We start from the raw sequence: 56,354 nt of genomic DNA, 5'->3' as shown, positions 1-56,354 counted from the left end.
GGCCCGAGTATAGCCGCGGCGGGAAGCCTGCCGAAAGCGCGCCGAGCGCGGACTTGGAAGATCTTTCGAGCACCCAAATAAGGATTCGAAATCTAGCCTCGAATCTGTCATACACTTGCGTCATAGTGCCAGCTCGTCGCAGCCGCAACCCGAGTTCCACCCACCTGGCTTCGATACCGACCTCGAGACGCCTCACGCCGACCACTCCTGAACCCGTCCGCCTTGGGAGATGACATGACACTGCAGCTCGCAAGACCTCCGATGCCCAGCGACGACAAGCGCTGGAAACTGGTCAACGCCGCCATGCGCCGTAATGGCTATGCGGATCATGCCCTCATCGAAACGCTGCACAGCGTTCAGGACGCCTTCGGCTTCCTCGACGAGACCTCTCTGCGTTTCGTCGCCGCCTCGCTCGACTTGCCGCTCAGCAAGGTCTTTGGCGTGGCCACCTTCTACCACATCTTCATGCTCAAGCCGAAGGGCCGCCACGCCTGCGTCATCTGTACAGGCACCGCCTGTTACATCAAGGGCGCCGGAGCACTCTTGGAGGGCATCGAGGAGCGCTACGGCGTGAACGCCGGGGAAACCACCGAAGACGACCGGCTCTCGGTCCTCACGGCGCGCTGCGTGGGTGCCTGCGGACTTGCGCCCGCCGTCGTCCTGGACGGCGATGTCATCGGCAAGCTGAACTCCGACACACTGACCGCCAAGCTCGAGGAGTTGGACTGATATGCATCTTGAAGATCTGGCCGAAAAGGCCGCCGACTTCAGAGCGGAAGAGGCCCACATCACGCACGAGGTGCGCGTCTGCATGGCCGCGAGCTGCCAATCCTCTGGCGCCGCTCCGGTCATGACGGCACTCACCGAGGCCTGTGGCGACGCCACAGATCACTGCAAGGTCAAAGGGGTCGGCTGCATGGGACTCTGCTCGGCGGGCCCGCTGGTCGCCGTGGCGGACAAGGACGCCGACCTCATCCACTCCGTCCTCTATCGCGACGTCACGCCGGACGACGCCCCGGACATCCTCGCAAGCGTCGGCGGCGCCCCCGTCGATCGGCTGCGCTGCCCCACCGATCAGCCCTTCTTCGCGCGCCAGCAACGGGTCGTCCTCGAGAACTCCGGCATCATCGACCCGGATAGTTTCAAGGGCTATGTCGCCGTCGGCGGCTACTCCGCCCTGGTCAAGGCGCTCTCCGAGATGACCCCCGCCGATGTCTTGCGCGAGGTGACCGCTAGCGGACTGCGCGGACGGGGGGGCGGCGGCTATCCGACCGGCCTCAAATGGTCGACGGTCGCCAAGATGCCCGGTGATCAGAAGTATGTCATCTGCAACGCCGACGAGGGCGATCCGGGCGCCTTCATGGACAGGGCCGTGCTGGAATCCGATCCCCATCGCATTCTGGAGGGCATGGCCATCGCCGCCTATGCCGTGGGAGCCAACAAGGCCTACATCTACGTCCGCGCTGAGTATCCGCTCGCCGTCGAGCGACTTCAGACCGCCATCCGCAAGGCGAAACGGGCTGGATTCCTTGGATCGAAGGTGGCCGACACCCAATTCAGCTTCGAAGTCGAAATCCGTCTCGGCGCCGGCGCCTTCGTCTGCGGCGAGGAGACGGCCCTCATGGCCTCGATCGAGGGACTGCGCGGACAACCCAGACCACGCCCGCCCTATCCGGCCGAGTCCGGTCTCTGGGGTTGTCCGACGCTCATCAACAACGTCGAGACCTTCGCCAACATCGCCCCCATCATCCGCGAGGGCGGTGACTGGCTTGCCGCCATCGGCACGGAGAAATCGAAGGGGACGAAAGTCTTCGCCCTCGCGGGCAAGATCGCGAACACGGGCCTGATCGAAGTCCCCATGGGCACGACCTTGAGGGACATCATCGAGGTGATCGGCGGCGGCATCCCCGACGGCAAGGCCTTCAAAGCCGTGCAAACGGGCGGCCCTTCCGGCGGCTGCATCCCGCAAGCGCACCTGGACATTCCGGTGGATTACGACAGCCTCAAGACGCTGGGGACCATGATGGGCTCCGGCGGCATGATCGTGATGGATGAGACCTCCTCCATGGTGGACGTGGCGCGCTACTTCATGGAGTTCTGCATGACGGAGTCCTGCGGCAAGTGCGTGCCCTGCCGCACCGGTACTCAGCAGATGCACGGCCTGCTGGACAAGATCACCAAGGCACGGGGCAGCCATGCGGACCTCGCCCTGCTCGAAGAACTGTGCGAGGTGGTGCAGGCCACCAGCCTCTGCGGACTCGGGCAAACGGCGCCGAACCCGGTGTTGAGCACGCTGCGCTATTTTCGGGATGAGTACGAAGAGAAGCTGCGGGGAGAGGCGACACCATGATGCCCCCGGACCAAGATCGCCATGCCTGGGCGATGGAAAGCGCGCGGATGCTCAGGACTGGGCAAATGTCCGAGCTGAACCTTGGGCGTATCGCGGAGGAACTCGAAGACAGGGGGCGAAGCGAAAAACAGGCCTTGTCGAGCCATCTCAAGGTTCTGGTTCTCCACCTGCTGAAATGGCGCTATCAGCCCGCTTTTCGCGGGTTGAGCTGGAAGCTCTCCATCACCCACGCACGCGACGAAGTCATGGAGCTCCTGGAGGACAGCCCCAGCCTGCGCGCGACCCTGCCGGAGCTGCTGATGCGCCGTTACCCGGCAGCCCGACGTCGGGCGATCCTCGAGACTGGGCTGCGCGAGGAGACCTTCCCTCGCGCATCTCCCTTTACTCTGGATCAACTGCTCGACGCGGACGACTGGACCTGATCGCCGCGCCAGCCATTGCCGATCCGACAACCGACCCTGTTTCGACGATTGGACTCTTTTCCGACCACCGATTTTTCCGACGACCGACTTTTTCCGACGACTCACTTCCTTTCCGACGGCCGTGCTCTTCCGACGGCGCTATTGGAGGCCGCATGCCCCTACCAGTCCCACAGCCGAACATCCGTGTCGTCACACTCAAGATCGACGACCAGGACCTCTCAGCCCGCGAGGACGAGACCATCATCGAGGTCTGCCGGGAGCACAAGATCCCGGTGCCGAGTCTCTGCTACCTGGACGGCCTGTCCGTCTGGGGCGGTTGCCGGCTCTGCGTTGTCGAAATCGCCGGTCAGGGGCGGCTCTCCGCCGCCTGCTCGACCCGCGTCGCGGAAGGCATGCACGTCCATACCAACACCGAGCGCCTGCAGCGCTACCGCCGCACTATCATCGAGATGCTCTTCGCCGAGCGGAACCATGTCTGCTCCGTCTGCGTCTCAAATGGGCACTGCGAACTGCAGGCGCTCGGCCAGAGCTGCGGCGTCGATCATGTGCGCGTCCCCTACCGCCAGACGCCCTATCCCGTCGACAGCTCGCACGAGAGTTTCCGACTGGACCACAACCGCTGCATCCTCTGCACCCGCTGCGTCCGTGTCTGCGACGAAATCGAGGGCGCGCACACCTGGGATGTCATGGGGCGCGGCAGCGACTGTCTTGTGATCACGGACCTGGCGCTACCCTGGGGCGAGAGCGAGACCTGCACCAGCTGCGGCAAGTGCGTCCAGGTCTGTCCCACCGGCGCGCTGGTCAAGCAGGGCACGTCGGTCGGTGAAATGGTCAAAGACCAACACTTCCTGCCCATCCTCGCGCGCCGGAGACATGCCCGATGAGCACCACGACAACGAGCACGGCGAACAGGATCACGGTCGCCACGACCTGGTTGGACGGCTGCTCCGGCTGCCACATGTCCTTCCTCGACATGGACGAGCGCCTAGTCGATCTCGCCCAACAGATCGACATCGTCTACAGCCCCCTCGTGGATACCAAAGAGCTGCCGGAACAGGTGGACATCGGCATTCTCGAGGGCTCCATCAGCTCGGAAGACGACCTGGAGAAAGCCAAGGCTTTTCGCAAACACTGCACGCTGCTCATCAGCCTGGGCGACTGCGCGGTGACTGGCAATGTCCCGGCCATCCGCAATCACTTCAAGCTCAGCGACGTCCTGGACCGGGCCTATCGGGAAAACGTCGACCTCCAACCGCAGATCCCGACCAAGAGCGTGCCGGTCCTGCTCACGACCGTGAAGCCGATTCACAGCGAGGTCGAGGTCGACGTCTTCGTGCCCGGCTGCCCGCCCTCCGCCGATGCCATCTGGTACGTGCTGAGCGAGCTGATCGCCGGGCGCAAGCCAGACCCCAGCCAGGTCACGCGTTTCGGCGCCTGATCCCAATCAACCCGGTCCCGCGCGATCCAATCCAGCCGGAGACCCGAACATACGAGAGCAGCAAGAATGAGCGATGCCATGTACGAGACAGGCGTGATCGTCACCCTGCTGGATCGAATGCGCACGCAACGCCTACCGCGCGCACTCGACCTCAAAGAGAAGGTCGATCGGGGCGAGCGGCTCGACAGCTTCGACATTCAGTTCCTCCAACAAGTCTTCGAGGACGCGCGTGAGCAGCAGCCCCGCTGGGAGAGTCACCCCGAGCTTCAAGACATCATCGCGAGGCTGATCCACCTCTATCACGAGATCACCGCCAAGGCCCTCGAAAACGAGTCGAGAGTCGACGCGACCTGAGCCAGGCCCCGCTCCGTACCGCCATTCGTCACTGCCCACACGCACAGGGGATCGCATCCATGAGCCGCACAGTCACCATCGAACCGGTCACCCGCATCGAAGGGCATGCCCGTATCACCCTGCAGCTCGGCGACGCCGGCCAGGTCGAGGATGCCAAGTTCCACCTCACCCAGTTCCGCGGCTTCGAGAAGTTCTGCGAGGGGCGCCCCTATCGTGAGATGCCCGCACTCACCGCCCGCACCTGCGGCATCTGCCCCGTCAGCCACCTCTTAGCCTCCAACAAGGCGTGCGATCACCTGCTATCCGTCAGCATCCCGCCGACCGGCGAGAAACTTCGGCGCATCATGAATCTCGCGCAGCTCACCCAGTCGCACGCGCTATCCTTCTTCCACCTGTCTTCCCCGGATCTGCTCATGGGCTGGGATTCGGACCCGGTCTCGCGCAACATCTTCGGCGTCATGCGTCAGGAGCCGGCACTCGCGAAGGACGGCATTCGCCTGCGCCAGATCGGCCAGACCATCATCGAGATGCTGGGCGGTAAGAAGATCCATCCGACCTGGGTGGTTCCCGGCGGCGTCAACGAGCCCCTGAGCCAGGAAAAGCGCGACGCCATGCTCAAGCTGCTGCCCGAGGCGCTCGAGATCGCCAAGCGCACCTACGCCTTCTTCAAGACCCTGGTGCCCAAGTTCAAGGACGAGGCGGACCACTTCGGGACCATGCCGACGCTCTTCTTCAGCCTCGTCTCACCCAAAGGCAACCTGGAGCACTACGACGGCTTCCTGCGCGTCAAGGACGCCAAGGGCAACATCCTCGAAGACATGGTGCCGCCCTGGGAGTACGAGCGTCTGATCGGCGAAGCGGTCGAGGACTTCAGCTACATGAAGTTCCCCTACTTCAAGGCGCAGGGCTATCCCAAGGGAATCTATCGTGTCGGACCCCTTGCACGGCTCAACAACGCCAATGCCTGCGGCACGCCATACGCCGACGTCGCCCTGGCCGAGTTCCACATGTTGCAGGAATCCGGCCCCATTGCCAGCAGCTTCCACTACCACTACGCGCGGCTGGTCGAGATCATCTACGCCATCGAGATGATGGAGCGCCTGCTCAAGGATCCCACCATCCTCGACACTCGCGTGCGCGCCCGCGCCCGCAGCAACCGCTACGAGGGAATCGGCGTCGCCGAGGCCCCGCGCGGGACGCTCATGCACCACTATCGAATCGATGACGACGGCCTCATCACCTGGGTCAACCTCATCATCGCGACGGGGCACAACAACCTGGCGATGAACCAATCCATCCGCCAGGTCGCGGATGCCTACGTCGACGGCAACAACCTTCAGGAAGGCATGCTCAATCGCGTCGAGGCCGTCATTCGCTGCTATGACCCCTGCCTGTCGTGTGCCTCGCACGCCTTCGGCCAGATGCCGCTCGCCATCGAGCTGAAGGATGCCGCTGGGCACATCGTCGATACCTTGACCCGCGGCTGAGGACAGGACTTGAAGACACTCATCATCGGATACGGCAGCCCCATCCGCGGCGACGATGCGCTCGGGCCGCTCGCCGCGGACCGCTTGGAGGCAGGAGTCTTGCCACGCGGAGTCGAGGTCATCTCCAGACACGTTCTAACCGCCGAACTCGTCGCGGACCTGGCCGACCAGGATCGGGCGATCTTCCTGGATGCCGCCGTGGACGTCGAGCCGGGAGAGGTCCGCTGCCAGCGCCTAGCGCCTGATGAGTCGGCGGTGTCGACCATGGCGCATTTCCTCGACCCGCGCGAATTGCTGGCCTGGTGCGAGACGCTCTATGGCCGTGCCCCGGAAAGCTACCTCGTCACTGCGGGTGGCGACTCCTTCGACTACGCAAGCTACGAGCTGACGCCGGTTGCCGAGCAGGCGATCGACAAGATGCTGGAATACGTGAATCGGCTCGTCACAGAAGCCTGCGAGGCTCCACAGCCAAGTTAACGAGCATGCAGGAGTGGCAGCATCCCCGGAAAATGAAACGATGGGGTTACTCGCGTGGCACTGCGGAGCTGGCGCCACGAGAGGTTTGCTGTTTCGCGGTCACGGTTCAACGTGCGGCACCAAGACACAGAGGTCACTTTTTGCAACCAGTACAAATGACGCTTGAGCTACCGAGTCCGGCCTGCACGTCAAAGAACATTCAGGCGCTGATCGACCATTTGGCTTTGAATGCCGAGGTAAATTCTCGCGGGGCTATCTTCACGCGCCGCGAGGTCGTTGACTTTATTCTTGATCTGGCTGGCTATACGGAAGATCAGCCACTCCATACAAAACGGCTCTTAGAACCCTCCTTTGGCGGCGGTGATTTTCTGCTCCCGGTTATTGAGCGGTTGCTGCGTGCATGGCGAGCCGCGCGGCCACATGGCTCCCCGCTCGACGATCTGAGCGGCGCAATCAGGGCAGTCGAGCTGCACCGCGAGACGTTTTCAAGCACCTACGAAGCCGTCATTTCACTGCTCGATCAACACGGAATGCTTGCGAATAGCGCAACGGCGTTGGCAAAGGCTTGGCTGTCGCAAGGAGATTTTCTGTTGGCGCCACTGGAGGCCGGGTTCGACTTCGTTGTGGGCAACCCGCCCTATGTCCGCCAAGAGCTGATACCAGTCGCTCTGCTGGCCGAGTATCGCAGCCGCTACCAGACGATCTACGACCGGGCCGACATCTACGTTCCTTTCATCGAGCGGTCGCTTTCGCTCTTGTCAGAGGGTGGGAATCTGGGCTTTATCTGCGCGGATCGGTGGATGAAGAACCGCTATGGCGGGCCTCTTAGGAGTCTCGTGTCTGAGCGCTTCCATCTGAAAGTCTACGTCGATATGGTCGATACCCCCGCCTTCCACTCTGACGTGATTGCCTACCCCGCGATCACCATCATCAGCCGTGAAACACCGGGGGGCGACTCGTATTGCGCATCGCCCAGCCATTGACCGGGGGACGCTGGTTACCCTGGCGGAGGTGCTCCGCGCCCCGGCGTTGCCTCAAGAAACCGGCGCGGTACGCGAGCTAGCCAGGGTCACGAATGGCGCTGAGCCTTGGCTGCTGGAGTCGTCCGATCAGATGGCGCTGATTCGCCGTCTTGAGGCGTGTTTTCCCCTGCTGGAGGATGTCGGATGCAGGGTTGGGATTGGCGTCGCAACCGGCGCGGACAAGGCGTTCATCGGAGAACTCGATGCACTCGATGTCGAGCCAGATCGCAAACTGCCGCTGGTGACAACGAAGGACATCCTATCCGGCGAGGTGAAGTGGCATGGGCAAGGCGTCATCAACCCATTCGCCGAGTCAGGCGGGCTGGTTGATCTCAACGAATACCCGCGCCTGCGCCATTACCTTGAGGCTCGCCGAGAGGTCATCGCAGGGCGTCATTGCGCGCGCAAGGCGCCAGCCAACTGGTATCGGACGATTGATCGCATCACCCCGTCGCTGGCCGCAAGACCGAAGCTCCTGATCCCGGACATCAAGGGCGAGGCGCATATCGTCTTCGAGGCCGGGAAACTCTACCCCCACCACAACCTGTACTACGTCACATCCGATGACTGGGATTTGCGAGCCTTGCAGGCTGTGCTGCTATCCGCTGTCACGCGCCTGTTCGTGGCGACCTACTCCACGAAAATGCGAGGCGGTTTCCTGCGTTTCCAAGCGCAATACCTGCGCCGAATTCGCATTCCGCGCTGGGCAGATGTCCCTGAACCGCTACGCCGGAGGCTGGCCTCGGCAGCCGTCGCACGAGACGTGCAAGCCTGCAATCAGGCGGTGTTCCAGCTCTATGGCCTGAGTCATGAAGAACAATCCGCGCTTGGAGGCAACGGCTTCCGCGCCATGACCGTCACGCCCCAGTGGCAAAGTGATCGAAGCCGCCGCGGACCGCGTTCAGAAGATCACCGTTGGCCTGCCGGCATCTGAGGCCGGGCTGATCACTGATCACGCCGACGACGCTAACCGGACACCCAAGACCCACACCTAGCCGCCGAGCGTCCTCGATCCGCTCGCGCGGGATGCAAAAGCAGAGCTCATAGTCATCGCCCGAGGAGAGCGGCAGCGACCAGTCGGCGTCCTTCCGGACCGCATTCGCCACTGCTGGCGTCAGTGGCAGGCGCATCAGATCGAGTTCCGCGCCAACACCCGACGCCCGAAGGATATGGCCGAGGTCACCGGCAAGCCCATCCGATAGGTCGATCATCGCCGAAGCGATGCCGCGGAGACCGCGCCCGAGGGCGACCCGCGGCTCGGGAAGCTCCAGGCGCCGGCGCAGCGCCGGATCCACATCGGTCCCTTCGAGCATCTGCCGGAGCGCCAGCCCGGCGTCTCCGAGCGTTCCGCTGACACACACCAGGTCACCCAACCGCGCGCCGCTGCGGCGAATGGCCGCACCGAGCGGCACGAAGCCATGCACCTGCACGCTGACACTGAGCGGCCCGCGCGTCGTATCGCCGCCAACCAGGCGGATTCCGTGGGCCTGCGAGAGCCGCGTGAACCCGCGGCTGAAGGCGCGGACCCAGTCCTCATCCGCCGACGGCAGCGTCAGCGCCAACGTCGACCAAGCCGGATCCGCGCCCATTGCCGCCAAATCGCTGAGACCAACGGCCAGTGACTTGTGGCCCAGATGCTCCGGATCGCAATCCGGGAAGAAGTGGATTCCGGAGGCCAGGGTGTCGATGCTGACAGCCAGTGCATGGCCGGCAGGGACGCTGAGCAGGGCGCAATCATCACCGACGCCGAGCGCGACATCCGCGCGCGCCGGGCCGATGTCCGCGAAGTAGGTCCGGATCAGATCGAACTCAGACACTCGGCCAGGCTCGGAGGGGACTAGATCTTGCGATCCATGTTGCCAGCACGCCGGCGGGCGATCTTATCGAGCACGCCGTTGACGTACCTGTGGCCCTCGTGCGCGCCGAGCAGCTTGGTCAGTTCCACGGCCTCGTTGATGGCGACACGGTCCGGGATGTTGTCGGCGAAGAGGATCTCATAAGCGCCCAGCCTCAGGATCGCAAGCTCCACCGGATCGACTTGGGTGATGGGTCGATCCAGAAAGCTGTCGAGCTGTGCATCGATCTCCTCGATATGCTCCGGGACGCCACTCAGCAGCTCGTCGAGCAGCTCGACGTTGAAGTTGAAGCGCTCCTTCGTCTCCAGCAGCTCTTCTTCATCGACACCCTTGAGCGAGGCCGCAACGGCGTTCAGCCATTCCGGATCGTCGAGCAAATGACGCTTGATCTGGACGGGATCTTCGCCGGTGAGGCGCCACTGGTAGAGCGCGAGTGCCGCGTAGCGGCGCGATTGACTGCGAGGACTGACCATCTCAGTCGAGCTGCCTGAGAAGATCGACCATCTCCAACGCCGACATGGCCGCCTCGGCGCCCTTGTTGCCAGCCTTGGTGCCGGAGCGTTCGATGGCCTGCTCGATGCTGTCGACCGTCAGCACGCCGAAGGCGACCGGCAGTCCGTATTTCAGACTGACCTGGGCCATGCCCTTGACGCACTCCCCAGCCACATACTCGAAATGCGGCGTGCCACCGCGGATGACGGCTCCCAGGGCGATGACGGCGTCATAGCCACCCTTTTTCGCGATGTGCTCGATCGCCACCGGCATCTCGAAGGCACCCGGCACACGGACGATCGTCAGGCTGGATACATCGGCGCCATGCCGCACGAGCGTATCGATGGCGCCCTTCTCCAGGGCCTCCACGACGAAGCTGTTCCAGCGGGATACCACCAGACAAAAACGTGCATTATCGGCGCGCATTGCGCCTTCGATGGTCTTGATAGTCATAGGTTCTCTAAGTCAGCGTCGATCGAGCCCCAAGCTCGGAATGGAAACCGCGAAGACACACAGGTTTAAACCACGCAAAGCGCCAAACTGCGCAAAGGGCGCCAATCAATACAGAAATCGGCACGAGCGACGGCACCGGTCTCTGTCGAACAGCAGCCGGCTAGCCAGGCCTGCCGCCAGTGTACTCGACGACTTCCAAGTCGAAGCCGGAGATCGCATGCATGGACTTAGGCGCGCTCATGACGCGCATCTTGCGCACCCCCAGATCGGAGAGGATCTGCGCGCCGATGCCGTAGGTGCGCAGCTCGTGGCGGTCCTGACGGCGCACCGGCACCTCGTCTTCGCTGTCGTGCAGCTGAAAGTCCTTGAGACGCGCCAGAAGATCAGCGGAGCTGTCGCGGTTGCGCAGAACGACGATGACACCCGCGCCCTCCTCCGCCACCGTCCGCATGACGTCTTGCAAGGGCCAGCCACAAGCGTTGTGGGCTGTGCCGAACAGGTCGCACAGGCTGTTCTGCAAGTGCACGCGCACCAGCGTCGGATGCTCCGGGCTGATCTCACCCAGCGTCAACGCGAGATGGATTTCGTTGTCGATACTGTCGCGGTAGGCCACCAGGTTGAAGTTGGCGTAAGCCGTCGGAAGCTCGCACTCGCACTCGCGCAGCACGGCCTTCTCGTGGCGGACACGGTATTGGATCAGATCGGCGATGGTGCCGATCTTGATGTCGTGAGTCCGCGCGAAGGCTTCAAGATCCGGACGACGCGCCATGGAGCCGTCTTCGTTCATGATCTCGACGATGGCCGCCGCGGGCGTGAAGCCCGCCATGCGGGCCAGGTCACAACCGGCCTCGGTATGTCCGGCACGCACCAGGACGCCTCCGGGCTGCGCCATGATCGGGAAGATATGCCCCGGCATGACGATGTCCTTGGGACCCGAGTCCGGTGCGACCGCCGCCTTGATGGTCGTGGCGCGATCGGCGGCGGAGATACCCGTGGTCACACCGCGCGCGGCCTCGATCGAGACCGTAAACGCCGTGGAGTGCGCCGCCTGGTTGTCGCTGACCATGAGCGGCAGGCGCAGCCGCTCGCAGCACTCCTTGGTCAAAGTGAGGCAAATGAGGCCGCGGCCATACTTGGCCATGAAGTTCACGGCCTCCGGCGTCACGCAGTCCGCCGCCATGAGCAGATCGCCCTCGTTCTCACGATCCTCGTCGTCCATGATGATGACCATCTTGCCTTGACGCAGGTCTTCGATGATCTCTTCAGTGCTATTCAGGCCGGGACTGGTCATAGGAAAACAACTTCGCTGCAATGGATAACATCTCGAGGCGCCGACTCCGGTCGGCCTACTTCACGAACCCGTGCTCGGCGAGCAACTCAAGCGTCACACCGGATGCCTTCGGACTGGCCGCCTGCTCGCCGAGCAGCAACCGCTCCAGATAACGCGCGATCAGATCCACCTCCAGGTTGACCCGAGCGCCGGGACGATAGTCGCCGATGATGGTTTCCTGAATGGTGTGGGGCACGATGTTCAGCTCGAAGACGGCGCCGTCCACCGCGTTGACCGTCAAGCTGGTGCCGTCGACGCAGATCGAGCCCTTGTGCGCGATATAGCGCGCCAGCTCGTCGGGCGCCTGAATGCGCAGCCGCCAGGAGCGCGCGTCCTCATGACGCTCTAACAGGATCCCAACCCCGTCGACGTGACCGCTGACGAGATGTCCGCCAAGCGGTGTCGAGAGCGTCAGCGCCTTCTCCAGATTGACACGGCTCCCCGTCGCCAGCCCGCCCAGCGTGGTCAAGGAGAGCGTCTCGCGCGACACGTCGGCCGAAAAGCCTTGGCCCGTCAGCGCCACGACGGTCAGACAGACGCCGTTGACCGCAATGCTGTCCCCGAGCACGACCTCATCGAGCGCGAGCTTACCCGCGCCGATCGACAGCCGCACATCGCCGCCACGCGGCTCGAGCCGTTGGATCTGCCCGATGGATTGGATGATGCCTGTAAACATGGCCTTTGAACCTAAACCTCTTCAATACACCGAGATCGCAGGGTGGACAAACGCCGCGCGGTTCAGCAACGACGCCCCGGGGAGCAGTGGGCGTCGCTCACGCCAGACACGGGCGCGCCGTCACCCGCAGATCTGGCCCGATCTGTCGCACCGCAATGATCTCCAGCGCGACACGATCGGCCATCGCCGTGATCCCGGGCAGGTCGAACAGCCCCTGCGCGGACTCACCCATGAGGTGCGGCGCCAAATAGAGGACGATCTCGTCGACCAGACCGGCGCCAACCGCCGCGCCCGCGAGCGTCGGCCCCGACTCCAGCAGCACCTCGTTGACCGAGCGTTCGGCCAGCGCCTCCATCAGGGCGACCAGATCCACCCGCCCGAGATGCCGTGAACACACCAAGACCTCCGCGCCCGCGGACTGGAGCGCGGCACTCAACTCCGGGAGAGGCTCCACCCCGGCGACCAGCGTTTCGCCCGGCAGACTCAACATCCGGGCAGTCGCCGGCATACGCCAAAAGCTATCCACCACGACCCGCAATGGCTGCCGCACCTGATCATCCGCGGCCATGCCCGGCAGCTCGCCAGCCGCCAAGCGGACATTCAGGCTCGGATCGTCGGCCAAGACCGTGCCGATACCGGTCAGGATCGCAGAGCTGCCGGCACGCAGCCGCTGCACATCGCGCCGCGCCGCCTCCGAGCTGATCCACTGGCTCTCGCCGCTCGCCATTGCGGTGCGGCCATCCAGACTCGCCGCCAGCTTGCAGCGCACGTAGGGTCGACCCTGCTCCATGCGCTTGATAAAGCCCGGATTCAGCGCGCGGGCCTCATCCTCGAGGACGCCGACCAGCGTCTCGATGCCGGCCTCGCGCAGCTGTGCCAGTCCTTGACCCGAGACCAGCGGATTGGGATCGACCATGGCGCAGACCACGCGCGCCACGCCCGCTTCGATCAGCCCCTCGGTGCAGGGCGGCGTGCGCCCATGGTGACAGCAGGGCTCCAGCGTCACATAGGCCGTGGCACCGCGTGCCCGTTCGCCGGCCGTGATCAAGGCGAAACGCTCCGCGTGTGGCTCGCCCGCCCAGCGGTGCCAGCCCTCGCCGATCACCTCGCCATCGCGCACGAGCACGCAGCCGACACGCGGATTGGGATCCGTGGTGAAGCGGCCGCGCTCGGCCAGCTGAATCGCCCGCGCCATGTACCCCAAGTCAGCTGCCTGATTCGACAGGGGACGCCGCGCGTCCATCAAGGCTTGGGCTCCAGGTTGTCGAGCAAATCGAGCTGCTGGCGCGTCTCCTCGGGCGTCGGCTGACGCTCAAGCCGCTCGATCTCCTCGCGGAATGCCTCGACGTCCTCGAAATGTCGATAGACGGAGGCGAAGCGCACATAGGCGACTTGGTCGAGCTGGCGCAGCTCATCCATGACCATCTCGCCGACGCGCAGCGCCGGCAGCTCGCTGTCGCCCGTGGACATGAGCCGGCGCTGGATGCGCGACATCGCCATATCCACCTGCTCGGTGCTCACGGGCCGCTTCTCAAGGGCACGCATCATGCCGGAGCGCAGCTTGCGCCCATCGAAGGGCACGCGGCTGCCGTCGCGCTTGACGATGCGCGGCAGATTCAGCTCGGCGGACTCATAGGTGGTGAAGCGCTCGCTGCAGACGACGCACTTGCGCCGGCGACGTACCTGATCGCCCTCGCCCGAAAGGCGCGAGTCGACGACCTTGGTATCCTGAGCACCGCAGAATGGACAGCGCATGGGCTAAGTGGACAGTTGTCAGTGGACAGTTGTCAGCGGTGAGCGACGCCTCGGACGCCCATCCGCCGACCTCGTGGACTCGCCCAGGACTAACGTCCGTAGACAGGAAAACGCCGGCAGAGATCCAGCACCTTTGCCTTGGCGTCCGCAATGACGCCGGCATCGCCGCGCGCGTCGATGACATCGCACATCCAACCCGCCAGCTCGGTCACCTCATCGACACCGAAACCACGGGTCGTGATGGCAGGCGTGCCGACGCGAATCCCACTGGTCACGAAGGGCGATTGCGGATCGTTCGGCACGGCGTTCTTGTTGACCGTGATATTGGAGTCGCCAAGCCAGGCGTCCACATCCTTGCCGGTCAGGCCCTGATCGATGAAGCTCACCAGGAAGAGGTGATCGTCCGTGCCGCCGGAGACGACGTCATAGCCCCGTGCGATGAAGACCTCGGCCATCGCCCTGGCGTTGCGCACCACCTGCTCCTGATAGGTCTTGAAGCTGGGTTCCAGCGCCTCCTTGAAGGCGACGGCCTTGGCGGCGATGACATGCATCAGCGGGCCGCCCTGGATCCCCGGGAAGACGACCGAGTTGAGCTTCTTCTCGATCTCCGGATTCGCCTTGGCCAGGATCAGACCGCCGCGCGGACCACGCAGCGTCTTGTGGGTGGTCGTGGTGGTGACGTCAGCGATCTGCACCGGGCTCGGATAGACGCCCGCCGCGACCAGACCCGCGACATGCGCCATGTCGACCAGCAAAAAGGCGCCGACGGCGTCCGCGATGTCGCGGAAGCGCTGCCAGTCGACCACGCGCGAATAGGCGGAGAAGCCGGCGATGATCATGCGCGGCTTGTGCTCCTTGGCCAGACGCTCGACCTCGTCGTAGTCGATCTCGCCCGTCTCGGGGTTCAGACCGTACTGGACCGCGTTGTAGATCTTGCCGGAGAAGTTGGGCTTGGCACCGTGCGTCAGGTGGCCACCGTGGGCCAGGCTCATGCCGAGCACGGTATCGCCAGGCTGGCACAGGGCCATGAAGACGGCGGTGTTGGCCTGAGAGCCGGAGTGCGGCTGGACGTTGGCATAGTCCGCGCCGAACAGCTGCTTGGCGCGGTCGATGGCGAGCTGCTCCGCCACGTCGACGTGCTCACAGCCGCCGTAGTAGCGCTTGCCCGGATAGCCCTCGGCATACTTATTGGTCAGCACGCCGCCCTGAGCCTGCATGACGCGGGGGCTCGCGTAGTTCTCGGAAGCGATAAGCTCGACGTGCTCTTCCTGTCGACGCTCCTCGTCCTGAATGGCCGCCCAGAGGTCTGGGTCGTAGTCGCTGATCTGCATGGTTTTGTCGAACATGGTGCTCACCCCGGCGATGCAAAGCAGGACAGTGTAACGGTTTTTCTGAGTTTCGTCGTCACCAGTTGAGTGGCCCGCCCAAGGCCCGGAATGCTCTCGCGATCCGGTCGGAACAGCATCGATGATCGAGCGTGGATTCCCCGAGACGATCGACCGACCGGGACCGCCAAATGAGCCATAACCAGAACTTCAAGAACCTGATTCCTTGACGATCGGAGTCAGTCGCTGGCCTTCTTTGCCGCTGGAGCTGGAGTTGTCCTGCTAAGTGGTGCTGAATAAGATGAGTAATTGCCCGGCTTTGCCGGGGTGAGCGTAGAAGTTTGACATTTACGGGAGTCCATCGGAGACACTCCGCACCGTGAGCCGCCAAGCACACGAGCGAGGTTCTAGAGTAGCGACCGCGCGACGGTTGGACTGGAGGCGGCGGCGCCGTTTCCTTGCACGGATTGGCTACTTGGAGCCTTTGGCGAAGAGCGACGCTGCGCTGTTGATGGCGATCGCGCCTGTGCCGCTGAGGGCGCGGTGGCGCATTTTCCTTGGGAGGCGCTCAAGCAGAGTGAAGCGCATGGAACGAGACGGCGCTTGATCGCTGGCATGTTCATGCCGAAACGCGGCCCGTGCGATGCCGACGTTTTCGGCGACTCGGGCTCGAAACCTGGACGTGAACGCTGTCAGCCCTGGGTCACAGCAATGAGATCAAACGATGCGCAGGGCGCGGTAGGGGCACCGAATGAGCACTGGAGAGCGCAATGACGAGTCTTTATGAGCAGGATTTCTACGCCTGGAGCAACGAGCAGGTCTCACTTCTACGCGCGGGGAAGCTCGGGGAGGCGGACATTGCCAACATCATCGAGGAGATCGAGAGCATGGGACGGAGTGAACGACGAGAACTCGTGAATCGCCTGGTCGTTCTCCTCCTGCATCTGTTGAAGTGGCGTTTTCAGCCAGCCCTGCGCGGCAACTCTTGGCGCCTGTCCATCAAAGAGCAGCGCATTCGGTTAGCGTCGCACTTGGCAGACAACCCGAGCCTGAAATCGAAGCTTGACGAGGCCATCTTGCAGGCCTACCGGCTGGCCGCGATCGAAGCAGAGCGCGAAACCGGATTGTCGGAGTCGAGCTTTCCAAGCGATTGCCCCTTTTCGTTCGAGCAACTGATGGATGATTCTTTCTGGCCCGCGCAGGAATAGGAAGATCCAGGGTGTCGAAAAGTCACAAGTCTCGAACCTAATCACTCAGAACCATCAACTCCGCCGAAACACCCAATCCGCCGCACCCGCGGCCCTTGATGGAATTGCTCCTTAGGGGCACGTCGGGGATCACGGGGTCGCCATTTAGCTGCCCCCCGATCAACAACATGATGCTTCTGCTCTCTCTTTCCTCTTGGGTGGCTCGAAGAACAATTTCGTCAAGCTAGCCCTCGTCGGATGCACTTGAGGCGTGAGAGGGCGACTCGCCACGGACCGCTTGGCGGAGCCCCCGTTCTCGTCCTTCGAACTCTCGGCGCTCCGGGCGATCCTTTCGGCGGCCGGTCGTTTAGAATTGGCGCATCTGCAACCATCTGAGCGCCTGGAGTGTCCGATTGCTCCAGCACTCACTAGCCTTTCCGGATCCCTGAACATGACCGAGCACAGCCACAACGTCGATCGCGCCGAGATCAGCAAATTCGAAGAACTCGCCTCCCGTTGGTGGGATCCGCACAGCGAGTTCAAGACGCTTCATGACATCAATCCGCTGCGCCTGGACTACGTCGAGCGTGGTGCCGGCGGGCTGGCCGGCAAGCGGATCCTGGATGTCGGCTGCGGCGGCGGCATCCTCTCCGAGAGCATGGCGCTACGCGGGGCGCAGGTGACGGGGATCGACATGGGCGATATGCCGCTGCGCGTGGCGGAGCTGCATACCCTGGAGACCGGCGTGGAGGTCGAGTACCGCCGCGTTCCGGTCGAGGCCCTCGCCCTGGAGCAGCCGGACAGCTTCGACGTCGTGACCTGCATGGAGATGCTGGAGCACGTCCCCAATCCGGCGTCCGTGGTGGATGCCTGCGCGCGCCTGGTTCGGCCTGGCGGGCAGGTCTTCTTCTCCACCCTGAACCGCAACCCCAAGGCCTATCTGCTGGCGGTCGTGGGCGCGGAGTACGTCATGGGCATGCTGCCGCGCGGCACGCATGACTACTCCCGTTTCATCCGACCCTCCGAGCTGGACTCTTGGATCCGGCCAACCAGCATGCGCACGGTCGACATGACGGGCATGGTCTACAACCTGCTGACCCAGGTCTATCGGCTCGACCCGCACAATCTGGACGTGAACTATCTGGTCAGTTGCGTGCGCGACACCCATGCCTAAGCCGCATCCGGCGCGCGACGGCGCCGTCCTCTTCGATCTGGACGGTACCTTCGCGGATACAGCGCCCGACATGGTCGCGGCGCTGACGAAAATGCTCAATGCGCGTGACCGCGACGGGCTGCCGTTCGAACAGGTGCGACCCTTTTGCTCCTACGGTGCCAGGGGCATCCTCAAGGTCGGATTCGACCTGGAACCCCAGGACGCCGCGTTCGAGCCGCTTCGCACCGAATACCTTGCGATCTACGCCGCCGCGCTCGTCGAACAGACAGTCCCCTTCCCCGGAATCCCGGACTTGGTTGATGCGCTGGAGGCGCGCGGCGTCCCCTGGGGCATCGTGACCAACAAGGCGACCGATCTCACGCTGCCGCTGATGGAACAGATCGGCTTTTTGGATCGGGCAGCCTGCATCGTCTGTGGCGATACCGCCGCGCGGCCAAAGCCGCACCCGGACCCCATGTTCCACGCCTGCGAGCTGATCGCGGTCGAACCCGCCCGCTGCTGGTACCTGGGTGACGCCGAGCGCGACATCCGCGCCGGATTGGCTGCCGGCATGGGCACCCTCGCCGCCCTCTTCGGCTATCTCGGACCCGATGACGACGCCTCGACCTGGGGCGCGCATGGCATGGTCGATCATCCGCTCGACGTCCTGAGCTGGCTGCCGGAATCCGCCGACTGATGGGCGAGCGTGACACCCCGTCCGCGTGGGACTTCCCCAACGCGGCGACCCCGCCCGGCTCGTCGATCTACTACAGTATCCGCTTCGCACCGCCGCCGATCCGGGACGACCTTGCCGCCCTCTTCGGCTGGCGTCACGCGATCCGCGCGGTGCTGGACGAGGTAACGGACCCTGGGGTTGCCGCGGCCAAGCTCGACTGGTGGCGCTCGGAGCTGGCGCGCATCGACGACGGCGAGGCCCGTCATCCGCTGAGCAAGTGCCTGGCACCGGTGATTGAGCGCGCGGGATTGCCACGGGAACCCTTTCTGGAGGTCATCCAGGTTCAGGCCGGCGTGCTCGCGCGGGCGTTTCCAAAGGATCAGGCGGCCTGGGTTGCGAGCGCCGAGGCTGATCTCGGGTCGATCGCCGAGCTGGTTGCGCGCTGCTTCGGCTGCTCCGATCCTGCCGACCTCGCCAGCGCCAGACGGGCCGGCACCTACTGCGCCCTGGTGGACCGACTCAGGGACAGCGGCTGGCTGCTGCGCCGAGGACGGCTGGGGATTCTGCCATCGGACCAGCTCGCCGCGGCGGATCTGATCCCGGAGCGGCTTTCCGGTCCCGACGGGCGTGCGGCACTGCCCGGGATGTTGAGCGCCGCTGGCGCGCAGGTCGCCGCTTTCGGAGCGGCGAGCGTCAAAGACGCGGCTCGCTTGCCCGTCACGCTGCGCATCCATCAGCGCCTGCAGAGGCTGCTGCTCGATGAGCTTGCCGCGAGCGGATTCGACGTGCTCGGCCAGCGCATCGCGCTCACGCCGATGCGCAAGCTCTGGCACGCCTGGCGAGAGCATCGCGGGGCTTAACCGCAAACCTCAATGCGGTATCCCCTCGCCGCGACGAGAATTCCGCCAGCCGCATCGCCCGCTCCGCAACCATCCCAGGCACAGAGCGCCAAGAAGCACGTGACAGGATCGGCTGCGAGCCACCCCATCGGCACTGACACCTGAAAACTGACACCTGACAACTGAATAAAGAGGCACATCCATCGATGGACCAAACCCCGACTGACGGCAAATCGCTTCAAGGGCGCATCATCCTGGTGACGGGCGCGCTCGAAGGCATCGGTCAAGCCGTCGCCCTCGCCAGCGCCGCCGAAGGTGCGACCGTCGTTCTATCCGCCTTCAAGGAGAAGGATCTCGAACCCGTCTATGACAAGATCCTCGAGAACGGCGGTCCCGAGCCCGCCATCTTGCCGCTGAATCTGCATAAGGCGACCGAGGCCGACTACATCGCCGCCGCCAACGTCATCGGCGACACCTTCGGTCGACTGGACGGTCTGGTCCACTGCGCGGCCTTCGCGCCCTACCTGAGCCGCATCGACGACTACGACGTGAAGGAGTGGGAAAAGGTGATCACGGTCAACCTGAACGCGCCCTTCCTGCTCACCCAAGCCTGCCTGCCGCTGCTGCGCGCCGCCGAGGACGCCTCCATCGTCTTCACCTCCGACCGTGTCGGGCGCACCGGCAAGGCCTACTGGGGCGCCTTCGCCGCCGCGAAGTTCGGCATCGAGGGGCTGATGCAGGTCCTAGCGGAAGAGACGCGCGAAAGCGGTACGATTCGCGTCAACAGCATCGATCCGGGCATCGTTCGCACCACCATGCGCGCGACCCTCTACCCGGGCGAGGATCCGAATGCGAATCCCCTGCCGGAGACCGTCACCGGCGCCTATCTCGCGCTCCTGGGTCCAGAGGGCCGCGGCAAGACGGGGCAGGCCTTTGGGGTCGATCCTCAGACAGGCCGGCTGGCGTAGCGAGCGCGCCTGAGCCCTGGACTAGAATTCGGGCGAATCCTGCTGCCTGCCGAGGACACCAGATGACGCGCAAACGCCTGCCGATCGGCATCCAGACCTTCCGCGAGATTCGGGAAGAGGACTGCTACTACGTCGACAAGACGGGCTTTGCGCTGGATCTGATTCGGGCAGGCAAATACTACTTTCTGTCCAGGCCGCGGCGCTTCGGGAAGTCGCTCTTCCTCGACACGCTCGCCGAGATCTTCAGCGGGAACGAGCCCCTGTTTCAGGGGCTGGCGATCCATTCCCAGTGGGATTGGGGGCAGTCCTTTCCGGTGATCCGCCTCAGTTTCGCCGGCGGTATCGTGCGCAGCCGTGAGGAGCTGGATCGACGCATCTACGACCTCCTGCGCATCAACGCCCAGGCGCTCGGCGTCGCCCTTCTCGAAGGACTGGATGTCGCCGGCACCTTCGGCGAACTGATTCGCCAGGCACAGGCTCTGCGTGGTCAGCGCGTGGTCGTGCTCGTCGATGAGTACGACAAGCCCATTCTCGACAACCTCACCCATCCGGAGACGGCCCGCGAGTTGCGCGACGGGCTGCGCAACCTCTACTCGGTCATCAAGGCGGCCGACGCCGACGTCCGCTTTGCCTTCCTGACCGGCGTCAGTAAGTTCAGCAAGGCCAGCCTCTTTTCGGGACTGAACAATCTGGTCGACATCACCGTGGACGCGAAATATTCGGCCGTCTGCGGCTACACCGAAGCGGACGTCGACAACGTCTTCAGTCCTGAGACGAATGACTTGGATCGCGACGAAGTACGGCATTGGTACAACGGCTATAACTGGACGGGAGAGTCCGTCTACAACCCCTTCGATCTGCTCCTGCTCTTCCAGAAGCGCCAGTTTCGCCCCTGGTGGTTCGAGACCGGCACGCCGACCTTCCTCATCGACCTGCTCACCCAGCGCCAAACCTGGCTCCCAGGGCTCGACCGGCTCGAAACGGATGCCGCCCTGCTCTCAGCCTTCGATGTCGACCACATCACCACCGAGGCGCTGATGTTCCAGAGCGGCTATCTGACGATCGATGTCGAGGAGGAAATCAGTGGCAGCTACTTCTATCGCCTGCGCTACCCGAACCGCGAGGTCTACCAGAGCCTGAGCACGGCCCTGCTCGATGCCTGGACACCCGACCCCCAGGCCGACGTCCATCACCGCAAGTCACTGTATCGCCTGCTGCTCGCGAACGACTTCGAGGGGCTGGAGCGCCTTTTCAGCGCCTTCTTCGCCAGCGTTCCCAGCGACTGGTATCGCAATAACCCCATCGCGCAGTACGAGGGCTACTACGCCAGCGTTTTCTACGCCTACTTCGCGGCGCTGGGCCTCCGCGTGACCGTGGAAGATGCCAGCAACAAGGGTCGGCTGGACATGGCGGTTCGATTCAACGGCCAGACCTATCTCTTCGAGTTCAAGGTCGTGGAGCTGACGCCAGAGGGGCGCGCCTTGCAGCAGATCCAAGCGCGCGGCTACGCCGACAAGTACCTTGCCGACGGCCAGCCCATCCACCTGATCGGCGTCGAATTCAGTCGCGAGCGTCGCACGGTCGTGGGATTCGAGGTCGAGACGCTCGACGCAGACTGAGCCTCAACGCAGACTGAGCCTCAACGCGGACTGAGCCTCAACGCGGACTGAGCCCACCTCAGGATCGCGCATCCCGGGGCACGTGATCGGTCACGCCCGGCCCGACGTAGATCTGGCGCGGACGCGCGATGCGGCTGCCCTGCGTTTGGGACTGCTCCCACCAATGGGCGATCCAGCCCGGCAGTCGGCCGATGGCGAACATGACCGTGAACATATTGGTCGGGATGCCGATGGCGCGCATGATGATGCCGCTGTAGAAATCGACATTGGGGTAGAGCTTGCGCTCGACGAAGTAAGGATCCTCCAGCGCGATCTCTTCGAGCTTGCGGGCGATGTCGAGCAGCGGATCCTTGTACCCGAGCGTGGGCAGGAGCCGCTCGGCCACCCTGCCCAGCATCTTGGCGCGCGGGTCGAAGTTCTTGTAGACCCGATGCCCGAAGCCCATCAGCCGCACCTTGCTGTCCTTGTCCTTCGCGAGCCGCACGTACTCCTCCGGGCTGATCTGGCCCTGATGGATCTGCTCAAGCATGTCCAGCACCGCGGCATTGGCGCCGCCATGCAGCGGCCCCCAAAGAGCACAGACCCCGGCCGCACAGGAGGCGAAGAGGTTCGCCTGACTGGAGCCGACCATCCGAACGGTCGAGGTCGAGCAATTCTGCTCGTGGTCCGCGTGCAGCAGCAGCACCAGGTTGATGGCATCCCGCACGATCGGATCGCACAGGTGCTCCGCATAGGGCTGCGAGAACATCATGTGCAGAAAGTTCGGCACATAGCGCAACGCCGGATTGGGGTAGATGTAGGGCTGGCCGACCGAGTGGCGGTAGGCATAGGCCGCGATCGTGCGGATCTTGCTGATGAGCCCGGCCGCGGCGACCCGGAAGCGATCGGCGTCTTCCAGCTCGAAGAACTCCGGATGGAAGCAGGACAGGGCGTTGATCATGGCCGAGAGGATAGCCATGGGGGGCGCCGAGCGCGGGAAGCCCTCGAAGTGGTGCTTCATGCTCTCGTCGAGGTTGGCACAGGCCGTCAGATCGTCCGAGAAGGCCTTGTACTCGTCCGCGCTTGGCAGATGTCCAAAGATGAGCAGCCAGGCGACCTCGACGAAATTCGGCGCCTGCTCGAACTGCTCGATGGGGATGCCGCGATAGCGGAGGATCCCCCGCTCGCCATCGATGAAGGTGATGGCGCTCTCGCAGCTCCCGGTATTGCCGTAGCCTGGATCGAGCGTGATATGCCCGGTTCGCGCTCGCAGAGCCTGGATGTCGATGGCGCGCTCGCCCTCGCTCCCCTCGATGACAGGAAATCGATATTCGTTTTCACCCAGGATCAGGATCGCGTCATTGGACATACATTAGATCTCGGCCACCAGCTTGTCGTAAAAACCCAGGAAGTCGTCCGGGGTCGCCCCTTCGCGCCACTCGATCGCGCTACGCGGATGTTGGTTGAGTTGACCGGTGATGTTGTAGGGGATGGACGGCCCCCAATCCAGCTCGTTGCGCAGCGGCATGATGTGCTTCTGGATCACATCGATCACCGGGCGCACCTCGAACTTGGGATTGCGCAGGAAGCCCAGCAGCAGCTCGGTATGACAGTTGCCGGCGCCGCGTCCGAAACCGAAAAGCGTGGAGTCCACCCGGTTGCAGCCGAGGATGATGGCCTCGATGGTGTTGGCAAAGGCCAGCTGCAGGTTGTTGTGGGCATGGATGCCGATCTCCTTGCCAGTCCCCGCCAGCGCCGAGGCATATTTCTTGTAGAGCCGGTCGATCTGCTCGCGGTAGAGATAGCCGAAGCTGTCGACGATGACCATGGTGCTGGCCGGCGTGGGTGCGATCGCCTCCAGAACCGTGTCGATCTCCTCCTCCGTGATATTGGAGACCGCCATGAGGTTCGCGGTGGCCTCATAGCCCAGCTCGGTCGCGTGGCGGATCATGTCCACGGCTTCCGAGACCTGATGGGCGTAGAAGGCGACGCGGATCGTCGACAAGGGGCTCTCCGCCGCCGGAACGATCTGGGTTTCCCAGTCACTCTTCCCCGCGTCCGCCATGGCCGCGAGCTTGAGGCCGGTCTTGGCCGCGTCATGATCGCCCACGACGCGCTGCAGATCCGCCTCGTCGCAGTGACGCCAGGCCCCGAACTTCTCCTTGGGGAAGATCTTGGCGGAGTTCTTGTAGCCGATTTCCATGTAGTCGATGCCGGCGTCCACGCAGGCCTGATACACGGCCCTGACGAAGTCGTCGCTGAACTGATGGGCATTCACCAGCCCCCCGTCCCTGACGGTGCAATCGAGCACCTTGAGCTCTGGTCGGAAGGTGATCCAGGGGGCCTTTTCTGACATCTGTCGTTCTCCGGGTGGTCATTGAATGGAAGGCCACGCTCCGACTGGCGGCTGCCGGGTTCGCTCTGGAAGCGCGAAAGCGGCGAAGGCCCCGGTCGATGCGTGACGTCTCCAAGGATTGTGAGCCTTAGGCGCCTGACGAGCAATGACACCCTACGGATGAATTGCCGCAGCGCAACATCGCGAACCCGCAGGGGCAACGGATTCGTCTTTGAACCGCCATCAGGCGGTCACAGCCGACGCCTATCCTGACGTGATTTCATGTGACCCTGATCGCGATCGGCCGGAACGCCGTGTCGCCGGGAGGCCCTCTCTGAACACCCTCGCAAGCCGCGCCAAGCCCACACTGTCCGACCGTATCGATCAGCAGGTTTTCAATGCCATCTACTCCAGGGCGTTGGTCTACAACACCTGCTGGGAGGATCCGGCGGTCGATCGGCTCGCGCTCGATCTCCAGCCGGACGACACGCTGATGGTGATCACCAGCGCCGGATGCAACGTGCTGGACTATGCGCTGACCGCGCCCAAGCGCATCCACGCCGTCGACGCCAACCCACGCCAGAATGCCCTCCTGGAGCTCAAGCTGGCGGCGATCCGCCGGCTCGCGCACGCGGACTTCTTCGCCATCTTCGGCCATGGCTTCCACCCGGAATTTCGCGCCATCTATCAGGACGTGCTGCGCGAGGAGCTGTCTCCCTTCGCGCTGCGGTTCTGGGATCGGCGCGCCGCCTGGTTCGGCAATCCGAACGGCAGCTTCTACTTCCACGGGCTCTCCGGCATCGTCGCGCGACTCTTTCACGCCTATCTCAAGGTGCGCCCGCGCCTGGCCGCGAGCGTGCGGGACCTCTTCGAAACCGACTCGATCGACGACCAGCGGCTGATCTACGACACTCGAGTCTGCCCGCTCATCTGGACGCCCAGCGTCAAGTGGACGCTCTCGCGCCAGCTCACCATGAGCATGCTCGGGGTGCCGCACCCGCAGCGTAAGGAAGTTCAGGCGCAGCACCTGCGCGGCGTCGCGGGCTTCGTTCAGGACGCCATCGAGTACGTCTTCCGCCAACTGCCGATCGCGTCGAACTACTTCTGGTCGGTCTATCTCAGGGGCCGCTATACGGAGCACTGCTGTCCCGAGTACCTCAAGGCCGAGAACTTCGATCGCCTGAAGGCCGGCCTCGTCGACCGGCTGGTTCTGCATACCTCGACCGTGACCGAATTCCTGCAGGGCACGGACGAGCGGATCTCCAAGCTCGTCCTCCTCGACCACATGGACTGGATGAGTTCCTACCATCCGGAGGCGCTCGCGGAGGAGTGGCAAGCCATCCTCGCGCGTGCGAGCGCGGATGCACGCATCATCTTCCGCAGCGCGCATGCAGCGCCGAGCTACCTCGATCGCATCGAGCTTGGCGCGGCGCGCACCCCGCTGCGCGATCGCCTCCAATTCCATCCGGAGCTGGCCCAACGTCTGAGTCTTCTCGACCGCGTTCACACCTATGCCGGCTTCCACATCGCAGACGTGCGGGCATGATCGCCTCCGACGCACGCGTCCTGCTGCGCCTGCTGCTCGGCCAACCCCGTCGGGGGTCTCAGGCCGAGCGGCTCCAGGCCTTCTACGCCCCGCAAGCGGCGGACTACGACCGCTTTCGCGAGCGGTTGCTGCAAGGACGCGAGGCATTGATTCGGTTCATGGACCTGCCCGCGGGTGCGCGGATCCTCGAACTGGGGGGCGGGACCGGGAGCAATCTCGTCCATTTCGGCCAGCGGCTCGCGACCTTCGAACGCGTCGAACTGGTCGACCTCTGCCCCGCCTTGCTTGAGCAGGCGCGCAAGCGCCTGGAGGGCCTGGGCAACGTGCGGATCATCGAGGCGGACGCGACGCGCTATCGGCCGCAGGATCCGCCGGACGCGATCTACTTCTCCTACTCCCTGACCATGATCCCGGATTGGCGAGGCGCCATCCTCAACGCCATCGACGTCCTGAAACCCGGCGGGAAACTGGGCGTCGTCGATTTCTATGTCTCGGATGCGCGGGGTGGCCCCGGCGAGGTGTGCCACGGCGCCTTCACACGTCACTTCTGGCCGCGTTGGTTCGGACACGACGGCGTTCGCCCGAGTCCCGATCACCTGCGCTTACTGCGTGAGCGCCTGGCGCATCATCAATTGCTGGAGCGGCGCGCGCCCCTGCCCTATCTGGAGGGACTCAAGGTGCCCTACTACGTCTTCGTGGGTCGCAAGCCGGTCGCGCTCGACGCGCCATAGAGGGGGCGGACATAGCCGCCCGGCAAGACGCCGGGCCGGGCGGCGCAAGGAGGCATCAGAGCGGCGAATCCGGCGCCGCGATCAGGGCCATGCGGACCAGCTCCGCCAGGGAGTCGGCACGCATCTTCTCCATCACGCGGGAGCGGTGCGCCTCGACCGTCTTGGCACTGACGCCCAGCGTCGAGGCGATCTCCTTGTTGGATCTGCCATCCGTCACCATCGCCATGACCTCGTGCTCGCGCGGGGTCAACTCCGCGAGCCGCATGGCGATCTCGGCCCTCGCGGAGCGGCTGGCGCGGGTCTTCTGGTCGTATTCCAGGGCATTGCGGATGCTGCGCAGCAGATCCTCGTCGTGAAAGGGCTTCTCGATGAAGTCCACGGCACCCGCCTTCATGGCCTTGACGGCCATGGCCACGTCGCCGTGGCCGGTGATCAGGATGACCGGCAGGCGATAGCCCTCGCGGGCGAGATGGGCCTGCAGTTCCAGCCCGCTCATGCCCGGCATGCGTACATCCAGCAGCAGACACCCCGCCCGGCCCGGATAATACTTGGCCAGAAAGGCGTCCGCGGAGTCATAGGTTTGCACCGACATCCCAGTGGTCTCGATCAGCCACTGCAGCGAGGTCCGCATGGCCTGATCGTCGTCGACGACAAAAACGGTTGCGTCAAAAGTCATCCAAGTGTTTCCAGCGATTCAGTCGCGCCGACCTCGGCATCCTTGGCGGTTTCCGAGAGCGGCAAAGTCATGTAAAAGGCCGAGCCCACGCCAAGTTCGGACTCGGCCCAAATGCGTCCGTCGTGATTTTCGGCAATGGTTTGGCTGATCGCCAGCCCCATCCCCATCCCCTTGTCCTTGGTGGTCACGAAGGGATCGAACAGCCCCGAGATGCGCTCCGCCTCGATGCCGGGGCCATTGTCTCCCACCATCACCTCGGCGACAGCGCCCACCCGCGCGGTGCGGATGCGCAGCCGCCGCTCGCCCTCGGGCATCGCCTCCAACGCGTCCAGGGCATTGCCGACCAGATTGAGCAGCACCTGCTCGACCTGGACCAGATCGACACAGATGGGGATCTCGGTGTCGGCCAGCTCCAGCTCGATCTGCATCCCGAGCCGATGGGTCTCGAACTCCAGGAAGGAGCAGACCTCGCGTACCAGATGGTTCAGATCCGCCTGCGAACGTGTCGGCGGCTGCTTGCCGACCAGGGCGCGCAGGCGCCGGATGATCTCGCTCGCCCGCTTGGCCTGGGCGGTGATCTGGTTCATCGCCCCGATCAGCGCCTCCGGCTCGCCCACGCCGCTCTGCAGACGCCGGGTGCAGCCGTTGGCGTAATTGACAATGGCGGACAGCGGCTGGTTCAACTCATGCGCCATGCCGGTCGCTACCTCGCCCATGGTGCTGAGGCGGCAGACGTGCACCAGCTCGGCCTGATGCTGACGGGACTCCTGCTCGGCGCGCCGCACGGCGGTGATGTCACGCGCGTAGATGTTCACGTAGCCGAGATCGCGAATCGGCGCGAGCAGCAATGAGTAGACCTGTCCGGAGACATCCAGCTCACGCTCCAGTGGACGGCTCGTCTGCGCCGCGATCGCGACCTCGGCACCCCATTCCGGCGGCAGACTCTCGCCCGGATCGGCGTCCCAGGCACGCAGCAAGGGCCGGCTGGCGCTGTTGGCATAGACGATGAGCCCCGCGTCAGTGACACGCAGGATGGGGTTCGGGCTCTCGCTGGCAAAGCGCGCGAGGCTCTTGATCTCCTGCTCGGCACGCTTACGGCTGCTGATGTCGTGGATGTAGAGGGTATAGAAGCGCTCGTCGACCAGATCGATCGGCGCGATGGAGATCTCGACCGGCACCTCAGAGCCATCGGCGCGCAGTGCGATCAGCTCGCCCCGGCCCAGTGGCTCGCGGTGCAGATGGCGGGAGCGATCCAGCAGTCGCTTGAAGGCCGCGCGGGTCACGTCAGGCAGAAAGCGCTCGGTGAAGATAGCGCCGATCGCGAAGGGACGGCCCACGCCGAAGAGCCGTTCGGCCGCCGGGTTGTACTCGATGACCCGTCCGCGATGGTCCAGCGTGACGATGGCGTCCAGCGAGGCCTCCATCATGGCCGCCTTGAGCGCCTCGCTCTCACGCATCTCGGCCTGATGCTTGCGGCTCATCTCCTCGCGGGCGGTCAGCACCAGCTGGGTGAAATGCTGGATCCAGTCCTCCAGCAGCACCAGTTGATTTCCGCCGCGGTCGAAGCCCGGCTCGGCGATGCCCAGCGCGCGCTGGGAGAAGCGGGTCATGCGCTTGAGCACCTTGTTCAAACGCGAGGAGACCAGGTAGATGACGGCGGTGAAGACACTCACGAACACGCCCGCCGCGATGAACCGCTGACGACGCTCCAGAATGCGCACATGGCGCGACATCTTCTCGACGCTGGTCAGCGGGACGAAGGTCGTGAAGAGCAGATTGGAGTCCGACCCCTCATACTCGGGGAGCGACTGCGAGGTGATGACGTAGGTGTCACTCCAGTCGCTCAGGATCGAGTCGGGCATGAGCGCGCGCGAGTCGACACTGGCGACGATGCGCTGATCGGCGCTGTCCACCAGCGCAACCGCCGCCCGGCCGACGTTGAGGCCCCGCTGGGAGGCCGCCAGAAAGGCATCGTCCACCGGCACGAGCACGACCAGATAGCCCATGTCGTAGCCGCCCGCATCTTCCACGGCGTCGCTGATCAGCAGATAGAGCCGCTCATCGAGCCGCTCGACCACGGTGCGCACATCCCGCTCGTCGACGAACTGACTGGGCACCTGGGTCGCGACCTCCGTCGGCGCCGGCTCGGCTCCCGGCTGGAAGATCTCGCGCACGCGGCCCTGGGGGTCGGTCAGCAGCACCTGGCTGGGCGCGGTCAAGGCATCGCGCTCGAAGAAGTCCGGTAGCCAGGTGGGCCGGAAATCCTTGTAGACGATCGGGGTGACAGTCTCATCGGCCGACCAGAACAGGGGCTCCAGATATTCGGAGAGCTTGCGATGATTCGCCAGCAGCCGCGTCGTCGCGCCATAGCTCGCCAGATAGCGATCGAATCGGATGAGACTCTCGCGGGCGCGCAGATCCAGTTGGACTTCCAGCTCCTGCTCGAAGATCTTGTCGACCTGCCGGCTCTGAATCTGATCCAGGAGCGTCCAGATCGCGGTCCCGGCGGCCAGACCCACCACGATGGCGACCCAGGGCATCGGCACCCGTCGCAAAACCCTGAACAGAAGTGGTTTAATAGATATCCGAATCACATTGGCGGCTTCTTCACGAAGCTATTTCCCGTAACACCCATGCCTGACACTAAGCACATGCAATTCGACGTCTCTCAAGCCAAAAAGCCTTCGATCCTCAGACGCCTTGGTGCCCTGCTGTACGATCTCGTGCTGCTGATCGCCATCCTCATGCTGGCCAACGCCATCATCGTCATCCCCTACGAGGTCGTCACCGGTCACCCACTCTACGAGAGTTTCCTTCCGCTGACCTTGATGCGGCTGTACCTGCTCGCCGTCATCGCCGGCTTCTACGTCTACTTCTGGACCCATGGCGGACAAACCCTGGGGATGCGCGCCTGGCGCATCCGTGTCATCGGCAACGACGGCGGCTCGATCGGCGCCGCAACCGCCTTCAAGCGCTTCCTCTGGTCCATCGTCAGCTTCGTGCCGGCCGGGCTCGGGCTCTGGCTGAGCCTGTTCAATCGCGACGGGCTCGCGCTGCACGACCGCCGCTCCAGCACCCGGGTCGTCATGATCCCAAAGACCGCCTGAGCAACAGGCCCAGCTGAGCAGTCAGGCCCGGCGCCCGCCGGGCCGCATTCACCGCACACCGCCCGTCAACCGCGTCACCCACTACCCCAGACGTCGCAACAGCAACAGCGCGGCACTGATGAAGAGCGTCGGCGGCGCAATCGCGGCGAGGAAGGGACTCATGCCGAACACCAGCGCCATGTAGGCAAAGGTCCGGCTGAGCAGATAGTAGAGGATGCCGACCAGCGCACCGGCAAAGATGCGCCGGCCAATGCCACTGCTGCGCGAGGAGCCGAGCAGCAGGGGAATCGCGACCAGGATCATCGACAGGGTCAGCACCGGGTGCAGCGCCTTGCCCCAGAAGGCGATTTCATAGGCCCCCGCATCCTGCTTATTGACCGTCATGAAGCGAATGTACTTGTAGAGCCCCCAGATGGGCAGCCCCTGCGGATCGGCAACGATGACCTTGAGCAGATCCGGGGCGAGCATGGAATCCCAACGCCGGCGCTCCACACGCTCCACCTCGACGCCGTCCGTGCTCACCTGGCTGGTGGCGATACCCTCAAGCTCCCAGTGCCCGCCCCGATAGCTCGCCGACTCCGCATGGGTCGCGACGAGCGAGCCCTTCTCCGCGTCGATCCGATAGATATCGATTTCGCTCAGGCTGGTGCCGGAGCGAACGTCGCGGATGTTCACATAGGCGCCGTCGTCGATCGCCCAGAAGCCATAGGGCGTGCGCTGGGCGACATCGCCGGACAAGGCCTGGCGGCGCAGCTCGACGGCGCGCTGCTCCGCGAACGGGGCCACGACCTCGCCGAGCACGACCGCCACGACGGCGAGCAGCACGCCGCCCAAGAGGGCCGCGCGAACGATCTGGGCGAGCGAGAACCCGGCGGCACGAATGGCGACCAGCTCCGAACGGCTGGCGAGCGTCCCGAGCCCGATCAAGGCGCCGATCAGCGTCGCGATGGGAAACACCTGGTAGAGGTAGCGCGGCAGGCTCAGCAGCATGAAGAGAAAGGCGTCCAGGAAGCCATAGTGCTCGACACCGATCGACTCCACCTCATCTGCCAGGATGAAGACGCCCATGAGTGGCACCAGCACGCCCAGAGTCAGCAGGGTGCCACCGATCACCGACCAGGCGAGATAACGATCGAGGATTCTCACTTCGACCCGAACCCGTCATTCTGTAGACTGCGCATCCTGCATCCTAACACCATCTCCAGCCGGCCAGAGCCAGCTGAACGCCGACCTTTCCAGCACCGCCAGGAGCCCCGCGATGGAATTCAAAGTCAAAACCGGTGATCTCACCACGCACAAGACCCCCTGCCTCGTTCTGGGCGTCTTCGATCGCCGCAAGCTCGCCGGAGCCGCCGAGGCGGCCGACCGAGCCAGCGGCGGACAGATCAGCGCGCTGCTCAAGAAGGGCGATCTGGACGGCGAGATCGGCCAGACGCTCATGCTCTACGACGTACCTGGACTGGCGGCGGAGCGCGTGCTGCTGGTCGGCTGCGGCAAGAAGAAGGAGCTCACGCGCGCCAACGCCCGCAAGGTCGTCGCCTGCGCCATTGGCTTACTGCAGCTGACGCACTGCGGCGACGCCACCCTTGCGCTCAGCGAGCCCTTACCCACGGATGCCGACCTCTACGCCGCACTGCGTGACAGCGTGCTCGCCGCGCAGGACAAGGTCTACCGCTACAGCCAGACCAAAGAGGACAAAAAGGCACCCAAGACACCGCTCAAGCGTCTCACGCTCTGGGTCGGCGGCAAGCAGGAGACGGGGGCTGCCGAGCAGGCGGTGCGGCACGGTCACGCCATGGCGAACGGCGTCGCACTCGCCAAGGAGCTCGGCAACCTGCCGGGCAACATCTGCACCCCGAGCTATCTGGCGGACAAGGCGCAGCAGCTTGGCAAGGACTTCAAGGCCCTGAAGGTCGAGGTGCTCAACGAGGACAAGATGGCCGAACTCGGCATGGGCGCGCTGCTCTCCGTCTCGCGCGGCAGCCGCGAGCCGGCGAAGCTGATCATCATGCATTACAAGGGCGGCAAGTCCGATACCAAGCCCGTCGTGCTCGTCGGCAAGGGCCTCACCTTCGATGCGGGCGGCATCTCGCTGAAGTCGGCCGCCGAGATGGACGAGATGAAGTACGACATGTGCGGCGGCGCCAGTGTCTTCGGCACCGTCCTGGCCGCCTGCGAGCTGGGCCTGCCGATCAACCTCATCGCCGTGGTGCCGTCCTCGGAGAACCTGCCCGACGGGGCCGCCAACAAACCGGGCGACATCGTCACCAGCATGTCCGGCCAGACCATCGAGATCCTCAACACGGACGCCGAGGGCCGCCTCATCCTCTGCGACGCCCTCACCTATTGCGAACGTTTCGACCCGGCGGTCGTCATCGACATGGCGACCCTGACCGGCGCCTGCGTGGTCGCGCTCGGCAAGCACCCGGCCGGTCTCTTCACCCCGGACGACAGGCTCGCCGAGGAGATCCTCAAGGCCGGCGATGCCGCCGCGGACCGCGCCTGGCGCCTGCCGCTGTGGGACGACTATCAGCCCCAGCTCGACAGCAACTTCGCCGATATCGCCAACATCGGCGGCCGCGAAGCCGGCGCCGTCACCGCCGCCTGCTTCCTGTCGCGCTTTACCAAGAAATACCGCTGGGCGCATTTGGACATCGCCGGGATCGCCTGGGTCGGCGGCAAGGAAAAGGGCGGCACCGGCCGGCCGGTCGCCCTGCTGACGCAGATCCTGCTGGAGCGCAGCGGGGTGCTCAAATAGGACTGGCGGCAGACGGCTCGATGCGCGGCGCTCGACGCCCAGGAACTGTCCATCAATTGCTTCCCGTCTTTCTGGTCACGAAGCTCCAGCTTCGTGACCTCAGCGATGAAGCTCTGCTTCACCACTTCAGCGGCTTCCGGCCCTTGATTGGGTCGACCCAGGCGCTGATCCTCGAGCTCGCGAAGCAGCGCTTCGTCTCGCGGGTGAAGAAGCTGGAGCTTCGTCACCAGGCTCGAATCGGAACGTAGACGATGGGCAGTTACTTAGCGGTGATGCGCCCAATCCGGGATCAGTCTCCATGCCTCGCGCATGCTGGCGTGCATCAGCTCGATCCGCGGCTCGTGACGGCGAACCCGCTCCCAGAAACGCGTGGAGTGGTTGTGCTCGAGCGTGTGACAGAGCTCATGCACCATCACATAGCGCACCTGCTCGGGCGGCAGAAACAAGAGTTTGCCGTTCAGGCTGATACGGCACTGGTGGGTGCAGCTGCCCCAACGGCTGCGCTGATTCTTCACCGAGAGCCCGCTGTAGCTCAGCCCCGTCTCTTCGCAAAGCGCGTCGAACCAGGGCTCCAGTGCCGCCTTCGCATAGCGCATGAGCCAGCGACGCAGCGCCGCCTGGCAAGCGTCCAGATCGCCAATGGCGCCGAGCACCAGCACCTGGTTGGACGGCCCCGCGCGCGCGCTCACCGTGGTGGACGCACTCTGGCGGTAGTCGACCGACCACCGCTCATCGAGCGCCCTCAGCGCGATGTCTTCCGGCCGCGCCAGGGCGCGGCTGGCGGGTGTTTGGCCACGGATCTCGAAGGCATCCAGGTGCCGAGCGACCCAGTCCGCCTTGTTGGCCACGAGCCGCATCACCTCGGCGAGCGGCACACCCGTGGGCGCGGTGACGACCAACCCGTCGCGCGCCGTGACGCGCAACCACACCGAGCGCGCCCTGGCCGACTTGCGAACCTTGAAGTCGACGCCACGGCCGTCCGGCAGGTCCAGATGCAACGCCGGCGGCATCAGAAGACCCAGGCGATCAGCAGGGTGAGGATCAGAAAGAAGGTGAAGAACGACCCCAGCATGAACTGAAGCTCGCCGATCAGGCCATCGCCCGACACGATCGCGAACACGACGAAGAGCGCGACGGTCAAGCCGAACCCCCAGGGGACGGACGCCTTGAGGCTCATGCCCTCGCCCATGGACGCGAGGACCGGCCCTGTCGCCGGCAGGAAGACGGCGATGACCACCACGAGGAGGACCACCGCGGCCAGGATCGCGACGGCCAAGATCTTGAGATCGCCCCGATTATCGGCGCCCATCGCGCTCAAGCCCCCGCTTGCGGATGAGCCTTGGCCAGTTCGCGGATCGCGCCCGGATCCGGCAGGCCGCGGACGAAAAGCTCTGGCGTATCGCCCGCGGTGAAGACAGTGATGTCGCCCGCGTTCATGATGCGCTGAAAGAGGCTTTGAGTGACCCTCACGGTGCGCACCGAAGACATGTTGATCTCGGTGTACTGCTTGCTGAGCAGACCATGGGTCCAGATCAGCTCGTCTTCGGTGATCACCAATCGGTCGGCCCGCGCGGAGACCCACCAGCTGAGGAGCTGCAGGGTCGAGAGCGCGAAGATGCCGATGCCAATCATCTGGAGGACCTTGCCGTCGATCCTCCCGACCAGCTGGGCTGGCAGCAGCTGAGGCCCCAGCACGGCGACGAGGATCCCGCCCAGAAGGAGGACGATCGCCATCAAGACGCCGAAGGGACGCATGCGCAGAACGGAGGGATGGGCTTGGTAGAGCATCGCGGACATACACAGACTCCTAGATGAATGCATGGACTGGAAACCGCCTCGATCAAGGGTCGCTTAGCGGCTTCTATTTACAGAAATAACAAAAACTTAAAGTATCAATCGACGACCAATCCGAGTCCAGCCGAGGATACTAGCAGCAAGCCCCCGGCATAGAAAGCGACCCGCGGGCAGCAGTTTTGAGCCGCGACGCGGTCCCGTTCTGCGAAGAACAGCCGGTTCCAGGCAGCCCAAATCATCGACAATGCAACCATGAACCAACGGCGCCGCAAGCCCCGGTAGCCGCGCTGCCGTCGGGACGCCTGAACGCGTTCCATCAAGCCGTTGCCCCATCAAGCCGTCTCACCATCACAGACCGGTATCATTGCACCATGAAGCGCCGCTCGCTGTTGACCGTCACCCCTGGCCCCATTCGCACACGTCTGCTGCGCGACCTCATCCTCCTCGTCGCCTTCACCGTCGGGCTGCTGGCGCTGATCAACATCCTCCTCATCGACGACATCAAGCACGATCTCGCGGGGAACCGCATCGAGGCCGCGACGACCTTGGTGCGCGACGAGGTCCGCAACCTGCTGGTTCCCGTGCAGCAACAGCTGCTCATCATCCGCGACGGACTGCACAGCGCCGAGATCGCCCCGGCAGACGAGCACGAGCTCAATCTGCGGCTCGTTCCCACGCTCGCCCACATGCGGCAGATTGCCGGCGCCATCGATGCCATGGAGGACGGGGCGGAGTATTTCCTGCAGCGGGACGGGGCGGATTGGGTGACGCGTGTGCGCGAGCCCGGCGACCCGGGGCGGTTTCGACAATCGCGCTGGGACAGCGCGATGACGCTGATCGAGCGCCAGGATCTGAGCATGGACTACGATCCGCGCAAGCGCCCCTGGTACGAGGACGCGCTCCAGGACATCGACCAGCTGGTGTGGAGCCCGCCCTATATCTTCACCTCGCTGGGCGTGCCAGGCATCACGGCGTCCATCGCATGGAAAGATCAGGAGCGCGTCCGCGTGACTGGGTTCGACATCACCCTGAAGACCATCGTCGAGACCATCGACCGCCTCGACATCGGCACCGACGGACAGGGCTTTCTCTTCAGCGGCGCGGGCGGCATCTTCGTTCAGCCAGCGCAACCAGACGCCCGTGACGCGAACCATCGAACCGCCGGCTTTTTCTCCGCCAACAGCCGGATGGGCGGCCCGCTCCAGTTCGACGCGGTGGCCGCCTGGAACGCCGCCGGCCAGCCTCAGGAGGACCTGCTGCGCTTCCATAGCGGAGGACAGGACTGGTGGGGTGGGTTCCGCCCCCTCACGGAGGATCCGGATGCCGCCTGGATCGCCGTGACCCTGCCCGTCTCGGCCACGCTCAGCATCCTGCAGAGCCGCTGGCACATCATCCTGCTCACCACGCTCGGGATCCTCGGGGCCAGTCTGGGCCTGGCGCTCGTCGTGGTGCGCAAGTACAGCCACCAGCTGCGCGATCTCCCCAAGCTCAGCATCGACCGCCGTCAGCCTGAGCAGGATCTGCGATACCTCATCGGCTCCGGCGAGGGTCCGCACCTCGAATTCAAGTCGACCATGCGGATGAACCTGCACGCCAAGACGCCGGGCAAGGAGATCGAGCTTGCCTGGCTGAAGGGCGTCGCCGCCTTCCTCAACACCGAGGGCGGCATCGTGCTGCTCGGCATCGCCGATGACGGAACCACCCTGGGATTGGCCGCCGACAAGTTCGAGAACGAGGACAAGTGCCAACTGCACTTCAAGAACCTGCTCAACCAACACCTGGGACCTGAGTACGCCAGGCTGGTGCGCTTCTTCCTGCTGGATCTCGACGGGCTGCGCATCGGCGCCGTCGAGTGCGAGCGCGCCGAGGCGCCGGTCATCCTGCGTGACGACAAGAAGCGCGAACTCTTCATCATCCGCAACGGCCCCTCCAACATCGAGCTCCCCATCAGTCGCGCGCTCAGGTACATCCGCAACAGGTTCTAGCCGGGTCGCGCCTCGGCGTGCGGGGCCACTCGCGCCGGGGCGGCTGTGGTCGCACCCTTACTGCACAGGCTGTGTCAGCCGGCCTACCGAGGATCCGAAACCCGATCTTCCACGTTTTGATTCGCTTTAAGGCGCCTCATTCCAACTTCTTTGCCAATTCCATGCACGCATCGTCCACCATCGAGGGTTAGTCTATGGCTCCAGGGAAACGCCGTTGCGGGATGGCCGTTCGCATCGCCATCCCAGTCCAGAAGCCGGCGGAACCCATCGCCGTCCAGGGCCAACGCGCCAAGACCAAGAATTAGCCCCTTCATCCCTCGCCTGGCGATCTCTTCCCCGCCAGGTGAGGGTTCTTTTTGTGCCGCGGCACGTCCTGCCTCCTCCTTGGCGAGACCGCAGACTTCATCACCTGGTCTCAACCGCCCTCGAACGAACGACCAGTGCGCTGGGCGCCGAGCCGCGTCCGGGTCCGCGCGATTCCTCAAGCCGCCTCCGCGATCACGGCCTGGCAGCGATTGAGCGCGGAAAGGACCGCGCGCAACGCGGCCGCAACCGTGTCCCGATCGATGGCCGCGCCGCTCACGCGCACCCCGTCGATGTCCAGATCGACATAGGCGGCGGCCTCGGCGTCCGTGCCTTCGCCAATGGCGTGCTCCTGATAATCCAGCACGCCGAGGCGGCGCCCGCTCGCCCGGGTCCAGGCATCGACGAAGGCCGCAATGGCGCCCTGCCCCTCACCATGCAAGGTGCGCGCGCCGTCCGGCCCGCCGATCCGAACCTCGATGACGTCTCGACCGTTGCGTTCGAGCCTGTAGCCCAGGAGCCGCTCGGGTGCCTGATCGACGATGAACTGGCGCTCGAAGATGTCGCGAATGCTCGCGGCGTCGAGCACACCGCCGCGTGCCTCGCTCTCGCGCTGAACCAACCGGGCCAGTTCGACCTGCAGCCAGCGCGGCAGCACCAACCCATATTCGCGCTCCAGCACGAAGGCCACGCCGCCCTTGCCGGACTGGCTGTTGACGCGGATCACGGCCTGATAGCTGCGGCCCAGATCGTCTGGATCGATCGGCAAATAGGCCACCTGCCAGGGTGCGTCATGATCCTGGCGCGACAGGCACTTGCGGATGGCATCTTGATGACTGCCCGAGAAGGCCGTGTAGACCAGCTCGCCGATCCAGGGATGGCGCGGATGCACGGGCAAGCCGGTGCACTGGGTGCAGACCTCCGCGATCTCGTCCGGGCGGCTGAGATCGAGCCCCGGATCGATCCCCTGACTGTAGAGATTCATCGCCAGCGTCAGGAGATCGGCGTTGCCGGTCCGCTCGCCGTTGCCGAGCAGTGTGCCCTCCACCCGATCCGCCCCGGCCAATATCGCCATCTCGGCCGCCGCGACCGCGCCGCCGCGGTCGTTGTGGGTGTGCACGGAGAGGATGATGCCCTCGCGTCGGCTGATGTGCGTGGCGAAATACTCCACCTGATCGGCAAAGACGTTCGGACTTGAAACCTCCACCGTGGCCGGGAGGTTGATGATGCAGGGGTTGTGCTTGGTCGGCCTCCAGACATCCAAGACCGCCTCGCAGACAGCGATGGCATAGTCCGGCTCGGTCGCCGTGAAGCTCTCCGGCGAGTATTGGAAGGTCCAGCGCGTCCGCGGGAAGTCCCGCGCCATGTCCTGGACCCAGACGGCGCCCTGGCGCGCGATCGCCTTGACGCCCTCGCGATCCTGCCCGAAGACCCAGTCTCGCTGCACGGGCGAGGTCGAGTTATAGACATGCACGATCGCCTGACGCACCCCGCGCAAGGCGTCATAGGTGCGGCGGATCAAGTCCTCGCGCGCCTGCACCAAGACCTGAATGGTCACGTCCTCCGGGATCTGCTCCTCCTCGATCAGCCAGCGCACGAAGTCGTAATCCGGCTGACTGGCAGCCGGAAAACCGACCTCGATCTCCTTGAAGCCCAGCCTCAGCAACAACCCCCAGAAACGCCGTTTCTGCGCCACGCTCATCGGCTCGACGAGGGCCTGATTCCCATCGCGCAGGTCCACACTGGCCCAGGTTGGCGCGGTCTGGATGGTCCGATTTGGCCATTGGCGGTTGGGCAAATCCACCACCGGGCTGGGGCGGTATCGACGGTGGTCGAAGCGGCTCATAGTGCTCTCCTTGATCGGGCGGTGTCTGATCGGATCTGGGGGTCGATGCCTCAGTCAGCTGGCCCTGTGCCGGGTATGGCTCGGGCCGCTCCATTTCTGGTTGGAAATCGGAGCCTGGACGGCGCGCGCCTTGTGAGCGCTTGCCTGGGTGTCGGCCGGTCAACCGACTGGCGCCAGGTTACGTGAGGCAGCCGGGCAGCCGATTGCGAAAGCGACAGGATTCCGCCAGCCTTGCGCAATCTTCTGCTAATTTTCCCGCTCTAGACACGAGCATCCCCGGCTGAAACCCGCAAGAGAAGCCGCTCATGTTGCCCGCCAGAGCTGTCAATCATCGACACAGGAGCCCCCATGAAGCTCGATCGCTACGACCAGCGCATTCTCACCGAACTCCAGCAAGACGGCCGGATCAGCAACCAAGAGCTCGCCGACCGCATCGGCCTCTCGCCCTCGCCCTGTCTCAGGCGCGTGCGCGCCCTCGAAGAGGCCGGGTTCATCACGGGGTATCGCGCGACCCTGGACGGACAGAAGCTGGGGCTCAGCCTCATGGTGATCCTGAGCATCTCCATGGATCGGCACACCCCCGAGCGTTTCGAGCACTTCGACGCCGCCATCCAGGGCATGCCGGAAGTGCTCGAATGCCTGCTGATTACCGGCCGCGAGGCCGACTACCAGCTCAAAGTGGTCGTGCGTGACATGGACGCCTATCAGGACTTCTTGTTGAACAAGATCACACGTTTGGAAGGTGTTGCGGGCGTCCACTCCAGTTTCGTGCTGAGACGGGTGCTGGAACGCGGCAATCTGCCGATACCCTAAGTGAGAGTTCAGAAGTGAGAGTTCAGAAGTGAGAGTTCAGAAGTGAGAGTTCAGAAGTGAGGCTTCAGAGAACGCCAGGGATCAGGCGCCGGCGCAGTGCGCTAGACAGGCCACGACCGGGGGATTCTCCCCGAGAGTGGCACGCGTAATGCTCAAGTCTAGGTGAAGACAGCATTCGCCAACCGAAACAGGGAGCGAAGACATGTATACCAAGCAAATCCAGACGCAGACAGTCAGCCAAGAGCAGCAAGACCGCGAGCGCGCTCGCAGGCTGCGCGGAGTCCTAACGGAAATGTCACTTCGTGACGAAAATGTGCTCTTTGCCAACACCCGTGGCATCAGTGAGAACAACAGGTCCTTCGGCTTCCAGCCGGGCTACCTCAACAGCCGCAGCGGTGAGCAGGTTCTGTCACGCTTCAGTGACGGAAGGCCCGCACCTGTTCACCTTCTTGACGGTCTGCCGGACACCTGGGTCCGCGCCCGCGACGAGAAGGGCAAGATTACGGCGGTCGAGCCCGAGGTGATCTCCGGCTTCATCCGCGACGGCCTCTTCTATACCCGCGAGGAAGCGCTGAAGGCGGCGGCACACTGAGGTGAGCATGCCTCGGCCCGCTCGGGAGCGCGTCCCCAGCGCCATCTCGACGAGACCGCGCCTCGGCGCGATGGGCGCCATGGAGCACATCCGCCGCCCCGGCATCCCGCGCCACGCCCGTCAACCCATCCGGGTGATCAGCCGCCGAGCGTGATCCCGGCACTGGCGTCTTGCATCGTCTCGAAGGATCATTCCGTCAGCGCGAGCAGCCCCGCTCTCAGCCCACTCCGCCCCGACTCCCGACCTTGACTCACGCGCGCGGCGACACCCCGGGAATCAGCCGATGCGGGTCATTTCGTTGACAGTGAAGGCGTCAACGCTCCCCTCGGTTGCGGCCAGATAGTCCTTCAGGTGCTGCGCGCCCATGTGCGTCTGCCACAGGTCACGCGACTCCCAGGTCTCGTAGAACAAGAACCGGGCTGGATCGACGTTGTCCTGGTGCAGGTCGTATTGCAGGCAACCCTGTTCCGCGCGGGTGGCATCGAGCAGCTTCTCCAGCTCCGTCCTGACCAAGTCGATCTTGTCGGATTTGGCCGTGATGTTGGCGACGATCGTCAGCGTTGGCATGTTCGTGGTGTCCATCTGGTGGAGTCGGCGTACGAAACGGCCACCGGCTGAAAGCCGGCGGGTTCGAGTCACGGACTGAACGACGCGTCCTGTCAAATGGACCCGAATCCCGCGTGCTCGCGCGGCAACGTTACCCCTGAGCGCGGATCGGCGACACTGGGCGCGGAGCCGTGCTACGCGAACCAACCCATGCGGTCTCTATCCGATACCCGCTTCACAGTCTCTTTCGCATGGAATTTCTACGATTATGCGCCTGCGGTCGATGGCAGAGAACAGGACGATGCGCTCGACTGTCAGACGAGAGAAGGCAATTTCCGCAAAACACCTCCCTCGCCGGGCAAAGCGCAGCGTGCCCAGCTTGCCAGCGCGGAGGTGTGAACGATAGGCACGCCCGTCCAACTCCAGTACGCCACTCGGTCGAAGCAGAGGGCACACCAAGCGGCGGAACAGTTGCACGGACGGCTGAGTGACTGGTTTTCACAAGGAGCACATTGATCGTGATGAAGCTGATCCCCAAGCTGATCCTCCTATTCATCGCCATGGTCGCGGTGGGCGTTCTCTGGCAACGGACGCAACTGAGCGCGCTGGCGCTCAGCCGGATCGATCCCGTCCCCGAGACGCGCCAACTGGTCGAGCAGGAGCGCTACGCCGAGGCCGCCGACTATCTCGGCTTTTTCATGGAGTATCCCTACGTCCAGAGCGATCCTCGCGCCCAGGCCTTGCAGCAGGAGATCGAGGCGGTCCGCGGGAGTCTCGGCTACCAGGCCAGCAAGCTCGCGGAAGGACTCTTGGGCGGCACCAGCGACGAGACCCTCGGGCAGGCAACGAGCGTGGCGACCGATTTCTTCGTCATCGGGGATCTGCGTGATCTGACCAAGCAAGGAATCAACTGGGCGAGCGGCGAGGAGACGGATGAGGTGGTCGTCGCGCTGGCGACGATCGGCGTCGCCGCCAGCGCGGCCCAGCTCGCCAGTGGCGCCGCAACCGTCGGCACAGTGGGGGCCGCGGCGCCGAGCGTGGCCGCGACAACCGCGCTCAAGGGCGGCGCAACCATCCTCAAGGCCGCGCGCAAGCTCGGCAAGCTCCCGCCCTGGCTGGGCAAGACACTCGTCAAGTCGGCCAAGAGTGTCAAGCAGACGCGCTCGCTGGATTCGGTGACCGAGCTGTTCGGCAGCGTCTACACACTGGCCAAGACGCGTGGCGGGATGACGCTGCTGAGCAAGACGCACGATGCCGCCTCGCTCAAGCGGATGGCGGCCTTTGCCGAGACCTTCGGCCAGCACAGCGCAACCCTCTATCGCATCGGCGGTGACAGCGTCCTGCAGACCGCCCGGCGCACCGGCGAACTCGGCCAGGACGCGATCAAGCTGGCCGCGACCTATGGCCAGCAAGGCTTGCGCGCGCTCGACCGGATGGGCGCGGTCACCTTCGTCAAGGTCTCGGCGCGTGCCTCGAAGATCGCCTATAAGGGTGATCTGATCCGCCTGATCGCCCGCTGGCTCATGCAGGTTCCGACCTGGGCGCTCTATGCCATCGTCGGACTCGGGATCGCCGTCTGGGTGCCATGGCGAGGACTGCGGCGCGGCGCGCGGCACTGGGTGGTCGCGCGCGAGCCCAGCGCGCTTGGCGCCTCAATCCCGCGTGTACTCCGGTAACCGCGCGCCACAGTCCTTGCAGAAGGCGGCGTCCGGCTCGTGCCCCTCGGTCAGGCACTCGGGGCAGGTGCGGGTGGTCGGCTGGCGGCGGAAGCGCAGGGCGGTCATCTCGGCGGTCACGATGCCGGTCGGCACGGCAAGGATGCCCCAGCCAATGAGCATCATCGCGGAGGCGATGAGCTTGCCGAGATCGGTGTGCGGCGTCACGTCGCCATAGCCCACGGTCGTCATGGTCACAATGGCCCAATAGACGGCCGTCGGGATGCTGGTGTAGCCGTTCTCCGGCCCCTCGACCACGTACATGGCCGTGCCGAGCAGCAGTACAGTGATCATGACGACCGACAGGAAGATGAAGATCTTGCGCGCGCTGCCGCGCAGCGCCTCTGCCAGGGCGCGGTATTCGGCAACGTACTCGGTGAGCTTGAGGATTCGAAAGATGCGCAATAAGCGCAGCAGTCGCACCCCTTGAAATGCGACCGCACCCGGCAGCAGGAGGGCGAGATAGCTCGGCAGAACCGCCACCAGGTCCACGATGCCGAAGAAACTGCGGGCGTAGCGGGTCGGGTGGCGGACGCACCAGAGCCGAGCGGCGTATTCCAACGTGAAGAGGCCGGTGAAGCACCATTCGAGCCCACGGAAGAGCGCGTGGTAGCGGCCCGCGAGGCCGGCCACGCTGTCCATGACCACGACCGACACACTGAGCAGGATCGCCACGAGCAGAATCAGGTCGAAGGCCCGGCCCGCGCGGGTGTCGGCCTCGAAGATGATCCTGTAGAACGCCAGGCGAAGCCCAGTCTCGGGCTTGCCGTATGGCCTCTCTTGCACGCGCTCGACCGCGCTAGCGCGACGGACAGGGGTCATTGGCAGGTTCTCCTGTCACCGATCAATGAGCATCCCATGCTCTGGAAAGTCCCGCCATCCGGCAGCGATGCGCGGATTCGCGCAGACAGTCGCCGAACCGGTCTGAGCCGGGCTCCGCCATGGCAGTTCACAGCCGCTCGAAGCGGCTGACGCCATGGACCACAAGGCGTCGAACGCGCTCCCGCTGGCCGTCATCATCCTGCGCCCGCGATAGGCGGCACGGCTCGCCGCGTGAGCCAGCTCCATCGCCCCGGATCGACTGCGGCGGGGCGTGGACATCTAGACGGCATCCGGCCCGACCGGGCGGACGATGCCGAGCTTCCGCATGCGCGAGCGCAGGGTATTGGGGTGCATCCCGAGCCGCTCCGCCGCATTGCCTGCCCCGCTGATCCGCCAGCCACAGCGCGCGCAGACGCTCTGGATGTGGTCGCGCTCCACCTCGGACAGGGTGCGCCAGTCGCCCCCCGCGGGATCGGAGACAGCCGCCGTCGCCCCCTGCTTGGCCGGACAGGGCAGCCCCTCGAGCTGGAGGCTTCGCCCCGGCGACAGGATCATGGAGCGCTCGACGACGTTCTCCAGTTCCCGCACGTTGCCCGGCCAGTCGTACTGCATCAGCGCGGCGAGCACGGCGTCCGGGATGTGCGTGACCTGTCGGCCGAGCTTGGTGCGCAGGCGATCGATGAAATAGGCGCTGAGCAAGGCGATGTCCTCCTTGCGCTCGCGCAGCGGCGGAACGGTGATGGGAAAGACGCCGAGACGGTAGAAGAGGTCAGGCCGGAAGCCGCCCTCGCGCGCCATCGCCAGCAGGTCGCGATTGGTCGATGCGATGACCCGGGTGTCCGTCTTGCGCGGCGTCGTCGAGCCCAGGCGCTCGAATTCCCCACTCTGCAGCACCCGCAGCAGCTTGGCCTGCAGCTCCAGCGGCAGCTCGCCGATCTCGTCGAGCACCAGGGTTCCGCCGTCGGCCACCTCGAAGCGCCCGATCTTGCGCGAGATCGCTCCGGTGAAGGCGCCCTTCTCGTGCCCGAAGAGTTCGCTCTCGATCAGGGTGGCCGGCAGTGCCGCGCAGTTGACCCGGATCAACGGGCGCTCGGCACGGCGGCTGCGCTGGTGGACGGCGGTTGCGATGAGGTCCTTTCCGGTCCCCGTCTCGCCGAGGATGAGCACGGTGCTGTCGGTCGGCGCGACCTGCTCGACCTGCGTCAACACCCGTCTCAGCGCCTGGCTCTCGCCGACCAGCTCATCGAAGTCATGGCAGTGCAGGACCTGCTCGCGCCAGACCGCATTCTCGGCCTCCACACGCTGGCGTAGCGCCAGGTTCTCGGCCATGGCCGCATCCAGCTCCAGATCCTTGCGCTGACGCAGTAGGGCATTGGCGAAGACGCCGGCAAGGAGCCGCAAACGCCGCACCTGATCGCGAGACCAGAGGTGATCCTGCCGCAAGGCGCCAAAGGACAGCCACCCCAGCACGTCGCCCGCCGCCGCCAGCGGCAAGACGGCAATGGAGCGCAGGCCCAGGCGCTGAAGCGACGCCCGGTCCGTCGCCGCCTCTGGGGGTAGCGCCTTGACCCGGTCGCAGATCACGCCATGTCCGGCGCGGACCTGTGCCGAGATGAAGGGAATCTCACGCTCGGCGATGGGCGAGGGCACGGGCTCCACCTCCGGCAAGGCCCAGGTGTGTGTCGCGAACAGCTGGCCCAGGGGCATGTCGTAGCGGCCCAGGGCACTGCGATCCACGCCGAGAAGACGCACGATGCGGCGCAACGAGGCGACCAGCAGGGCGTCCAGGGCGTGCGGCTCGACATTGACCAGGGACAGGGCGAGCGCGGTCAGGAGATCCTCGAAGTGCTCCTCATTGGAGCCTCTCTCATCATTGGAGCCTCTCTCATCGGAGCCTTCCTCATCCGGCCGCGAAGGGGCGGCGAGCACGATCTGATCCCGAGCCGATGACATAGCGTCCTCCAGTAAGCGTCCATGATGAGCCCCAGCCCGATCACGACATCTCGTGAATCACGACATCTCGTCAGCCTGGGTCGCGAAATATCGTGACTCAGGAGAAGGGGCACAAGCCTACAACCAAGCGTTCCACTCAACTACCACCTTTGGATTCAACCGGCTAGAAGGCGCGCAGACAAAGTGCGCCAATCTGGTCCGATTAGTGCGATGCGTGTCCACATGACCGTTCGGATCACCCCGACAGACACATCGGACGACCGCGTGCTCAAGATCGACGGCTGGCTGCACGCCCCCGACCTGCCCGAACTCGAACGCCTGTGTGCGAAGGGGGAGCAGGCGCTCACGCTCGATCTATCCGAACTGCGCAGCGTGGACGACGCAGCCGTCAGCTTCTTGCGCCAGCAGCGTGCGCAAGGCGCTCGGCTGATCGGGGTCTCGGCCTACCTGACCCTCCGGCTCGACGGCACAGGTCGCTGAATGGTCATCGCGCGTCAGACAACGACGAAGGATCGAAGGCGATCCAGATCATACCCGGCGCGTGCCCGCTCGCGAATCTCAACCGCGACCCTTATCGACCCGGACCTTTCTCAACCCGGACCTTTCTCAACCTGAAGCTCAACGAGGATTTGCATGATGCAACCAGAGAACCCACGGCGACACCGCCCTCGCCGCTTACTCGCCGCCCTCGGTCTGACCCTAACCACGTTGGGAGCCCTACCCTCCGCAGGGGCCGCCGATAAGCCCAACATCCTGGTCGTCTGGGGCGACGATATCGGCCAATCGAACATTTCCTATTACACCCATGGGCTGATGGGCTATCAGACCCCCAACATCGACCGTATCGCCGCTGAAGGCATGACCTTCACCGACTACTACGGCGAGCAGTCCTGCACCGCCGGGCGCTCCTCCTTCATCACGGGTCAGAGTGTCTTCCGCACGGGTCTCTCCAAGGTCGGCATGCCTGGCGCCGACGAGGGAATGCAGATCGAAGACCCGACCATCGCTGGCCTGCTGAAGGCACAAGGCTACGCCACCGGGCAGTTCGGCAAGAACCACCTGGGCGACAAGGACAGGATGCTCCCGACCAATAACGGCTTCGACGAGTTCTTCGGTAACCTCTATCACCTCAACGCCGAGGAGGAGCCGGAGAACGAGGACTATCCGAAGGATCCCGAATTCCGCAAGAAGTATGGTCCCAGAGGCGTCATCCACTCCTGGGCCCTGCCGGACGGCACCCAGAAAATCGAGGACACCGGCCCGCTGAACAAGAAACGCATGGAGACGGTGGACGACGAGACCTCCGAGCGCGCACTCGGCTTCATCGAGGAGCAGACCAAGGCCGGCAAGCCCTGGTTCGTCTGGTGGAACGGCACCCGCATGCACTTCCGCACCCATGTCAAAAAGGAGCTGCGCGGCATCTCCGGGCAGGACGAATACTCCGACGGGATGGTCGAGCATGACATGCACGTCGGCAAGTTCCTCAAGAAGCTCGACGAGCTGGGGATCGCCGACAACACCATCGTCTTCTACTCCACCGACAACGGCCCGCACATGAACACCTGGCCGGATGCGGCCATGACGCCCTTCCGCGGCGAGAAGAACACCAACTGGGAGGGCGGCTGGCGCGTCCCCGCGATGGTGCGCTGGCCGGGGCATATCAAGGCCGGCACCTGGAACAACCAGATCGTCCATCATATGGACTGGACGCCGACCTTCCTGGCCATCGCCGGCGAGCCCAACGTCAAGGAGAAGCTCCTCACTGGCTATCAGGCGATCGGGCGCGACTACAAGGTCCACCTCGATGGCTACAACATCCTGCCGATGCTGACCGGCGAGACGGACAAGAGCCCGCGGCATGAGATCTTCTACTTCTCCGACGACGGCGATCTGACCGCCCTGCGCTATGACGACTGGAAGGCCATCTTCCTCGAGCAGCGCGCGGAGGCAACCTTCCAATCCTGGCGCGAGCCCTTCGTGCACCTGCGCGTGCCGCTGCTGGAGAATCTGCGCCGCGACCCCTACGAGCGCGGCATGGTCACCTCCAACACCTATGACGACTGGTTCCTGGATCGGGTCTTCATGCTGATGGCGGCACAGGATTACGTCGGAAAATTCCTAGTGACCTTCAAAGACTTCCCGCCTAGACAGAAGGCTGGGAGCTTCAACCTGGATAACGTGATGGAGCAGTTGAGCAGCCCAGGCGCGCACTGATCCCGCGCCGGCTCGACCGACAGGGATGTCCCGCGACCCCGCAATGGGGTCGCCGACGGATCTGCGCCGCACATCCAATCAATCCGATGTAAACGCCATCCTAGTGATGGCAACGTAAGAAAAACGAAACGAGGAACGTTGTTATGTCACTGATGAAACGCGGGCTCGCCGAGCTGATCGGCACCTTCTGGCTGGTTCTGGGCGGCTGCGGCGCCGCCGTCTTCGCCGCGGGTGTGCCCGATGTCGGTATCGGCTATCTCGGCGTCGCCCTCGCCTTCGGCCTCACGGTTCTGACGATGGCCTATGCCATCGGGCATATCTCGGGCTGTCACCTCAACCCGGCGGTTTCCGTCGGCCTCGCGGTCGGCGGGCGCTTCAGCTTCGCCGACCTGCCGGTCTATGTGATCGCCCAAACCATTGGCGCCATCATCGCCGCCTTCCTCATCCTCTTCGTCGCCGCGGACATGGGCGTCTTCAAGGAAGGTCAGGCGACCTTCCAGCTCACCGCCAGCAGCCTGGCGGTCAACGGCTATGGTGAGCTTTCGCCCCAGGGCTACGGCATGATCTCCGGCCTGGTCACCGAGATCGTCATGACCATGATGTTCCTCTTCATCATCCTGGGGAGCACCGACAAGCGCGGGATCGGGAGCCACGCAGGAATCGCGATCGGTCTGGCTCTGACGCTCATCCACCTCATCTCCATCCCGGTGACCAACACCTCGGTCAACCCGGCCAGAAGCACCGGCCCTGCCCTGGCGCTCTTCTTCTCGGGTGAAGGCAAGGCGCTCAGCCAGCTCTGGCTGTTCTGGGTCGCCCCCATCGTCGGCGCCGCCCTCTCCGGCATCATCTACCGCTTCTTCGAAGAACAGTCGCAGGGCTGAGGATTGCGACGCAGGCGCCCGTCGACGATCGGTTGGGCCGACGCCAGGAGGCCCAACCGACAACTCGGATGTTTCACGCTCACCACAGCAAACACGGAGTACAGATGCTCAGATTGATCACCCTTCTCGTCGCCATGACGTTCAGCACCATTGCCAGCGCCGAACCGCTTGCATCCTGGGCGGACGGACCGACCAAGACCGCCATCACCGCATTCGTCACAGCGGTGACGACCGAGAACAGCCCGAACTTCGTGCCCCCGCCCGAGCGCATCGCCGTCTTCGACAACGACGGCACCCTCTGGGTCGAGCAGCCCATGTACACCCAGCTCGCCTTCATCATCGACCGCGTCAAGGCGCTCGCTCCCGAGCATCCGGAGTGGAAGGACGAGCAGCCCTTCAAGGCCGTCCTCGCGGGTGACCTGGAAGCACTGCAGGCAAGTGGCATGGATGGCGTGACCAAACTGCTGGCCGCCACGCATGCAAACATGACCACGGAGGAATTCGAGCGGATCGCGGGCGACTGGATCGCCTCCGCGCGCCACCCCCGCTTCGAGCGGCTCTACACCCAGGTCGTCTACCAGCCCATGCTGGAACTGCTGGACTACCTGCGTGCCAACGGCTTCAAGACCTTCATCGTCTCCGGCGGCGGCAGCGACTTCATGCGCCCCTGGACCGAGCGCGTCTACGGTATCCCGCCAGAGCAAGTCGTCGGCTCGCAGATCGCCATGAGATACGAAGTGCAGAACGGCACGCCCGTGCTGATGCGCAAGCCGGAGATCGCCTTCATCGACGACAAGGCAGGCAAGCCCGTCGGCATCCAGCGCCACATCGGCCGCCGACCCATCCTCGCCTTCGGCAACTCGGACGGCGACTACCAGATGCTCGACTGGACGACCGCCGGCGCTGGCAAACGCCTCGGGCTCATCCTTCACCACGACGACAGCGAGCGCGAGTATGCCTACGACCGCGAGAGCCACGTCGGACGCCTCGACAAAGGACTCGACGACGCCGCGTCCAAGGGCTGGATCCTGGTCTCGATGAAGCGCGACTGGTCGCAGGTCTTTCCCGCGATCGGGACGACAGGAGCGCAGCCATAGCGCGGTGCGCAGGGAGGACGTTGGCGCCGCGGAGCAGCGCCAAGAGGATCTTCGAGGGACGACCGCATCCGGGATGACCACTTGCAGAGCGCCGAGAGGCACGTAGCACTGAGGAGCGGTGCGACGAGAACCATCGGGTTGATGAAATCTGCCCGCTTGAAAGGCGAGATTGTTGACCTTCGGCATCAAAATCAAACAAACGTTTGACATCATCAAACGTTTGTTTAGACTGCGGCGGCATCCGTGCGACGCCTTGCCTGAGTCCCATGCCAGCCGTGAGTAGCCCACCACCGACCTCAGAGACCCGCGATCGCTTGATCGAGGCGGGCATCCGCTTGTTCGCCGAACACGGTTTCAAAGGCGTCGCGGTCCGCGACCTCTGCACCGAGGCCGAGGCCAACATCGCCGCCGTCAACTACCACTTCGGCAGTAAGCAGGGGCTCTACGCCGCCATCTTCGACACGACCCTCGCGGCGGACGAGGCGCGCTTTCGCGAGGCCCTGGCGACCATCACGGCACTGGCCGAGCGCGGTCGCGATGAGCCGTCCCAGCTCGCCACCGCCGTGAATCTCTACGTGCGCAATCTGCTCGGACCGCTCACCGGCGAGGAGCGCATGCGCTGGTTCGCGGTGCTGGCGATTCGGGAGATGGCGTTTCCAGGCGACGGCTTCGAGCAGATCTATCGCCGCCGCGCGGAGCCGGCCCAGACGGCGCTGACACGCATCGTGATCGCGGCGCGCCAGGCTGACACCGCCTGCGAGACGGACTGCCTGCAGGCCCATGCGCTCCTGGGGATGATCTGGAGCTTCGGCATCGCCAAGGCCATCCTCTGGAAACGTTTGGACTGGGAACGCTATACCCCGGAGCGCATCCAGACCATCAGCGACATCATCACCGACCTGATGTGTCGCGCCCTCGGGATCGCCCCGGATCGACGGCCGGGCGAGCGAGCTGACACATCCACCACTGGGTAGGCCCGCGGCTTGGCTCGGCCCGCCGCACTCCTCTTTCGCATGACCCTCTTCGAGATCGACAAATCACTCAATGTCCAGACTCTCTCCGCCTACCCTCAAAGGCTCCGCTCTCGGGCGGCTATTGATATTGACCCTCACCCTGGCGCTACAGGGGCCGTCACGCGCCGATGAGCTCGCCGTGCCGCAAGAGGCATCCACCAACGCCGCCCTCACGGTTGCGACCGTCCTCCCCGAGACGCGCGACTGGCCGATCAACGTCTCGGCCAACGGCAGCCTGAGCGCCTGGCAGGAGGCGATCGTCGCCTCCGAGATCGCCGGCCTGCGGGTCGTCTCGCTGACGGCGGATGTCGGCGACCAGGTGAAGCGTGGCGAGGAACTGGCGCTGCTCTCTCAGGACATGGTACTGGCCGATCTGGCGCTGCAGAAGGCGCGGCTCGCCCAGGCAGACGCGGCGCTGTCCGAGGCCCAGGCCAACGGCAAGCGCGCGCGCGAACTGGCGGGCAAGTCGACCCTCTCGGAACAGCAGGCGAAGCAGTACCTGGTCGCCGAGGAGAGCGCCAAGGCCAACCTGGCCGCCGCCGAGGCGCAGCTCAAGGCACAGCAGATCCGGCTGGAGCAGACGCACATCCGCGCGGTCGACAACGGTGTGATCTCGGCGCGCAGCGCGACCCTCGGCAGCGTCGTGCAGGTCGGCACCGAGCTCTTTCGGCTGGTGCGCCAGAACCGCATCGAGTGGCGGGCCGAGGTGCTGGCGGAACAGCTCGCCCGCATCCTGCCCGGCCAGACCGCACACATCCGCGTCGCCGGAGGCGGCACGCTGGAGGGGCGCGTGCGCATGCCGGCGCCCACCTTCGATCCCAAGACCCGCATGGCGCTGGTCTATGTGGATCTGCCGGATCCAGGCTCGGCGCGCGCCGGTGACTTCGCCCGCGGTCTGATCGACGTGGGCCATTCGGACACCTTGACCGTCCCGGAGTCCGCTCTGGTTCTGCGCGACGGCAATGCCTATGTCTTCGAGGTCGGCGACAACGGGCAGGTGGTCCAGCATAAGGTCGCGACCGGCCGACGGCGTGACGGGCGCGTCGAGATCACGGGACTCGCCGGGGCGGTCCCGCTGGTCTCCAGCGGCGGCGCCTTTCTCAAAGATGGCGACCGGGTGCGCCGCGCACCCGCACGTGAAGCAACGGCAGGTCAACCATGAACGTCTCCGCCTGGTCGATCCGCCACCCCGTCCCGGCCATCCTGCTCTTCATCCTCCTCGGCCTGCTCGGGCTCGCGGGCTTTCATGCGCTCGGCATCCAGAACTTCCCGGATATCGAGCTGCCGCGCGTCATCGTCACCGCCAATCTGGAAGGCGCGGCCCCCTCCCAACTGGAGACGGACGTCGCCCGCAAGATCGAGGACCAGATCGCCACCATCGGCGGCGTGCAACACATCACCACGACCCTGAGCGACGGCAGCGCCAGCATCCAGACCGAGTTCGATATCGACATCAATATCGAGACGGCGCTGAACGATGTGCGCAACGCGGTCGACACCGTCCGCTCCGAGCTGCCGCAGGACATGACCGACCCGATCGTCTCCAAGGTCAATACCGCCGGCAGCGCCGTCATCACCTTCACCGTCGGCTCGGATCGCCTCGACGAAGAGGCCTTGTCCTGGTTCGTGGACAATGATGTAAGCAAGGCGCTGCTTGCGGTCAGGGGCGTCGGCGCCGTCTCGCGGGTCGGCGGCGTCGATCGCGAGGTCGGCGTCGACCTGGATCCGACACGGATGGCGGCGCTCGGCGTCACGGCCTCGGACATCTCCGGTCGGCTCAAGCAGGTCCAGCAGGACGCCTCCGGCGGGCGCGGCGACATCGGCGCCGGGGTGCAGTCGGTGCGCACGCTCGGCGCGGTGCACGACATCGGCGAGATCGGCGCCCTCGACATCCCGCTCGACGGCGGCCACAGCGTGCGGCTCGATGAGATCGCGCGCGTCCATGACAGCATCGCCGAGCGCACGGCCTATGCCCTGCTGAACGGCAGGCCCGTGGTCGGCTTCTCGGTCACGCGGCTCAAGGGCTCCAGCGAGGTCGCCGTCGCCGAGGCGGTGCGCGCGGCCGTGGACCGGCTCCGCGAACGCTATCCGCAGGTCCGCATCGCGGAGGCTTACGACACGGTCGCGCCGGTGCTGGACAACTACCAGGGCTCCATGGAGCTGCTCTACGAGGGGGCCTTTCTCGCCATCCTGGTCGTCTGGTGGTTCCTGCGCGACTGGCGCGCGACCCTGGTCGCGGCCGCCGCCCTGCCGCTGTCGATCATCCCGACGTTCGCCGCCATGCATTGGCTCGGCTTCAGCCTCAATGTGCTGACGCTGCTGTCCATGGCCCTGGTCGTCGGCATCCTGGTCGACGACGCCATCGTCGAGATCGAGAACATCGTGCGCCACCTGCGCATGGGCAAGAAGCCCATCCAGGCGGCGACCGAGGCTGCGGACGAGATCGGCGTCGCGGTCATCGCCACCAGCCTGACCCTGGTCGCCGTCTTCCTGCCGACCGGCTTCATGGGCGGCGTTCCGGGCAAGTTCTTCCGCGAGTTCGGCATCACGGCGGCCATCGCCGTGGTCTTCTCGCTGGCGGTGGCACGCATGCTCACGCCCATGATGTCGGCCTACCTGCTCAAGCCCCATGCCCCTGGCGGCGGCGAGGGCCGCCTCATGCGGACCTACCTGACCACGGCGGCCTGGAGCCTGGACCACCGCAAGACGACCCTGCTCGGCGCCGTGCTCTTCTTCGCCGGTTCCATCGCCCTGGTGCCCCTGCTCCCGACCGGCTTCATCCCGCCGGCCGACGTCAATCAGACCGCCGTCAAGATCGAGCTACCGCCGGGCAGCACCTTGGCGGAAACCCGCGACGCGGCCGAGCAGGCACGCCAGCTCCTCGCCCCGATCAACGACATCACCAGCGTCTTCACCACGGTCGGTGCGATCGCCGGCGCGGGTCCGTTCAACGAGGGCGGCAGCGCGGACATCCGCAAGGCGTCTCTCATGGTCAACCTCGTCCATCGCAACGACCGGGCACGCTCTCAGATCGAGATCGAGCAGGAGATCCGCGAGCGGCTGAAGGCGCTGCCAGGCGCCAGAGTCTCCGTTGGGATCGGCGGCGTCGGCGAGCGCCTGCAGCTTGTCCTGGCCGGCGACGACCCGGAGCTGCTCGACCGCGCCAGCAAGGCGGTTGAGCGCGACCTGCGCAGCCTGCCGAACCTGGGCAACATCAGCTCCAACGCCAGCCTGCAGCGACCGGAGATCCACGTCGACGTGGACTTCGCGCGGGCGGCGGATCTCGGCGTAACGACCTCCGCCATCGCCACCGCCATCCGGGTCGCGACCGCGGGCGACTTCGAGGTCCAGCTGCCCAAGCTGAACCTGCCTCAGCGGCAGATCCCCATCCGCGTGCGATTGGACCCCGAGCTGCGCACGGACCTCGACGCCATCGCCCACCTGCGCCTGCCCGCCTGGTCCGGCCAAGTCCCCTTGAGCGCGGTCGCGGATGTCAGTCTGAGCAGCGGCCCGGCGCAGATCGATCGGCTGGATCGCGAACGCAACGTGACCATCGACGTGGAACTGGCCGGACGCGCGCTCGGCGAGGTGATGGCACAGGTCGATCCGCTGCCGTCGCTGCAGCACCTGCCGCCCGGCATCAGCCGCCCCGCCTCGGGCGACGCCGAGCGCATGGCGCAGGTGTTCAGCGGCTTTGCGACGGCCATGCTGACCGGCATCCTCTGCATCTACATCGTGCTGGTGCTGCTGTTTCACGACTTCCTGCAGCCGACGACCATCCTCACGGCCCTGCCGCTCTCGGTCGGCGGGGCCTTCGCCGCGCTGCTGTTGACGCACAACAGCTTCTCACTGCCCTCCATCATCGGCGTGCTCATGCTGATGGGCATCGTCACCAAGAACTCCATCCTGCTGGTGGAGTACGCCGTCAAGGCTCGACGGGAGCACGGGCTGGAGCGCCGCGAAGCACTGCTGGATGCCTGCCGTAAACGCGCCCAGCCCATCCTCATGACCACCATCGCGATGGTCGCCGGCATGCTGCCCACCGCGCTCGGCCTGGGCGCCGAGCCGAGCTTCCGCTCACCCATGGCGATTGCCGTGATCGGCGGGCTGCTGACCTCGACCGTCTTGTCCCTTCTGGTTATCCCGGTCGTCTTCACCTTCGTCGACGACCTGGTGAAGGGCCTGCGGCGGGCACGGATGTGGGCCTCGAAGGACAGGCACGCGGAGCCCGATGCGACAGAGGCCGCTCGGCACGCCTGATCGCGATGACAGCCAGTGGGAGCACCGCCCCGGCGCGAACAGCCACGCCAGGGGGTCAGGGAGAGTGCGGCGAGCGGCCCTCAGTCCTGAGTGACTGAGGTTCTCACCACGCGATCGGCGCAGAGCACCGGACGGAAAGGACGTAACACCGCACAGCGGTGCTACGCGACAGAGCAGCGGCCACGCGTGAGCGTCAGGAGGGAGCCGCCACCCCGACAGCAAGCGTCAGGCTTGCCTATTGGTGATACCCCAGAATGCGCTCCACCTCATTCTTCGAGCCCAAGATCACCGGCACACGCTGGTGCAGAGACTCCGGCTGTACCTCCAGGATCCGCTGCGTCCCCGTAATGGCACCACCGCCCGCCTGCTCGACGATGAAGGACATGGGATTCGCCTCATAGAGCAGCCGCAGCTTCCCGCCCTGCCCGTTCGACTTCATTTTGGAGTCCAGCGGATACATGAAGACGCCGCCACGGGTCAGGATGCGATGCACCTCGGCGACCATGGACGCGATCCAGCGCATGTTGAAGTCCTCGCCCCGCGTGCCCTCCTTGCCGTCCAGGCACTCCTGGACATAGCGGCGCACCGGCTCCTCCCAGAAACGCATGTTCGACACGTTGACCGCGAACTCGCGGGTCTCCGCCGGGATCGTCATGTCCGGATGGGTCAGGATGAACTCACCGATGTTCTGATCCAGCGTAAAGCCGTTCACGCCGTTGCCGGTGGTCAGCACCATCATGGTGGAAGGGCCATAGAGCGCATAGCCGGCCGCCACCTGCTGGGTGCCAGCCTGGAGGAAGTCGCGCTCGGTCGGCTGGTCCGCGCCGCCTGGGCAACGCAGGATCGAGAAGATGGTACCCACGGAGACGTTGACGTCGATGTTGGATGAGCCATCCAGCGGATCGAAGGTCAGCAGATACTTGCCGCGCGGGTACTTGGCCGGGATGGGATAGATCTCGTCCATCTCCTCCGAGGCCATGGCCGCCAGGTGCCCTGCCCACTCGTTGGATTTGATGAAGACCTCGTTGGAGAGGACATCGAGCTTCTTCTGTGTCTCACCCTGGACGTTCTCAGTGCCGGCGCTCCCCAGCACCCCCACCAAGGCGCCATGGTTGACCATGTTGCTCAACACCTTGCAGGCGGTGACCACGTCGTTGAGGAGCGAGGTGAAGTCACCCGTCGCGCCCGCGATGTGGCGCTGCTCCTCGATGATGAACTGGGTAATCGTCGTGCCGTTATGCATGCTGGTCCTCGTCTCGAAATGTAATCCGAAGTATTTATTACCGAACGACTCAGTATAAGCGCTTGGTGGCCTGACAGAAACCCAGCGAGCGGTTCGCGTTCGAGGCGGCCCGGCGCATGGTCTGGCTCACATCCCAGACGCCGGCTCCAGCGTCTCCACCTCGAACCCCACCACCGCGCGGCGCTCGCGGCTGAACTCCACCCCGATCAGGTGGATCGGCTGAGCGTCCGCGCGGTACTTGTCGGCATAGCCACGATCCTTGATCT

54 protein-coding genes and 1 pseudogene are annotated in these 56,354 nt (G+C 64.8%); 33 read left to right on the top strand and 22 right to left on the bottom strand.

From position 1 onward, the window contains the following. Window positions 1–234: 234 nt before the first annotated feature. The 10 genes from hoxE (at window position 235) to CKO23_RS10720 (ending at window position 8,484) form a co-directional block, all read left to right on the top strand. Window positions 235–729: a bidirectional hydrogenase complex protein HoxE gene (gene hoxE, locus CKO23_RS10765; RefSeq protein ID WP_200330887.1), complete on the top strand. Its 495-nt coding sequence runs from the start codon at window positions 235–237 to the stop codon at window positions 727–729. A gap of 1 nt (window position 730) precedes the next feature. Next, the gene (locus tag CKO23_RS10760; protein ID WP_200330884.1) at window positions 731–2,350 is read left to right on the top strand and encodes a NuoF family protein; all 1,620 of its coding nucleotides are present in this window, start codon (window positions 731–733) and stop codon (window positions 2,348–2,350) included. Next, the gene (locus tag CKO23_RS10755) at window positions 2,347–2,772 is read left to right on the top strand and encodes a DUF29 family protein (protein ID WP_200330882.1); all 426 of its coding nucleotides are present in this window, start codon (window positions 2,347–2,349) and stop codon (window positions 2,770–2,772) included. The genes CKO23_RS10760 and CKO23_RS10755 overlap by 4 nt, the downstream gene beginning before the upstream one ends. Window positions 2,773–2,924: 152 nt before the next feature. Beyond that, a complete protein-coding gene (hoxU, locus tag CKO23_RS10750) occupies window positions 2,925–3,656 on the top strand; it encodes a bidirectional hydrogenase complex protein HoxU (protein WP_200330880.1) in 732 nt (243 codons plus the stop codon). Continuing rightward, on the top strand, window positions 3,653–4,210 hold the full coding sequence (locus tag CKO23_RS10745; protein ID WP_200330878.1) for an NADP oxidoreductase: 558 nt from the start codon (window positions 3,653–3,655) through the stop codon (window positions 4,208–4,210). Before hoxU ends, CKO23_RS10745 begins: the two co-directional genes overlap by 4 nt. Before the next feature lie 66 nt (window positions 4,211–4,276). Then, window positions 4,277–4,564, top strand: a complete 288-nt coding sequence (locus CKO23_RS10740; RefSeq protein ID WP_200330876.1) for a hypothetical protein — start codon at window positions 4,277–4,279, stop codon at window positions 4,562–4,564. 59 nt (window positions 4,565–4,623) lie between these two features. Then, window positions 4,624–6,051 carry a Ni/Fe hydrogenase subunit alpha gene (locus tag CKO23_RS10735; RefSeq protein ID WP_200330874.1) on the top strand — a complete coding sequence of 476 codons (1,428 nt, stop codon included), beginning with the start codon at window positions 4,624–4,626 and terminating at the stop codon, window positions 6,049–6,051. 9 nt (window positions 6,052–6,060) lie between these two features. Next, window positions 6,061–6,528: a hydrogenase maturation protease gene (locus CKO23_RS10730; RefSeq protein ID WP_200330872.1), complete on the top strand. Its 468-nt coding sequence runs from the start codon at window positions 6,061–6,063 to the stop codon at window positions 6,526–6,528. A gap of 140 nt (window positions 6,529–6,668) precedes the next feature. After that, the gene (locus CKO23_RS10725) at window positions 6,669–7,511 is read left to right on the top strand and encodes an Eco57I restriction-modification methylase domain-containing protein (protein WP_200330870.1); all 843 of its coding nucleotides are present in this window, start codon (window positions 6,669–6,671) and stop codon (window positions 7,509–7,511) included. A gap of 130 nt (window positions 7,512–7,641) precedes the next feature. Then, the gene (locus CKO23_RS10720) at window positions 7,642–8,484 is read left to right on the top strand and encodes a TaqI-like C-terminal specificity domain-containing protein (protein ID WP_200330868.1); all 843 of its coding nucleotides are present in this window, start codon (window positions 7,642–7,644) and stop codon (window positions 8,482–8,484) included. Here the strand turns inward: CKO23_RS10720 and thiL are convergent. The 8 genes from thiL to glyA form a co-directional block, all read right to left on the bottom strand. Next, window positions 8,408–9,367, bottom strand: coding sequence for a thiamine-phosphate kinase (gene thiL / locus CKO23_RS10715; protein ID WP_200330866.1), 960 nt, complete (start codon window positions 9,365–9,367; stop codon window positions 8,408–8,410). The two genes, CKO23_RS10720 and thiL, sit on opposite strands and share 77 nt — an antisense overlap. A 20-nt stretch (window positions 9,368–9,387) precedes the next feature. Further along, window positions 9,388–9,879 carry a transcription antitermination factor NusB gene (gene nusB / locus CKO23_RS10710; RefSeq protein WP_200330864.1) on the bottom strand — a complete coding sequence of 164 codons (492 nt, stop codon included), beginning with the start codon at window positions 9,877–9,879 and terminating at the stop codon, window positions 9,388–9,390. A 1-nt stretch (window position 9,880) separates the two neighbouring features. Continuing rightward, window positions 9,881–10,351 (bottom strand): 6,7-dimethyl-8-ribityllumazine synthase, encoded by a 471-nt coding sequence (gene ribH, locus CKO23_RS10705; RefSeq protein WP_200330862.1) that lies wholly within the window; start codon window positions 10,349–10,351, stop codon window positions 9,881–9,883. A gap of 160 nt (window positions 10,352–10,511) precedes the next feature. After that, window positions 10,512–11,642, bottom strand: coding sequence for a bifunctional 3,4-dihydroxy-2-butanone-4-phosphate synthase/GTP cyclohydrolase II (gene ribBA / locus CKO23_RS10700; RefSeq protein ID WP_200330860.1), 1,131 nt, complete (start codon window positions 11,640–11,642; stop codon window positions 10,512–10,514). Between the two features lie 55 nt (window positions 11,643–11,697). Then, entirely contained in the window at window positions 11,698–12,357 is a 660-nt protein-coding gene (locus CKO23_RS10695; RefSeq protein WP_200330858.1) for a riboflavin synthase, read from the bottom strand. Between the two features lie 97 nt (window positions 12,358–12,454). Beyond that, a complete protein-coding gene (ribD, locus tag CKO23_RS10690; RefSeq protein WP_242482350.1) occupies window positions 12,455–13,600 on the bottom strand; it encodes a bifunctional diaminohydroxyphosphoribosylaminopyrimidine deaminase/5-amino-6-(5-phosphoribosylamino)uracil reductase RibD in 1,146 nt (381 codons plus the stop codon). Continuing rightward, window positions 13,600–14,112, bottom strand: coding sequence for a transcriptional regulator NrdR (gene nrdR, locus CKO23_RS10685; RefSeq protein WP_200330856.1), 513 nt, complete (start codon window positions 14,110–14,112; stop codon window positions 13,600–13,602). The genes ribD and nrdR overlap by 1 nt, the downstream gene beginning before the upstream one ends. A gap of 89 nt (window positions 14,113–14,201) precedes the next feature. Continuing rightward, window positions 14,202–15,458 carry a serine hydroxymethyltransferase gene (gene glyA, locus CKO23_RS10680; RefSeq protein WP_200330854.1) on the bottom strand — a complete coding sequence of 419 codons (1,257 nt, stop codon included), beginning with the start codon at window positions 15,456–15,458 and terminating at the stop codon, window positions 14,202–14,204. A gap of 749 nt (window positions 15,459–16,207) precedes the next feature. Here glyA and CKO23_RS10675 point away from each other — a divergent pair. The 6 genes from CKO23_RS10675 to CKO23_RS10650 all read left to right on the top strand — a co-directional run bounded on the left by CKO23_RS10675 (window position 16,208) and on the right by CKO23_RS10650 (window position 21,879). Further along, window positions 16,208–16,645, top strand: coding sequence for a DUF29 domain-containing protein (locus tag CKO23_RS10675; RefSeq protein WP_200330852.1), 438 nt, complete (start codon window positions 16,208–16,210; stop codon window positions 16,643–16,645). A 430-nt stretch (window positions 16,646–17,075) separates the two neighbouring features. Continuing rightward, window positions 17,076–17,798: a bifunctional 2-polyprenyl-6-hydroxyphenol methylase/3-demethylubiquinol 3-O-methyltransferase UbiG gene (ubiG, locus tag CKO23_RS10670; RefSeq protein WP_200330850.1), complete on the top strand. Its 723-nt coding sequence runs from the start codon at window positions 17,076–17,078 to the stop codon at window positions 17,796–17,798. Beyond that, on the top strand, window positions 17,791–18,474 hold the full coding sequence (locus CKO23_RS10665) for an HAD family hydrolase (RefSeq protein ID WP_200330848.1): 684 nt from the start codon (window positions 17,791–17,793) through the stop codon (window positions 18,472–18,474). The genes ubiG and CKO23_RS10665 overlap by 8 nt, the downstream gene beginning before the upstream one ends. After that, on the top strand, window positions 18,474–19,313 hold the full coding sequence (locus CKO23_RS10660) for a squalene/phytoene synthase family protein (protein ID WP_200330846.1): 840 nt from the start codon (window positions 18,474–18,476) through the stop codon (window positions 19,311–19,313). Before CKO23_RS10665 ends, CKO23_RS10660 begins: the two co-directional genes overlap by 1 nt. Before the next feature lie 185 nt (window positions 19,314–19,498). Then, complete coding sequence (locus CKO23_RS10655; RefSeq protein ID WP_200330844.1) at window positions 19,499–20,260, top strand: YciK family oxidoreductase; 762 nt, start codon at window positions 19,499–19,501, stop codon at window positions 20,258–20,260. 62 nt (window positions 20,261–20,322) lie between these two features. Further along, entirely contained in the window at window positions 20,323–21,879 is a 1,557-nt protein-coding gene (locus tag CKO23_RS10650; protein ID WP_200330843.1) for an ATP-binding protein, read from the top strand. A 58-nt stretch (window positions 21,880–21,937) separates the two neighbouring features. On the opposite strand, the gene CKO23_RS10645 is transcribed toward CKO23_RS10650, so the two are convergent. Then, entirely contained in the window at window positions 21,938–23,227 is a 1,290-nt protein-coding gene (locus CKO23_RS10645) for a citrate synthase (protein WP_200330841.1), read from the bottom strand. Window positions 23,228–23,230: 3 nt separating this feature from the next. Beyond that, window positions 23,231–24,214: an aldolase catalytic domain-containing protein gene (locus CKO23_RS10640; protein WP_200330825.1), complete on the bottom strand. Its 984-nt coding sequence runs from the start codon at window positions 24,212–24,214 to the stop codon at window positions 23,231–23,233. Window positions 24,215–24,425: 211 nt separating this feature from the next. Between CKO23_RS10640 and CKO23_RS10635 the strand changes: the two genes are divergently transcribed. Beyond that, on the top strand, window positions 24,426–25,739 hold the full coding sequence (locus tag CKO23_RS10635; protein WP_242482349.1) for a DUF3419 family protein: 1,314 nt from the start codon (window positions 24,426–24,428) through the stop codon (window positions 25,737–25,739). Continuing rightward, window positions 25,736–26,470 (top strand): class I SAM-dependent methyltransferase, encoded by a 735-nt coding sequence (locus CKO23_RS10630; protein ID WP_200330823.1) that lies wholly within the window; start codon window positions 25,736–25,738, stop codon window positions 26,468–26,470. The genes CKO23_RS10635 and CKO23_RS10630 overlap by 4 nt, the downstream gene beginning before the upstream one ends. A 55-nt stretch (window positions 26,471–26,525) precedes the next feature. Here CKO23_RS10630 and CKO23_RS10625 read toward each other — a convergent pair whose 3' ends face one another. Continuing rightward, window positions 26,526–27,146, bottom strand: coding sequence for a response regulator transcription factor (locus CKO23_RS10625; RefSeq protein ID WP_200330821.1), 621 nt, complete (start codon window positions 27,144–27,146; stop codon window positions 26,526–26,528). After that, window positions 27,143–29,686, bottom strand: a complete 2,544-nt coding sequence (locus CKO23_RS10620) for a PAS domain-containing sensor histidine kinase (RefSeq protein WP_200330819.1) — start codon at window positions 29,684–29,686, stop codon at window positions 27,143–27,145. Before CKO23_RS10620 ends, CKO23_RS10625 begins: the two co-directional genes overlap by 4 nt. 93 nt (window positions 29,687–29,779) lie before the next feature. Here CKO23_RS10620 and CKO23_RS10615 point away from each other — a divergent pair, with 93 nt between their 5' ends. After that, window positions 29,780–30,253 carry an RDD family protein gene (locus tag CKO23_RS10615; protein WP_242482348.1) on the top strand — a complete coding sequence of 158 codons (474 nt, stop codon included), beginning with the start codon at window positions 29,780–29,782 and terminating at the stop codon, window positions 30,251–30,253. An 81-nt stretch (window positions 30,254–30,334) separates the two neighbouring features. Here the strand turns inward: CKO23_RS10615 and lptG are convergent, their stop codons facing one another. Further along, window positions 30,335–31,399, bottom strand: a complete 1,065-nt coding sequence (gene lptG, locus CKO23_RS10610; RefSeq protein ID WP_200330815.1) for an LPS export ABC transporter permease LptG — start codon at window positions 31,397–31,399, stop codon at window positions 30,335–30,337. A gap of 112 nt (window positions 31,400–31,511) precedes the next feature. Here lptG and CKO23_RS10605 point away from each other — a divergent pair, with 112 nt between their 5' ends. Both CKO23_RS10605 and CKO23_RS10600 read left to right on the top strand, forming a co-directional pair. Beyond that, window positions 31,512–33,011 carry a leucyl aminopeptidase gene (locus tag CKO23_RS10605; protein WP_200330813.1) on the top strand — a complete coding sequence of 500 codons (1,500 nt, stop codon included), beginning with the start codon at window positions 31,512–31,514 and terminating at the stop codon, window positions 33,009–33,011. Between the two features lie 56 nt (window positions 33,012–33,067). Beyond that, complete coding sequence (locus CKO23_RS10600; protein WP_200330811.1) at window positions 33,068–33,259, top strand: hypothetical protein; 192 nt, start codon at window positions 33,068–33,070, stop codon at window positions 33,257–33,259. A gap of 15 nt (window positions 33,260–33,274) precedes the next feature. On the opposite strand, the gene CKO23_RS10595 is transcribed toward CKO23_RS10600, so the two are convergent. Genes CKO23_RS10595 through CKO23_RS10585 form a run of 3 tightly spaced genes read right to left on the bottom strand, consistent with a single transcriptional unit; the run spans window position 33,275 to window position 34,808 of the window. Further along, window positions 33,275–34,021 (bottom strand): M48 family metallopeptidase, encoded by a 747-nt coding sequence (locus CKO23_RS10595; protein ID WP_200330809.1) that lies wholly within the window; start codon window positions 34,019–34,021, stop codon window positions 33,275–33,277. Then, a complete protein-coding gene (locus CKO23_RS10590) occupies window positions 34,021–34,320 on the bottom strand; it encodes a hypothetical protein (protein WP_200330807.1) in 300 nt (99 codons plus the stop codon). Before CKO23_RS10590 ends, CKO23_RS10595 begins: the two co-directional genes overlap by 1 nt. Before the next feature lie 5 nt (window positions 34,321–34,325). Then, a complete protein-coding gene (locus tag CKO23_RS10585) occupies window positions 34,326–34,808 on the bottom strand; it encodes a PH domain-containing protein (protein WP_200330805.1) in 483 nt (160 codons plus the stop codon). Between the two features lie 368 nt (window positions 34,809–35,176). Here CKO23_RS10585 and CKO23_RS10580 point away from each other — a divergent pair, with 368 nt between their 5' ends. Further along, a complete protein-coding gene (locus CKO23_RS10580; protein ID WP_200330803.1) occupies window positions 35,177–36,790 on the top strand; it encodes an RNA-binding domain-containing protein in 1,614 nt (537 codons plus the stop codon). A 481-nt stretch (window positions 36,791–37,271) separates the two neighbouring features. Here CKO23_RS10580 and leuA read toward each other — a convergent pair whose 3' ends face one another. Beyond that, a complete protein-coding gene (leuA, locus tag CKO23_RS10575) occupies window positions 37,272–38,939 on the bottom strand; it encodes a 2-isopropylmalate synthase (protein WP_200330802.1) in 1,668 nt (555 codons plus the stop codon). 348 nt (window positions 38,940–39,287) lie between these two features. Here leuA and CKO23_RS10570 point away from each other — a divergent pair, with 348 nt between their 5' ends. The 3 genes from CKO23_RS10570 to CKO23_RS10560 all read left to right on the top strand — a co-directional run bounded on the left by CKO23_RS10570 (window position 39,288) and on the right by CKO23_RS10560 (window position 40,498). Continuing rightward, on the top strand, window positions 39,288–39,752 hold the full coding sequence (locus CKO23_RS10570; RefSeq protein WP_200330800.1) for an Lrp/AsnC family transcriptional regulator: 465 nt from the start codon (window positions 39,288–39,290) through the stop codon (window positions 39,750–39,752). Between the two features lie 202 nt (window positions 39,753–39,954). Further along, entirely contained in the window at window positions 39,955–40,344 is a 390-nt protein-coding gene (locus CKO23_RS10565) for a hypothetical protein (RefSeq protein ID WP_200330798.1), read from the top strand. Window positions 40,345–40,351: 7 nt separating this feature from the next. Further along, window positions 40,352–40,498 (top strand): hypothetical protein, encoded by a 147-nt coding sequence (locus CKO23_RS10560; RefSeq protein ID WP_200330796.1) that lies wholly within the window; start codon window positions 40,352–40,354, stop codon window positions 40,496–40,498. Between the two features lie 122 nt (window positions 40,499–40,620). On the opposite strand, the gene CKO23_RS10555 is transcribed toward CKO23_RS10560, so the two are convergent. Beyond that, complete coding sequence (locus CKO23_RS10555; protein WP_200330794.1) at window positions 40,621–40,911, bottom strand: putative quinol monooxygenase; 291 nt, start codon at window positions 40,909–40,911, stop codon at window positions 40,621–40,623. Between the two features lie 500 nt (window positions 40,912–41,411). Between CKO23_RS10555 and CKO23_RS10550 the strand changes: the two genes are divergently transcribed. Beyond that, the gene (locus tag CKO23_RS10550; protein ID WP_242482356.1) at window positions 41,412–42,566 is read left to right on the top strand and encodes a hypothetical protein; all 1,155 of its coding nucleotides are present in this window, start codon (window positions 41,412–41,414) and stop codon (window positions 42,564–42,566) included. Here the strand turns inward: CKO23_RS10550 and CKO23_RS10545 are convergent. Together CKO23_RS10545 and CKO23_RS10540 are read right to left on the bottom strand one after the other, a co-directional pair. Then, window positions 42,543–43,427 carry an ion transporter gene (locus CKO23_RS10545; RefSeq protein ID WP_200330790.1) on the bottom strand — a complete coding sequence of 295 codons (885 nt, stop codon included), beginning with the start codon at window positions 43,425–43,427 and terminating at the stop codon, window positions 42,543–42,545. The genes CKO23_RS10550 and CKO23_RS10545 overlap by 24 nt on opposite strands. Before the next feature lie 279 nt (window positions 43,428–43,706). After that, window positions 43,707–45,380, bottom strand: coding sequence for a sigma 54-interacting transcriptional regulator (locus tag CKO23_RS10540; protein ID WP_200330788.1), 1,674 nt, complete (start codon window positions 45,378–45,380; stop codon window positions 43,707–43,709). Window positions 45,381–45,602: 222 nt separating this feature from the next. Here CKO23_RS10540 and CKO23_RS10535 point away from each other — a divergent pair, with 222 nt between their 5' ends. From CKO23_RS10535 to CKO23_RS10505, 7 genes are all read left to right on the top strand, one after another. Beyond that, complete coding sequence (locus tag CKO23_RS10535) at window positions 45,603–45,860, top strand: hypothetical protein (protein WP_207168509.1); 258 nt, start codon at window positions 45,603–45,605, stop codon at window positions 45,858–45,860. A gap of 153 nt (window positions 45,861–46,013) precedes the next feature. Beyond that, a complete protein-coding gene (locus tag CKO23_RS10530; protein ID WP_200330784.1) occupies window positions 46,014–47,594 on the top strand; it encodes an arylsulfatase in 1,581 nt (526 codons plus the stop codon). Window positions 47,595–47,737: 143 nt separating this feature from the next. Beyond that, window positions 47,738–48,475, top strand: a complete 738-nt coding sequence (gene aqpZ / locus CKO23_RS10525; protein ID WP_200330782.1) for an aquaporin Z — start codon at window positions 47,738–47,740, stop codon at window positions 48,473–48,475. A 104-nt stretch (window positions 48,476–48,579) separates the two neighbouring features. Next, on the top strand, window positions 48,580–49,572 hold the full coding sequence (locus CKO23_RS10520) for an HAD family hydrolase (RefSeq protein WP_200330780.1): 993 nt from the start codon (window positions 48,580–48,582) through the stop codon (window positions 49,570–49,572). A gap of 275 nt (window positions 49,573–49,847) precedes the next feature. After that, complete coding sequence (locus tag CKO23_RS10515) at window positions 49,848–50,546, top strand: CerR family C-terminal domain-containing protein (RefSeq protein ID WP_200330778.1); 699 nt, start codon at window positions 49,848–49,850, stop codon at window positions 50,544–50,546. A gap of 70 nt (window positions 50,547–50,616) precedes the next feature. Continuing rightward, the gene (locus tag CKO23_RS10510; RefSeq protein ID WP_200330776.1) at window positions 50,617–51,747 is read left to right on the top strand and encodes an efflux RND transporter periplasmic adaptor subunit; all 1,131 of its coding nucleotides are present in this window, start codon (window positions 50,617–50,619) and stop codon (window positions 51,745–51,747) included. After that, the gene (locus tag CKO23_RS10505; protein WP_200330774.1) at window positions 51,744–54,845 is read left to right on the top strand and encodes an efflux RND transporter permease subunit; all 3,102 of its coding nucleotides are present in this window, start codon (window positions 51,744–51,746) and stop codon (window positions 54,843–54,845) included. The genes CKO23_RS10510 and CKO23_RS10505 overlap by 4 nt, the downstream gene beginning before the upstream one ends. A 235-nt stretch (window positions 54,846–55,080) precedes the next feature. On the opposite strand, the gene CKO23_RS10500 is transcribed toward CKO23_RS10505, so the two are convergent. Next, window positions 55,081–56,088 (bottom strand): class 1 fructose-bisphosphatase, encoded by a 1,008-nt coding sequence (locus CKO23_RS10500; RefSeq protein WP_200330772.1) that lies wholly within the window; start codon window positions 56,086–56,088, stop codon window positions 55,081–55,083. A 126-nt stretch (window positions 56,089–56,214) separates the two neighbouring features. Then, window positions 56,215–56,354 (bottom strand): annotated as a pseudogene (locus CKO23_RS25595) (PD-(D/E)XK nuclease domain-containing protein); the annotation flags it as partial.

This window comes from Thiocystis violacea (assembly GCF_016583565.1).
In the GTDB taxonomy this organism is placed as follows: domain Bacteria; phylum Pseudomonadota; class Gammaproteobacteria; order Chromatiales; family Chromatiaceae; genus Thiorhodococcus; species Thiorhodococcus violaceus_A.
This window is presented reverse-complemented; position numbering and strand designations above follow the sequence as displayed.

Coding starts and splice junctions, on each gene's coding strand:
- hoxE (WP_200330887.1), top strand. CDS start 235: ATGACACTGCAGCTCGCAAGACCTCCGATGCCCAGCGACGACAAGCGC.
- CKO23_RS10760 (WP_200330884.1), top strand. CDS start 731: ATGCATCTTGAAGATCTGGCCGAAAAGGCCGCCGACTTCAGAGCGGAA.
- CKO23_RS10755 (WP_200330882.1), top strand. CDS start 2,347: ATGATGCCCCCGGACCAAGATCGCCATGCCTGGGCGATGGAAAGCGCG.
- hoxU (WP_200330880.1), top strand. CDS start 2,925: ATGCCCCTACCAGTCCCACAGCCGAACATCCGTGTCGTCACACTCAAG.
- CKO23_RS10745 (WP_200330878.1), top strand. CDS start 3,653: ATGAGCACCACGACAACGAGCACGGCGAACAGGATCACGGTCGCCACG.
- CKO23_RS10740 (WP_200330876.1), top strand. CDS start 4,277: ATGAGCGATGCCATGTACGAGACAGGCGTGATCGTCACCCTGCTGGAT.
- CKO23_RS10735 (WP_200330874.1), top strand. CDS start 4,624: ATGAGCCGCACAGTCACCATCGAACCGGTCACCCGCATCGAAGGGCAT.
- CKO23_RS10720 (WP_200330868.1), top strand. CDS start 7,642: ATGGCGCTGATTCGCCGTCTTGAGGCGTGTTTTCCCCTGCTGGAGGAT.
- nusB (WP_200330864.1), bottom strand. CDS start 9,879: ATGGTCAGTCCTCGCAGTCAATCGCGCCGCTACGCGGCACTCGCGCTC.
- ribH (WP_200330862.1), bottom strand. CDS start 10,351: ATGACTATCAAGACCATCGAAGGCGCAATGCGCGCCGATAATGCACGT.
- ribBA (WP_200330860.1), bottom strand. CDS start 11,642: ATGACCAGTCCCGGCCTGAATAGCACTGAAGAGATCATCGAAGACCTG.
- CKO23_RS10695 (WP_200330858.1), bottom strand. CDS start 12,357: ATGTTTACAGGCATCATCCAATCCATCGGGCAGATCCAACGGCTCGAG.
- ribD (WP_242482350.1), bottom strand. CDS start 13,600: ATGGACGCGCGGCGTCCCCTGTCGAATCAGGCAGCTGACTTGGGGTAC.
- nrdR (WP_200330856.1), bottom strand. CDS start 14,112: ATGCGCTGTCCATTCTGCGGTGCTCAGGATACCAAGGTCGTCGACTCG.
- glyA (WP_200330854.1), bottom strand. CDS start 15,458: ATGTTCGACAAAACCATGCAGATCAGCGACTACGACCCAGACCTCTGG.
- CKO23_RS10675 (WP_200330852.1), top strand. CDS start 16,208: ATGACGAGTCTTTATGAGCAGGATTTCTACGCCTGGAGCAACGAGCAG.
- ubiG (WP_200330850.1), top strand. CDS start 17,076: ATGACCGAGCACAGCCACAACGTCGATCGCGCCGAGATCAGCAAATTC.
- CKO23_RS10665 (WP_200330848.1), top strand. CDS start 17,791: ATGCCTAAGCCGCATCCGGCGCGCGACGGCGCCGTCCTCTTCGATCTG.
- CKO23_RS10660 (WP_200330846.1), top strand. CDS start 18,474: ATGGGCGAGCGTGACACCCCGTCCGCGTGGGACTTCCCCAACGCGGCG.
- CKO23_RS10655 (WP_200330844.1), top strand. CDS start 19,499: ATGGACCAAACCCCGACTGACGGCAAATCGCTTCAAGGGCGCATCATC.
- CKO23_RS10650 (WP_200330843.1), top strand. CDS start 20,323: ATGACGCGCAAACGCCTGCCGATCGGCATCCAGACCTTCCGCGAGATT.
- CKO23_RS10645 (WP_200330841.1), bottom strand. CDS start 23,227: ATGTCCAATGACGCGATCCTGATCCTGGGTGAAAACGAATATCGATTT.
- CKO23_RS10640 (WP_200330825.1), bottom strand. CDS start 24,214: ATGTCAGAAAAGGCCCCCTGGATCACCTTCCGACCAGAGCTCAAGGTG.
- CKO23_RS10630 (WP_200330823.1), top strand. CDS start 25,736: ATGATCGCCTCCGACGCACGCGTCCTGCTGCGCCTGCTGCTCGGCCAA.
- CKO23_RS10625 (WP_200330821.1), bottom strand. CDS start 27,146: ATGACTTTTGACGCAACCGTTTTTGTCGTCGACGACGATCAGGCCATG.
- CKO23_RS10620 (WP_200330819.1), bottom strand. CDS start 29,686: ATGCCCTGGGTCGCCATCGTGGTGGGTCTGGCCGCCGGGACCGCGATC.
- CKO23_RS10615 (WP_242482348.1), top strand. CDS start 29,780: ATGCCTGACACTAAGCACATGCAATTCGACGTCTCTCAAGCCAAAAAG.
- CKO23_RS10605 (WP_200330813.1), top strand. CDS start 31,512: ATGGAATTCAAAGTCAAAACCGGTGATCTCACCACGCACAAGACCCCC.
- CKO23_RS10595 (WP_200330809.1), bottom strand. CDS start 34,021: ATGCCGCCGGCGTTGCATCTGGACCTGCCGGACGGCCGTGGCGTCGAC.
- CKO23_RS10590 (WP_200330807.1), bottom strand. CDS start 34,320: ATGGGCGCCGATAATCGGGGCGATCTCAAGATCTTGGCCGTCGCGATC.
- CKO23_RS10585 (WP_200330805.1), bottom strand. CDS start 34,808: ATGTCCGCGATGCTCTACCAAGCCCATCCCTCCGTTCTGCGCATGCGT.
- CKO23_RS10580 (WP_200330803.1), top strand. CDS start 35,177: ATGAAGCGCCGCTCGCTGTTGACCGTCACCCCTGGCCCCATTCGCACA.
- leuA (WP_200330802.1), bottom strand. CDS start 38,939: ATGAGCCGCTTCGACCACCGTCGATACCGCCCCAGCCCGGTGGTGGAT.
- CKO23_RS10570 (WP_200330800.1), top strand. CDS start 39,288: ATGAAGCTCGATCGCTACGACCAGCGCATTCTCACCGAACTCCAGCAA.
- CKO23_RS10565 (WP_200330798.1), top strand. CDS start 39,955: ATGTATACCAAGCAAATCCAGACGCAGACAGTCAGCCAAGAGCAGCAA.
- CKO23_RS10560 (WP_200330796.1), top strand. CDS start 40,352: ATGCCTCGGCCCGCTCGGGAGCGCGTCCCCAGCGCCATCTCGACGAGA.
- CKO23_RS10555 (WP_200330794.1), bottom strand. CDS start 40,911: ATGCCAACGCTGACGATCGTCGCCAACATCACGGCCAAATCCGACAAG.
- CKO23_RS10550 (WP_242482356.1), top strand. CDS start 41,412: ATGAAGCTGATCCCCAAGCTGATCCTCCTATTCATCGCCATGGTCGCG.
- CKO23_RS10545 (WP_200330790.1), bottom strand. CDS start 43,427: ATGACCCCTGTCCGTCGCGCTAGCGCGGTCGAGCGCGTGCAAGAGAGG.
- CKO23_RS10540 (WP_200330788.1), bottom strand. CDS start 45,380: ATGTCATCGGCTCGGGATCAGATCGTGCTCGCCGCCCCTTCGCGGCCG.
- CKO23_RS10535 (WP_207168509.1), top strand. CDS start 45,603: ATGACCGTTCGGATCACCCCGACAGACACATCGGACGACCGCGTGCTC.
- CKO23_RS10530 (WP_200330784.1), top strand. CDS start 46,014: ATGATGCAACCAGAGAACCCACGGCGACACCGCCCTCGCCGCTTACTC.
- aqpZ (WP_200330782.1), top strand. CDS start 47,738: ATGTCACTGATGAAACGCGGGCTCGCCGAGCTGATCGGCACCTTCTGG.
- CKO23_RS10520 (WP_200330780.1), top strand. CDS start 48,580: ATGCTCAGATTGATCACCCTTCTCGTCGCCATGACGTTCAGCACCATT.
- CKO23_RS10510 (WP_200330776.1), top strand. CDS start 50,617: ATGTCCAGACTCTCTCCGCCTACCCTCAAAGGCTCCGCTCTCGGGCGG.
- CKO23_RS10505 (WP_200330774.1), top strand. CDS start 51,744: ATGAACGTCTCCGCCTGGTCGATCCGCCACCCCGTCCCGGCCATCCTG.
- CKO23_RS10500 (WP_200330772.1), bottom strand. CDS start 56,088: ATGCATAACGGCACGACGATTACCCAGTTCATCATCGAGGAGCAGCGC.